Origin of the sequence: Pseudomonas sp. MYb2 (assembly GCF_002979955.1) — a bacterium.
Taxonomy (GTDB): domain Bacteria; phylum Pseudomonadota; class Gammaproteobacteria; order Pseudomonadales; family Pseudomonadaceae; genus Aquipseudomonas.
The window spans coordinates 167,999-225,669 of the sequence record NZ_PCQC01000003.1 but is presented as its reverse complement, the minus strand read 5'-3'; the positions used below and the strand labels follow the sequence as shown (position 1 = coordinate 225,669).

Below are 57,671 nucleotides of genomic sequence, written 5' to 3'. Positions count from 1 at the left end.
ATTGCATGGCCGCTGAGTTGGACTTGATCCTGAGTCAGCGGCAACGGCTGCCCCTCGGCAACCAACAGTTGCCACGCTACCAGGTCCAACCCGGTGATCAGTTCGGTCACCGGATGTTCGACCTGCAAGCGAGTATTCATCTCCAGAAAATAGAACTGCCCACGCGCATCGAGTAGAAACTCCACGGTGCCAGCGCCGACATAATTCACCGCGCGTCCGGCTTTCAGTGCCGCCTGGCCCATGGCCTGACGCAACTCGGCGGTCATCACCGGGCAGGGCGCTTCTTCGATGACTTTTTGGTGACGCCGCTGTACCGAGCAATCGCGTTCGCCAAGGTAAATCAGGTTGCCCTGATGATCGCCGAACAATTGCACTTCGACGTGACGCGGCTCGATCAACGCCTGTTCGAGGATCAGTTCGTCGCAGCCAAAACCGTTCAATGCTTCTGAACGTGCGGTGCGCAGTTGTGCCGGTAAATCAGCGCCATCGTGGACCAGACGCATGCCGCGACCGCCGCCACCGGCACTGGCCTTGATCATCAACGGGTAGCCGATGCGTTCGGCTTCTCGCAGCAGGGTCGTGTCGTCCTGTTCGGCGCCTTGATAACCGGCGATGCAGGGCACGCCGGCGGCGAGCATGGCGATTTTCGACTGACGTTTGCTGCCCATCAATTCGATGGCTGCGACGCTGGGGCCGATGAAGGTCAAACCGGCTAGTTCGCAGGCGCGGGCGAACTCGGCGTTTTCCGAGAGGAAGCCGTAGCCGGGATGGATGGCGTCGGCGCCGCTGCGACGAGCGGCGTCAAGGATCGCCGGAATATTCAGATACGACTGCTGCACCGGGGACGGGCCAATGTGTACGGCTTGATCGGCCATTTGTACGTGCAGGGCATCGGCGTCGGCGTCGCTGTAGACGGCGACGGTGCGGTAGCCCAACGCCTGGGCGGTGCGCTGGATGCGGCAGGCGATTTCACCGCGGTTGGCGATCAGGATTTTATGGAGGGTTGGCATGGTGGGTTTCCTGAGGTTTTGGCGGTGGATGTGGAGGCCTCATCGCGAGCAGGCTCACTCCTACAGGGGAACGCATTTCAAATGTAGGAGTGAGCCTGCTTGCGATGCTTTCAGGTAGCCCACCGCGGTTTACGCTTCTGCACAAAAGCCATGGTGCCCTCGATCCCTTCTTCCCCCGTCACCGCCTCGGCAAACCACAGCGCCGCCTCATCAAGCAGTTCACTCGAAGGCTGCCCGGCACTGGCCAACAACAGTTTCTTGGTCATCGCATTCGCCTGCGGCGCACAACACAGCACATGTTGCAGCACCTCATCCAAACGTTCGGCCAGTGCCTGCGGATCCTGCTCGACAAAATGCACCAGCCCCAGACGTCGTGCCTGATGCCCGTCAAAGCGTGCAGCGGTCAGCGCCAGACGCCGAGCGTCGGTCAGGCCGATGCGCTGGACCACAAAAGGTGCGATCTGCGCCGGCAGCAAACCCAGACTGGTTTCCGGCAGACCGAATTGCGCCTGGTGATCGGCAATGGCGATATCGCTGACACAGGCCAGACCGAAACCACCACCGAGCACTGCGCCTTGCAGCACGGTGATCAGCACTTGCGGCGCGTGCTGCGCCTCTTCCAGCAAAGCACCAAAAGCGCGATTCAAATCACAGTAAGCATCCACACCCTGAGCACGAGCACTGGCCATGTCCTTGATGTCGCCACCGGCACAGAAATGCCCGCCGGCACCGCTGAGCACCAATGCGCGAACGCTGCGGTCATCGCGTACGCAGGCCAGCACCGCGCGCAATTCGCTGACCATCTGCAAGCTCATCGCATTGCGGCTGTCCGGGCGATTGAGGGTGATGTGCAGCACGCCGCCATGCAGTTCCAGTAACAGCGTCTGGCAATCGGGCAGGCTGCTCATTTCTTTTTCCCCGGCAGAATGCCCATCAGTTTGCAGATGATCCCCAGCATGATTTCGTCGGCGCCGCCGCCAATCGACACCAGTCGAACATCGCGATAGGCGCGGGCCACCGGGTTGTCCCACATGAAACCCATGCCGCCCCAATATTGCAGGCAACTGTCGCTGACTTCGCGACCCAGACGCCCGGCCTTGAGCTTGGCCATCGACGCCAGTCGCGTCACGTCCTGGCCTTTCACATACTGCTCGGTGGCCTGATAGACCAGCGCGCGCAGGCATTCGATTTCGGTCTGCAATTCGGCGAGGCGGAAGTGGATCACCTGATTGTCGATCAGCGCATTGCCGAAGGTTTTGCGCTCCTTGCAGTACTCGATGGTGCTGTCGACGCAATACTCGAGACCCTTGATCATGTTCGCCGCGCCGAACAGACGTTCCTCCTGGAACTGCAGCATCTGCATCATGAACCCGGCGCCTTCGTGGCCGACGCGATTGCGTTGCGGCACGCGCACGTCGTCGAAAAATACCTGGGCGGTTTCCGAACTGCGCATGCCCAGTTTGTCCAGGTGCGAACTGAGGCTGATCCCCGGCGTGTTCATCGGCACCATGATCAGCGACTTGTTGATGTGCGGTTTGTCGTCCGAAGTGTTCGCGAGCAGGCAGATGAAATCGGCGCTCGGCGAGTTGGTGATCCACATCTTGCTGCCGTTGATCACGTAGTCGTCACCGTCCTTGCGCGCGGTGGTTTTCAGCCCGGCCACGTCGGAACCGGCGCCGACTTCAGAAACACCGATGCAGCCAACCTGCTCACCAGTGATCGCCGGGCGCAGAAATTCTTCGCGCAACTCATCGGAACCGAAGCGGGCGAGGGCTGGCGTGCACATGTCGGTCTGCACACCGATCGACATCGGAATGCCGCCGCAATGAATAGTGCCGAACTCCTCGGCGGCGACAATCGAATAGCTGTAGTCGAGGCCCATGCCGCCGAATTTTTCCGGTTTGGAAATGCCGAGCAGACCGAGGTCGCCAGCCTTGCGGAAAATCTCGTGGATCGGAAAGCGTCCGGCCTTTTCCCATTCATCGACGTGTGGATTGATCTCGTGCTCGACGAACTGGCGGACGGTACGGCGCAGGGCTTCGTGTTCCGGGGTGAAGATCATTGTTATTGTTCTCCGTAAAATCCGTGGCGGTCAGAACCGGCTGACGCCGAAGCTGTTGGGTTGCAGCGTGCGACTGTCGGCTTCGTGGCAGATGTCCAGCAAGTAGCCGAGCAGGGTGCGCGTGTCGCGTGGATCGATCAGTCCGTCATCCCACAGGTTGGCGCTGCCGTAGAGGGCGGTGGATTGGCTGTCGAGTTTTTGTGCGGTGACCTGTTCGAGCATGTCGAGCATCTTCGGGTCTGGCGTCAAACCATCCTTGAGCTGTTTGGCTTCAGTCACAATGCGCAGCACTTTGCCGGCCTGCGCGCCCCCCATCACTGCCGTGCGGCTGTTCGGCCAGGCGAAGATAAAGCGTGGATCGAGTCCGCGTCCGCACATCGCATAGTTGCCGGCACCGTAAGAGCCGCCGACGACGATGGTCAGTTTAGGCACCCGCGCATTGGCCACCGCTTGAATCAGTTTCGAGCCGTGCTTGATCACGCCTTGCTGTTCCGATTCGGTGCCGACCATGAAGCCGGTGGTGTTGTGGAAAAACAGCAGCGGCGTCTGGCTCTGGTCGCACAACTGAATGAACTGCGCTGCCTTGCTCGCGCCGTTCGGGGTGATCGGGCCGTTGTTGCCGATGAAACCGCAAGCGCGGCCCTGAATCTTCAATTGACCACAAATTGTCTGTTGATCGAACTCGCCCTTGAATTCGACGAAGCAGGATTCGTCGGCAATGCGCGCGATGATTTCGCGCACGTCATAAGGCTTTTTCGGATCGTCGGGGATCAACCCGAGCAGTTCTTCGATCGGGTAGAGCGGCTCTTTGTATTGCGGTTCCGGCAACCATGGCAGTTGCTCGTTCCACGGCAGCATGCGCAGGATTTCACGGACCTGGCGCACGCCATCGGCATCGTTTTCCGCAAGGTATTCAGCCGTCCCGGCAACCTGTGCGTGCATCTCCGCGCCACCAAGTTCTTCATCGGTGGCGACTTCGCCGGTGGCTGCTTTCAACAGTGGCGGGCCGGCCAGAAACAGCTTGGCCTTGCCGCGCACCACCACCACGTAATCCGACAGCCCCGGCTGATAGGCGCCGCCCGCCGTGGCCGAGCCGTGCACCACGGTGATCTGCGGCAAGCCCATCGCTGACATGCGCGCCTGATTGGCAAAACTGCGTGCGCCTTCGACGAAAATGTCCGCTGCGTAATTGAGGTTGGCACCGCCGCTTTCGGCGAGGGTGATCACCGGCAGTTTGTTTTCCTGGGCGATCTGTTGCAGGCGCAGGGATTTTTTCAAGCCGCTTGGCGAAATGGTGCCGCCCTTGATCGCGCTGTTGTTGGCCACGACCATCGCGCGGATGCCGCAGACGTAACCGATGCCGGCAATCAGCCCGCCGCCGGCCGAGCTGCCGTCCTTGTCGTCATGCAATTTGTAGCCGGCGAGGCTGGCCAGTTCGAGGAAGGGTGCACCGGGATCGAGCAACAGGTTCAAGCGTTCGCGGGGCAGCAATTGCCCGCGTTTGTCGAATTTCCCTTTGGCTTCGGCGGCCTTGTTCAGCAGGTTCTGTTCGAGTTGCTGGACGTGTTCGATGGCCGTGAGCATCGCCGCACGGTTGCGCGCAAAAGCCTCGCTGTGCGGGTCGAGTTGGGACTGGATCTGCGGCATGGCTTACTCCTTGTCCTTCAGCACGTCTGGAAGGTAGGCGCGGTGGAAACCATTGAACGATTCGCTGTGAGTCGCCTTGTGCAGCGGCCATGCACGGCTGCCGAGGCTGGCTGCACCATCGATTTTCAAGGTGCTGCCACTGATGAACGCCGCCGCCGGGCTGAGCAGAAACACAATCGCCGCGCTGACTTCCGATTCGGTGCCGATGCGCTTGAGTGGCACATGCTCGCGCAGGGTTGGAATCACCGCTTTGAACGCGCCTTCGTAAGTGTCCATACCGCTGGAGGCGATCCAGCCCGGCGCCACCGCGTTGACCCGTACCCCGGCGTAACCCCATTCGAACGCGGCGGTCTTGGTGAAGTTGGCCATGCCCGACCGCGCCGCACCCGAGTGGCCCATGCCGGGCATGCCGCCCCACATGTCGGCGAGCATGTTGACGATGTTGCCGCCGTGTTTGCTCATCGACTGGTTGAACACTTCCCGCGCCATCAGGAAACCGCCAACGAGGTTGGTGCGCAGCACGGTTTCGAAACCTTTCTGATTGATCGAAGCCAATGGCGACGGGTATTGGCCGCCAGCATTGTTGACCAGACCGTGGATCGGCCCGTGCTCGACAATCAGTTCTTTCACTAATTGCTTCACCGCTTCTTCATCGCGGATATCGCAGGCCTTCCAGTGCGCGCGGCCCCCGTCTTCGGCGATTTCAGCGGCGACCTTTTGCAGCTTTTCCGGTTTGCGCCCGACCAGCAGCACATTGGCACCAAGCGCCGCCAGTTCATGGGCGGTGCAGCGACCAATGCCGCTGCCACCGCCGGTGACGATGATGGTCTGGCCGCTGAACAGATCAGCGTTGAAAATCGACGCGTAAGCCATGCAAACCCTCCTCTAGTCGAGCTGTTCGGCGATGCCCTGCGGCACCGGGATCTGGATTTCCAATAGTTGTTGGGCGAAGGCTTTGCCTTGCGGGTCGATGCGCAGGCTGGCCACGCCACCGCCGCCGAGTGCGTTTTCCAGGAGAAAGTTGAGGCTGTGGGTGCCGGGCAGATACCAGCGCTCGACCCGGCCATGGATCGGGTCGAGTACGTGGCGCATCCAGTCGACGATCACCGCCGGGGTCAGTGCTTCGGCGATCCACGGCAAGTATTCGGGTTTACGTGGCAGCACGCCGATGTTGCTGTGATTGCCCTTGTCTCCGGAGCGCGCCACGGCGAGTTTTACCAAGGGCACGCTGGCATCGGCGCGGCCCTGGGGTTTCGGTGGTTGCCGGGCAATCGGCAAATCTCCGCTGTCGAGTGCCTCCTGCGAGGGCAGGGTGCAAGGATGGCGTTCGCCGGCAATGTCGACTTGCAAGGTGCAGGTGGTTTTCTCGATCAGGAATGAGAACAGGCGGATGAGCGGGTACACCGTTGGCCGTCCCCCGACGATGCCGGTCAGCCCCGGGGCCATGCCGGTCGCGGCTTGGGCAATTTCGCGGGAGAACAGCACCAGCGCCTGTTTGTTCGGGTGGCGCACAGCGATTTTGATCACCACTTCGCGGCTGTCGCGACGCTGGCCATGGGGGCCGTAGGTGGCTTCGCTGCCGAGCAGTTCGATGCTGGTTTCGCTGTAGGCTGGCCAGCCGCGCTGGCTGAACATCTCTGCGGTTTTGTCGATGATTGCCTGGCTGACACGCTGCGCTTTTTCCACCGCATCGATGCCGGCGATCAGGCAACTGGCAGTGCAGCGAAAGCCATCCGGCCAGGTCGCGCTGACTTTGTATCTGTCGCCTGGCGGAAGCCCTTTGGCGCCATGCACATGGACGGCGTTTTTGCCTCGCTGCTGAAGCCTGACTTCAGTGAAATCGCAGACTACATCGGGTAACAGATACGCCTGTGGGTCGCCTATTTCATAGAGCAACTGTTCGCCGACCGTCAGCGGCGTGACCAGTCCACCGGAATTTTCGGGTTTGCTGACGATGAACTGGCCGTCGGCACTGACTTCAACGATCGGAAAACCGATGTGTTCGTAATCCGGAACGTCGCGCCAATCGGTGAAATTGCCACCGGTGCATTGCGCGCCGCATTCGATGATGTGCCCGGCCAGCGCGGCCTGGGCGAGTTTGTCGTAGTCGTGCCACGACCAGCCGAACTCGTGCACCAGTGCCGCGCTGACCACCGCGCTGTCGACCACCCGCCCGGTAATGACAATGTCGGCGTCCAGGCGCAGGGCTTCGACGATCCCCGGTGCGCCGAGGTAGGCGTTGGACGACACGCACATTGGCGGCAGCGGTGCACCGCTGAACATCTCGCGGATGCCACTGAGTTGTTTGAGTTGCGGTTGCAGGTCATCGCCGAGCAGTACGGCGATTTTCAGTGTTACTCCGGCCTTGTTGCAGGCCGCTTGCAATGCGGCGGCGCAGGCAAGTGGATTGACGCCGCCGGCGTTGCTGATGACGCGGATATTCTGTTCCGCCAGCTGTGGCAGCAGCGGCGTCAGGACTTCGATGAAGTCGCCGGCGAAACCCGCCTGCGGATCTTTCATGCGTGCGCCGGCCATGATCGACAGGGTGATCTCGGCCAGGTAATCGAACACCAGATAATCCAGGCGCCCTCCGGCCACAAGCTGAGCCGCGGCGGTAGACGTGTCACCCCAGAATGCACTGGCGCATCCGATACGGACGGTGGTTGGCATTTTTATCTCCGACTCAGAAACCTGCGACAGAAGTGTCTTGAGGCTACCAAGCAAGCGCTTGGTTTGTAAATGGCTAAGATTATCTTCTGCCCAAGCGCTTGCTTGGTCGTCGCTGGCGGCTTAAATTGCGCGCAACCCTGCGGTTTCAGGGGGCAACAGACTGATCGACTGTAGGAGAGAACGGGTGGACGAGCAAAAAGCCCTGAGGGTCATGCGCGAATTGGTCGACGAAGGTCAGTTGACCGACCCGGACAGCGCTCGCGGCAAATTGCTGCAAGTGGCGGCTCACCTGTTCCGTAACAAAGGTTATGAACGCACCACGGTGCGTGATCTGGCCGGCGCAGTCGGTATTCAGTCGGGGAGCATTTTTCATCACTTCAAAAGCAAGGATGAAATTCTCCGCGCGGTGATGGAGGAAACCATCCGCTACAACACCGCGTTGATGCGTGCGGCACTCGCTGAAGCCGGCAATGTGCGAGAGCGCGTGCTGGCGCTGATTCGCTGCGAACTGCAGTCGATCATGGGCGGCAGCGGCGAAGCGATGGCGGTACTGGTTTACGAATGGCGCTCGTTGTCCGAGGACGGTCAGGCCAAAGTCCTGGCGTTGCGTGATGTTTATGAAGACCTCTGGCTGCAAGTGCTCGGCGAAGCCAAGGCGCACGGTTTGATCCGCGGCGACGTATTTATTACCCGACGTTTCCTCACTGGCGCGCTGTCCTGGACCACCACCTGGTTCCGTGCCGGCGGTGGCTTGAGCCTTGAGCAACTGGCGGAGGAGGCGTTGATTCTGGTCCTCGAAGAGCGTTGAACGACTTTCTATCCAGCCGGGAAACTGGCTAACTGGGCGAAACCGCCTAGCTTGAATGCAATGATCGGTATTTTTTCGGGGAGTGGGGTGTTTTGAAGTCTTCGCCAATTCGGACGGCCGCGGGTTTTTTGCTCGCCGCTCTGACGGCATCATGCTTGTTGCCTGTCCAGGCAGCGCAACTGGTTCGGGTTGGCGCGGCACACTTCCCGCCATACACCATTCGCCCGGAAAATGGTGCCGACACCGGTCTGCTGCCGCAACTGGTCGAGGCCTTGAACGGGCTGCAAAGCGACTATCAGTTCGTCCTCGTACCGACATCGATTCCGCGACGTTTTGGTGATTTCAAGCAGGGCCGGATCGACATGGCGATCTTCGAGAACCCGGAATGGGGCTGGAAGGATATTCCCCACACCGACGTCGATATGGGCCTTGAAGACGCCGAAATTTTCGTCGCGCAACGTGAAGACGGTCGTCAGCAAAGTTACTTTGCGAGCCTCACCGGCAAGCGTCTGGCGCTGTTCAGCGGGTATCACTACGAATTCGCCAACTTCAACGCGGACCCCAAGTTCCTCGCACAGAACTTCAATGCCACGTTGACCTATTCCCACGACAGCAACCTGCTGATGGTGCTGCGCGGACGCGCCGATATCGCCCTGGTCACCCGCTCGTATCTGAGCGATTACCTGCTGCGCAACGAGAAGGTTCGTGATGAGCTGCTGGTCTCGCAGCGCGTCGATCAGGTCTATCACCACTACGCGATTCTGCGGCCGACCGCGCCGATCAGCGGTGAGGCATTTGCCAGACTGCTCCAGGGGTTGCGCGATAACGGTGAAATGCTGAAGATTTTCGAGCCATACAAGATTGCCGTGGTACCGGTGCCTCACCACTGAGGCATTGATTTCCCTGCAAAGCCTAAATTTCTCATTCCGGATCACGTCCCATCGTTGAACTGTCGACGATTATCGTGAGCCCGACCCATGTCCAATCTGAATGACCTGACTGCCCTTGCGTTGCCCTCGGGCAGTCATCTGATCGCTGATGCCACCGAAAGCCGTCTGAGCCTGAGCCTGGATGGACAACCGCTGATTCGTCTGCGCCTTGATCGTGAGGTCAAAGGGCCGATCCAGATCGATGAGCGTTTTGCCTTGCCGCCAGGGCAAGCGCTGTGGGCCGCCTGTTATTGGCTGTTCGCCCGCGATCCTGACTGCCAGCAATTGACCTGGCAACTGGATCAGCCGCCGACTGAAGCGCTGCTCAGCGGTTTGCTGGCAAGCACTGAAGTGGCCGGCGAATATCGCTGCGAGCGCACGCTGTTCTGGCAACTGCCGCAACCGTGGCTCGGAACCTCGCTGAGCGGCAGCTACCCGCAGCAAATGGTCATCAGCCAGGGCAAGCGCCATCCGCTGCGACCGGTGAAGCCGCGGGGTGAAGTGTATCGGCGTTTCGACGCGCGCCTTGGTGCGTGGATTTCCCTGCGAACGGTGGAGATCGAAGAAGATCTGTCACGTTTCAATCGCTGGCAGAACAGTCCGCGGGTAGCCAGTTTCTGGCAGGAGGAGGGCAGCCTCGAAAAACACCGCGAGTACCTGAGCAAGCTCGATGCCGATCCGCACACGCTGACACTGATCGGCTGTTTCGATGATCAGCCGTTCGCTTATTTCGAAGCCTATTGGGCGAAGGAAGATCGGATTGCGCCGTTCTACGATGCCGACAATTACGATCGCGGCATTCACATGCTGGTGGGCGAAGAAGATCACCGCGGTCCGCACAAAGTGGCGAGCTGGTTATCGGCGCTGGTGCATTACCTGTTTCTCGATGATCCGCGCACCCAGCGTGTGGTCGCCGAGCCCCGCGCCGACAACGCGAAGATGATTGGCCATATGCAGAATCAGTGCTTCCACTGCGAGAAGGAATTCGATTTCCCGCACAAGCGCGCGGCGCTGATGATGCTGGGGCGTGAGCGGTTTTTTGATCGGTGCAAATTGGCCTGAGGTGATTTAAAAGCAAAAGATCGCAGCCATCGGCAGCTCCTGCAGAGGAATGCATTTCCTTGTAGGAGCTGCCGGAGGCTGCGATCTTTTTCTATCTGGCCATGTGGTCTTAACGACGACCCGCAATCACCGCATCCCGCCGACTGCCCGAGACCTTGCGGCAGTGCACCAGTGCATCACGAATCATGAAGTTGACCAGGGTCGGCGATACGCCGAGTTCCTTGGCGATGTCCTTTTGCGGCACGCCGTGCAGGCGGTACATTTCGAACGCATAGCGAGTGCGGCTGGGCAGTTCGGTCAGCGCGTCGGCGATGTGTTCCAGGGTCGAAAAATTGATGTGTGAGGTTTCCGGCGAAGCACCCTGAATGACCACGTTCAGCCCTTCCTCTTCAGGGCCGGAGTATTTCTGTTCCAGCGCCTGTTTGCGGTAGTGATCGATGGCGAGGTTGCGCACGATCTGGAACAGATAACTCAGTTGAGCCTTGATCGACGAGGTGATCGGCGGTGCCGACTGCAGTCGGAAAAATGCGTCCTGCACCACGTCTTCGGCACGTGAGCGGCAGCCGGTAATGCGGGCTGCAATTTTGACCAGAATCAGTCGATTGTCGACGAATGCCTGAAGTAGCGGTGAATCGCACCTGCTTGTGGATACTTGTTCCGTCATGGAAATCACCTTGCTGCCAAATAGGTTAGTGGGACGCCTGGGGGGACGGGGCCGTCCTACACATCGAGCGACAAATTATGTTGAATGATAATGATTGTCAAATGAGAAAAAGAATTAATGATCCAAATCGGTGCGTTGTGAGAACTGCGACACGCCGCCACACCCCGTCCCCGTTGGCGATCCAGCCTGCCGACTAATTATTTCAAGACGTCATCCGTTCTCATTGGTGAATGGTTCCGGGTACAGAGTCCCGGCCAGACAGCATTCCAGTGCCTTGCGCGGTCGGCGTAGACCGCGCCCTGCATGCCCTCGAAGGGCGTGACACAGCAACCCGATTCCACTCGCAAGCCGAATTCAGGCAGGAAACCTCATGACCGACGCGTTCGAACTCCCCAGCACCCTGGTCCAAGCCCTCCAGCGCCGCGCGGCCCTGACGCCGGATCAACTGGCCTTGCGTTTTCTCGCTGAAACCGAGGAGCAGGGCGTGGTGCTCAGTTACCGCGAGCTGGATGAACGCGCGCGCACCATAGCGGCAGCACTGCAGGCCCAGGCTGAGTTCGGCGATCGCGCAGTGCTGCTGTTTCCCAGCGGACCGGACTATGTCGCAGCGTTCTTCGGTTGCCTGTACGCGGGCGTGATCGCCGTGCCGGCTTATCCGCCGGAGTCCGCGCGTCGTCATCACCAGGAGCGCCTGCTGTCGATCATCGCCGACGCTGAGCCACGTCTGCTGCTGACCAGCGCCGACCTGCGTGACGCTTTGCAGCAGATCGAAGGCGCGCCCCCGTTGCTGTGCGTCGATACGCTCGACAGCGCACAAGCCGAAAACTGGGTCGAACCGAACCTGCCGCAAGACCACATCGCCTTCCTGCAATACACCTCCGGCTCCACCGCGCTGCCCAAAGGCGTGCAGGTCAGCCACGGCAATCTGGTCGCCAATGAACTGCTGATCCGTCACGGTTTCGGCATCGACGTGAACCCGGATGATGTGATCGTCAGTTGGTTGCCGCTGTACCACGACATGGGTTTGATCGGCGGTCTGCTGCAACCGATCTTCAGCGGCGTGCCGTGCATTCTGATGTCGCCGGCGTACTTCCTTGGTCGTCCATTGCGCTGGCTCGAAGCGATCAGCCAATACGGCGGCACCATCAGTGGCGGGCCGGATTTTGCCTACCGCTTGTGCAGCGAACGGGTCAGTGAATCGGCCCTTGAACGTCTCGACCTGAGTCGCTGGCGCGTAGCCTATTCCGGGTCTGAGCCGATTCGTCTCGACACCCTCGAACGCTTCGCCGAGAAGTTCACTGCGTGCGGTTTCAGTGCTGATAACTTCATGGCCTCGTACGGTCTGGCCGAGGCGACGTTGTTCGTCGCCGGCACCCCGCGCGGCACCGGCATCCCGGCATTGCGGGTGGATGATCAAGCATTGGCGCAAAACCGCGCCGAGCCGGGCGAGGGCAGCCCGATCATGAGCTGCGGCATCAGCCAGCCAGAACACGCGGTGCTGATCGTCGAACCAAACTCCCTCGAGGAACTGGCCGACAACGCTGTTGGTGAAGTCTGGGCGGCCGGTCCGAGCATCGCCCACGGTTACTGGCGCAACCCCGAAGCCAGCGCCAAGACCTTCGTCCAGCATGCCGGCCGCACCTGGCTGCGCACCGGTGACCTGGGCTTCATGCGCGACGGTGAGCTGTTCATCACCGGTCGCCTGAAAGACATGCTGATCGTGCGCGGCCACAACCTGTATCCGCAGGACATCGAGAAGACTGTCGAGAACGAAGTGGAAGTGGTGCGCAAGGGCCGCGTCGCCGCATTTGCGGTCAGTCAGGATGGTGAAGAGGGCATCGGCATCGCGGCGGAAATCAGCCGCAGCGTGCAGAAAATCCTCCCGCCGGAAGCCTTGATCAAAGCCATTCGCCAAGCGGTGGCCGAGGCGTATCAAGAGGCGCCAAGCGTGGTGGTGCTGCTCAATCCGGGGGCGCTGCCGAAAACCTCCAGCGGCAAATTGCAGCGTTCGGCGTGCCGCAATCGCTTGGCCGATGGCAGCCTCGACAGCTACGCCGTATTCCCGTCGACAGTAACCGAAGACCAAGAGTCGACCGCCAGCGCCTCCGAACTCGAAGCGCTGATCGGCAAGCTCTGGGCCGAACAACTCAACGTCAAACAGGTCAACGCCGACGACCACTTCTTCCTGCTTGGCGGCAACTCGATTGCTGCCACGCAAGTGATCGCCCGGGTCCGTGAAGAACTTGGCCTTGAGCTGAACCTGCGTCTGCTGTTCGAAGCGCCGACGCTGTCGGCATTTGCCGCTGCGGTGGCGCAACAGCAGCAGGACGGCGGCAACGCCCAAGGCGCGATCGGCGCGTTGTCGCGCAACGAGCCGATGCCACAATCGCTGGCGCAAAACCGTCTGTGGATCACCTGGCAACTCGACCCGCACAGCAGCGCCTACAACATTCCCGGCGGCCTGCGCTTGCGCGGCGAGCTCGATGAAGACGCCTTGCGCGCCAGCTTCCAGCAACTGATCGAACGCCACGAATCGCTGCGCACACGCTTCTTCGAGCGCGACGGCGTCGCCCTGCAACACGTCGATGCCGCCGCTGAATTCAACCTGCAACTGATCGACATCAGCGACCTGCCGGCCCATGAGCGCGAAGCGCGCGCGCAGCAAATCCGCGAAGACGAAGCACGCAGCCAGTTCGACCTGGAACAAGGCCCGCTGCTGTGGGTGACGCTGGTGCGTCTCGATGACGAAGATCACCAACTGCTGGTGACCCTGCACCACATCATCGCCGACGGCTGGTCGCTGAATGTATTGATCGACGAGTTCTCGCGCCTGTACGCCGCTGCTACGCAAGGCGCGATTGCCAGCCTCGCGCCGCTGCCAACTCAATATGCCGACTACGGCAGTTGGCAGCGCCAATGGCTGGCGCAAGGCGAGGGCGAACGGCAACTGGCGTATTGGAAAGCGCAGTTGGGTGACGAACATCCGGCGCTGGAATTGGCCACGGATCACCCGCGTTCGGCTCAACACGTTCACAGTGCCGCCCGCCACACCGTGCGCCTGGGTGTGAGCCTCAGCGATGCGATCCGCACCACCGCGCAAGCGCATCAATCGACGCCGTTCATGCTGCTGCTCTCGGCATTCCAGAGCCTGCTGCACCGCTACAGCGGTCAGCGCGACATTCGCATCGGCGTGCCCAACGCCAACCGTCCGCGCCTGGAAACCCAAGGCCTGATCGGCTTTTTCATCAACACCCAAGTGCTGCGTGCAGAGATCGATTCGCGTCTGTCGTTTATTGAACTGCTGGCCCAGACCCGCCAAGCCGCACTCGGTGCCCAGGCGCATCAGGATCTGCCGTTCGAACAGCTGCTCGAAGCGTTCCCGCAGGCTCGCGAACAAGGTCTGTTCCAGGTCATGTTCAACCACCAGCAGCGCGATTTGAGTGCACTCAAGCGTCTGCCGGGTCTGCTTGCCGAAGAACTGCCGTGGCACAGCCGCGAAGCCAAGTTCGACCTGCAATTGCATAGCGAAGAAGACCGTAACGGTCGCCTGACCCTGTCGTTCGACTACGCCAGCGAACTGTTCGACGCCGCGACCATCGAGCGTCTGGCCGAACACTTCAGCAACCTGCTGCGCGAAGTTTGCGAACGTCCGGAGCAAGCGCTTGGCGATCTGCAACTGCTCACCGTCGGCGAATACAATCAGCAAAAAGACTGGAACGTCGCCCCGTGCACCCCGGCGCAACAGTGGCTGCCAGAGTTGCTCAATGAACAGGCGCGCCTCACGCCGGAACGCACCGCGCTGGTGTGGGACGGCGGCAGCTTCGACTTCGCCGAACTGCACACCCAGGCCAACCGCCTCGCGCATTACCTGCGCGACAAAGGCGTCGGCCCGGACGTTTGCGTGGCCATCGCCGCCGAGCGTTCGCCGCAACTGCTGATCGGTCTGCTGGCAATCATCAAGGCCGGCGGCGCTTATGTGCCACTGGACCCGGACTACCCGGCGGATCGTCTGGCCTACATGCTCAGCGACAGCGGCGTCGAACTGCTGCTGACCCAGACCGAATTGCTCGACCGCTTGCCGGCCAGCGACGGCGTCAGTGTTATCGCCATGGACGCGCTGCACCTGGAGAACTGGCCGAGCCAGGCGCCGGGTCTGCACCTGCACGGCGACAACCTCGCCTATGTGATCTACACCTCGGGTTCCACCGGCCAACCGAAAGGTGTCGGCAACACCCACGCGGCACTGGCCGAACGTTTGCAATGGATGCAGAACACTTACGCACTGAATGAAACGGATGTGCTGATGCAAAAGGCACCGATCAGTTTCGACGTCTCGGTGTGGGAATGCTTCTGGCCGTTGATCACCGGTGCGCACCTGTTGATTGCCAGCCCGGGTGAACACCGCGATCCGCACCGCATCGCGCAACTGGTTCAGGAATATGGCGTGACCACGCTGCACTTCGTGCCGCCGCTGCTCTCGCTGTTCATCGATGAACCGCTGAGCGCCGAATGCACCAGCCTGCGCCGGGTATTCTCCGGCGGTGAAGCGCTGCCGGCCGAACTGCGTAACCGCGTGCTGGCGCAACTGCCGGCGGTGCAATTGCACAACCGTTACGGCCCGACCGAAACCGCGATCAACGTCACCCACTGGCATTGCACCACGGCCGATGGCGAACGCTCGCCGATCGGTCGTCCGTTGGGCAACGTGATTTGCCGCGTGCTCGATGCCGATCTCAATCCAGTGCCGGCCGGTGTGCCGGGTGAACTGTGCATCAGCGGCATCGGTCTGGCCCGTGGTTACCTCGGCCGTCCATCGTTGACCGCAGAGCGTTTTGTCGTCGATCCGCTGGGCGAGCAGGGCGCACGTTTGTACCGTACCGGCGACCGTGCGCGCTGGACGTCTGACGGCGTGATCGAATACCTCGGCCGTCTTGATCAGCAGGTCAAACTGCGTGGCTTCCGCGTCGAACCGGAAGAAATCGAAGCACGTTTGCTAGCGCAGGACGGCGTCGCCCAAGCCGTGGTGCTGGTGCGTGAAACCGCTGCCGGCGCGCAACTGATCGGCTACTTCACCGCCACCGATGCCAGCGAAAATCATGACGAGCAAATCACCCGGCTGAAAACCGCACTGGCCGCCGAGCTGCCGGAATACATGGTCCCGGCGCAATTGATGCGTCTTGACGCAATGCCCCTCAGCCCAAGCGGCAAACTCGACCGCCGCGCGCTGCCCGAGCCGCAATGGCAAGTACGTGAACACGTCGAGCCGGTGACTGAGCTGGAACAGCAGATCGCCGCGATCTGGCGCGAAGTCCTTGGCCTTACCCAAGTCGGTCTGCGCGACGACTTCTTCGCCCTCGGCGGTCATTCGCTGCTGGCCACGCAAATCATCTCGCGCACCCGTCAGGCCTGTGACGTCGAACTGCCGTTGCGCGCCTTGTTCGAGCACAGCGAACTGGGCGACTTCGCCGAACAGATCCGCCTGATCCAGGCCAGCGGTCGCACCAACAAACAGCCGCCGATCGACAAGGTTGATCGCAGCAAACCGGTGCCGCTGTCCTACTCGCAACAGCGCATGTGGTTCCTCTGGCAGATGGAGCCGGACAGCCCTGCGTACAACGTCGGTGGCATGGCGCGCTTGCGCGGCGTGTTGCACGTCGAGCGTTTCGAGGCCGCGTTGCAAGCGCTGATCCTGCGCCACGAAACCCTGCGCACCACGTTCCCGAGTGTCGACGGCGTCGCCCGTCAGCAGGTGCATGCCGAAACCGGCGTGCGTATGGGCTGGAAGGATTTCTCGAAGATTGCCGCCGATCTGCGCGAGCAACAGGTTCAGCAATTCGCCGATGAAGAAGCGCATCTGCCGTTCGATCTGGAAACTGGCCCGCTGCTGCGCGCCTGTCTGGTGAAGACCGCCGAGCAGGAGCATTACTTCGTGCTGACCCTGCACCACATCGTCACCGAAGGCTGGGCGATGGATATCTTCGCCCGCGAACTCAGCGCACTGTACGAAGCGTTTGTCGACGACCGCGATTCGCCGCTGGAGCCGCTGCCGGTGCAGTACCTCGACTACAGCGTCTGGCAGCGCAACTGGCTGGAATCCGGTGAGCGTCAACGCCAACTCGATTACTGGACGGCGCAACTCGGTCGCGAACATCCGCTGCTGGAATTGCCCGGCGACCGCCCGCGTCCGCCGGTGCAAAGCCACCAGGGCGAGCTGTTCCGTTTCGACCTGAGCGACGACCTCGCCGCGCGGGTTCGTGCGTTCAATGCGCAAAACGGTCTGACCCTGTTCATGACCATGACCGCCGCGCTCGCCACCCTGCTTTACCGCTACAGCGGCCAGACCGATCTGCGCATCGGCGCGCCGGTGGCTAACCGCATCCGCCCGGAAAGCGAAGGGCTGATCGGTGCGTTCCTCAACACTCAAGTACTGCGTTGCCAGCTCGACGGCATGATGTCGGTCGGCGAACTGTTCGAGCAGGTGCGCCACACCGTGATCGAAGGCCAGTCGCATCAGGATCTGCCGTTCGATCATCTGGTCGAAGCGTTGCAGCCGCCGCGCAGTGCCGCGTACAACCCGCTGTTCCAGGTGATGTGCAACGTGCAGCGCTGGGAATTCCAGCAGAGCCGCATGCTCGCCGGGATGACCGTCGAGTACCTGGCCAACGATGCGCGGGCGACCAAGTTCGACCTCAATCTGGAAGTCACCGACCTCGATCATCGCCTCGGTTGCTGCCTGACGTACAGCACCGATCTGTTCGACGAGCCGACCATCGCGCGCATGGCCAAACATTGGCGCAATCTGCTCGAAGCGCTGATCGCCGATCCGCAACAGCGCCTCAGTGAATTGCCGCTGCTCGAGCAGCCCGAGCAACAGCAGTTGCTCGACAGCCTCGGCATCGAGCCGGGCGAGCATCGTCTTGACCAGTGCATCCATCATCTGTTCGCCGAACAAGCGCTGGCGCGCAAAGACGCACCGGCCCTGACCTTCGCCGGGCAGACCCTGAGCTACGCCGAACTCGACGCCCGCGCCAATCGTCTGGCCTGGGCCCTGCGTGAGCGTGGCGTTGGCCCGCAAGTGCGCGTCGGTCTGGCGCTGGAACGTTCGCTGGAAATGGTCATCGGCCTGCTGGCGATTCTCAAGGCTGGCGGTGCGTATGTGCCGCTGGACCCGGAATACCCGCTCGACCGTCTGCATTACATGATCGAAGACAGTCGCATTGGCCTGCTGCTCAGCGATCGCGCGATGTTCAAAGCCCTCGGCGATCTGCCGGCGAGCGTGGCGCGTTGGTGTTTGGAAGACGACAGCGTGGCGCTGGCTGATTACCCGGCCACTGAACTGCCGTTTATCAGCCTGCCGCAACATCAGGCGTACCTGATTTACACCTCGGGCTCGACCGGCAAGCCGAAAGGCGTGGTGGTCTCCCACGGCGAAATCGCCATGCACTGCCAGGCGGTGATCGAGCGTTTCGGCATGCGTGCGGACGATTGCGAACTGCACTTCTATTCGATCAACTTCGACGCCGCGACTGAGCGTCTGTTGGTGCCGTTGCTCAGTGGCGCGCAGGTGGTATTGCGCGCGCAGGGTCAGTGGGACGCGGAAGAAATCTGCGGTCTGATCCGCACGCATAAAATCAACGTGCTCGGTTTCACCCCGAGCTACGGCAGCCAGTTGGCGCAGTTCCTCTCGACGCAAAATGAAATTCTGCCGGTGCGGATGATCATCACCGGCGGCGAAGCGTTGACCGGTGAACATCTGCAACGCATTCGTGCAGCGTTCAAACCGGCGATGTTCTTCAACGCCTACGGCCCGACGGAAACCGTGGTCATGCCGCTGGCCAGTCTGGCGCCGGAGGTGCTGGAAGAGGGCGCGGGCAGTGTGCCGATCGGTAGCGTGATCGGCGCGCGTGTCGCGTACATTCTCGACGCCGATCTGGCGCTGGTGCCGCAAGGCGCGACCGGTGAATTGTTCATCGGCGGCGCCGGTCTGGCCCAGGCCTACCATGACCGTCCAGGCATCACTGCCGAACGTTTTGTCGCTGACCCGTTCGCCACCGATGGCGGGCGCATGTACCGCACTGGCGACCTGGTGCGGCAGCGTGCCGATGGTTTGGTGGAGTATCTGGGGCGAATCGACCATCAGGTGAAAATCCGGGGTTTCCGTATCGAACTGGGCGAAATCGAAACGCGCCTGCTCGATCACGATTCGATCCGCGAAGCCGTGGTGCTGGCACTGGATGCGCCGAGCGGCAAACAACTGGTGGGCTATCTGGTCAGCGAAATCGCCGAGCAAAGCGAAACGAAACAGGCAGAGCTGCGTGAGGCGCTGAAATCGCACCTCAAGGCGCAACTGCCGGATTACATGGTGCCGACGCACCTGATTTTGCTCGCGAGCATGCCGCTGACCGCCAACGGCAAACTCGACCGCCGCGCGTTGCCAGCGCCGGATCCGGAGCTGAATCGTCAGGACTACGTTGCGCCGAGCAATGAACTTGAGCAGACCCTGGCGCAGATCTGGTGCGCGGTGCTCAACGTTGAACAGGTTGGCCTCAACGATAACTTCTTCGAACTGGGCGGCGACTCGATTCTGTCGATTCAAGTGGTCAGCCGTGCGCGCCAGCAGGGCATTCATTTCAGCCCGCGTGATCTGTTCCAGCATCAGACCGTGCAGACCCTCGCCGCTGTGGCCAGCCGCACCGAACAGGTGACGGCGGAGCAAGGCTTGGTGGTTGGTGAATCGCGTCTGACGCCGATTCAGCATTGGTTCTTCGACACGGAAATCCCTGAGCGTCAGCACTGGAACCAGGCGCTGTTGCTGGAGCCGACCGTGACCCTCGAACCGCACCGTCTGGAGCAGGCGTTGTTGGCGGTGATCGAGCAGCACGACGCCCTGCGTCTGCGCTTTACCGAGGCCAACGGCGAGTGGCAAGCCACGCACCAAGCGGTGTCCGATGCCGCTGTCTTGTGGCAAGTGCGCGTGACCTCGATGGACAAGTGCGAAGCGCTGTTCGCCGATGCTCAACGCAGCCTCGATCTGCAAAATGGTCCGCTGGTGCGTGCCGTGCTGGTCGATGGCCCTGAAGGTCAGCAACGCCTGTTCATCGCCATCCATCACTTGGTGGTCGACGGCGTCTCGTGGCGCGTATTGCTCGACGATGTGCAAACCGTTTACCGCCAACTCGACGCCGAACAAGCGGTGAAACTGCCGGCGAAAACCAGTGCCTTCAAGGATTGGGCAGCGCGTCTGCAGGCCTACGCCGGCAGCGAATCCCTGCGTGAAGAACTCAATTGGTGGCAGACCCAACTGGCCGGTCAGAACGCCGATTTGCCGTGCGAAAACCCACAGGGCGGCCAGCACAATCGTCATGCGCAAACCGTCAGCGTGCGCCTCGATGCCGAGCACACCCGGCAGTTGCTGCAACAAGCGCCGAGCGCTTATCGCACTCAGGTCAACGATCTGTTGCTGACCGCATTGGCGCGCGTGCTGTGCCGCTGGAGCGGGCAGCCGTCGGCGCTGATTCAACTGGAAGGCCACGGCCGCGAAACGCTGTTCGACGAGATCGATCTGACTCGAACCGTCGGCTGGTTCACCAGCGCTTATCCGCTGCGCCTGACCCCGCACAACATCGAAGAAGCTGCAGGGCAGGGCGCTTCGATCAAGGCGATCAAGGAGCAACTGCGTGCCGTGCCGCACAAAGGTCTGGGTTATGGCGTGCTGCGATATTCGGCTGATGATTTCACTCAGCGCAGCATGGAGGCGCTGCCGCATGCGCCGGTCACCTTCAACTACCTCGGTCAGTTCGACCAGAGCTTTGGCAGCGATGCACTGTTCCGTCCGCTGGATGAGTCGGTCGGTGCTGCCCACGATCCGCAGGCGCCATTGCCGAACGAGTTGAGCATCGACAGTCAGGTTTACGGCGGTGAACTGCTGCTGCGCTGGACCTTCAGCGCCGAGCGTTACGAGGCGCAGACCATCAACGATCTAGCCGATGCTTATATCGGTGAACTGCAAAGCCTGATCGCCCATTGCCTGCAAGACGAGGCCGGTGGCCTGACGCCGTCGGACTTCCCGTTGGCCAGACTGACTCAGGCGCAACTGGATGCCTTGCCGGTACCGGCCGCGCACATCGAAGACGTCTATCCGCTGACGCCGATGCAGGAAGGCATGTTGCTGCACACCCTGCTCGAACCGGGCACCGGTCTGTACTACATGCAGGATCGCTACCGCATCAACAGCGAACTCGACGCCGAGCGTTTCGCCCAGGCGTGGCAAGCGGTGATCGCCCGTCACGAAGCGCTGCGCGCGTCGTTCTGCTGGAACGTTGGCGAAGACATGCTGCAAGTGATTCACACGCCGGGTCGCACGCCGATCGAGTATCTGGACTGGAGCTCCATCGCCGAAGCCGAGCAGGAACCGCAGCTGCAAACGCTGCTGAAAAACGAGCGCGAGGCCGGTTTCGATCTGCTCAATCAGGCACCGTTCCACCTGCGTCTGATCAAGGTCGGTGCGGCGCGTTACTGGTTCATGATGAGCAACCACCACATACTTATCGATGCCTGGTGCCGCTCGCTGCTGATGAACGACTTCTTCGAGATCTACACCGCGATGGGCGAGGGTCGTGAAGCGCAACTCGCCGTGCCGCCGCGTTATCGCGATTACATCGGCTGGCTGCAACGCCAGAGCCTCGCCGAAGCGCGGAACTGGTGGCAGCAGAACCTGCAAGGCTTCGAGCGCACCACGCCGATCCCGAGTGACCGGCCATTCCTGCGCGAACATGCTGGCGAAAGCGGCGGCATGATCGTTGGCGACCGCTACACCCGTCTTAATGTCGAGGATGGTGCACGTCTGCGTGAACTGGCGCAGGCCCATCAGCTGACCATCAACACCTTCGCCCAAGCGGCGTGGGCCTTGGTACTGCGGCGCATGAGCGGCGATCGTGATGTGCTCTTCGGCGTCACCGTGGCCGGGCGCCCGGTGGAAATGCCGGAGATGCAACGCACCGTTGGCCTGTTCATCAACAGTATTGCGCTGCGGGTGCAGATGCCTGCAGACGATCAGCGCAGCAGTGTGCGTCAGTGGCTGAGCGGTTTGCTCGACAGCAACATGCAGCTGCGCGAGTACGAATACCTGCCGCTGGTGAACATCCAGGAACAAAGCGAATTGCCGAAAGGCCAGCCACTGTTCGACAGTCTGTTCGTCTTTGAAAACGCCCCGGTGGAAGTCTCGGTACTGGACCGTGCGCAGAGTCTCAACGCGACGTCGGATTCGGGCCGTACCCACACCAACTTCCCGTTGACGGCAGTGTGCTACCCGGGCGACGACCTCGGCCTGCACCTGTCTTATGATCAGCGTTACTTCGATGAAACGACCATCGAGCGCATGCTCGGCGAGTTCAAGCGTCTGCTGCTGGCGCTGGTCGATGGCTTCCATGGCGACATGGCCGATCTGCCGCTGCTGGGTACCGAGGAAGAGGATTTCCTCCTGCACGGTTGCAACCAGAGTGCCCACGACTATCCGCTGGAGCAGAGCTACGTGGCGCTGTTCGAAGCGCAGGCCGCTGCGCATCCGCAGCGTATCGCCGCGACGTGCCTTGATCAGCAACAGAGCTACGCCGAGCTGAACCACAACGCCAACCGTCTCGGCCATGCACTGGTCGCCGCGGGTGTGCAGATGGATCAACCGGTGGCACTGCTCGCCGAGCGTAATCTCGATCTGCTCGGCATGATCATCGGCAGCTTCAAGGCGGGCGCGGGTTATCTGCCGCTGGATCCGGGCCTGCCGAGCCAGCGTCTGCAACGCATCATCGAACTGAGCCGCACGCCCGTGCTGGTCTGCACTCAAGCGTGCGTTGAACAGGCGCAGACCTTGCTGGATGAATTCAGCTGCGCCAATCGCCCACGCTTGCTGGTGTGGGAAGAGATTCAAACGGCGGCGACATCGGCACAGGACTTGGGCATCTATAGCGGCCCGGACAACCTCGCTTACGTGATCTACACCTCGGGCTCCACTGGCTTGCCGAAAGGCGTGATGGTCGAGCAGCGCGGCATGCTCAATAACCAGTTGAGCAAGGTGCCATATCTGCAACTGAGCGAGGCCGATGTGATCGCCCAGACGGCTTCGCAAAGCTTTGATATTTCGGTTTGGCAGTTCCTCGCCGCGCCGCTGTTCGGTGCGCGGGTGGACATCGTGCCGAACACCATCGCCCACGATCCGCAAGGTTTGCTGGTGCACGTGCAAGCGCAGGGCATCACCGTGCTGGAAAGCGTGCCGTCGCTGATTCAGGGCATGCTCGCCTCGGAGCGACTGAGCCTCGATGGTCTGCGCTGGATGTTGCCGACCGGTGAAGCCATGCCGCCAGAACTGGCGCACCAGTGGCTGTTGCGTTACCCGGACATCGGTCTGGTCAATGCATACGGCCCGGCGGAATGCTCGGATGACGTGGCGTTTTTCCGTGTCGACATGGCCTCGACGCGCGGCAGCTATTTGCCGATTGGTACGCCGACCGACAACAACTTGCTCTATCTGGTCGATGGCGCGCTGGAGCTGGTGCCGTTGGGTGCGGTGGGTGAGTTGTGTGTCGCGGGCACCGGCGTTGGTCGCGGTTATGTCAGCGATCCGTTGCGCACCGCGCCGGTGTTTGTGCCGAACCCGTTCGGTGCGCCGGGCGAGCGTCTGTATCGCACCGGTGACCTGGCGCGGCGTCGCAGCGACGGTGTGCTGGAGTACGTTGGCCGGGTTGACCATCAGGTGAAAATTCGTGGTTACCGCATCGAACTGGGTGAGATCGAAGCGCGCCTGCATGAACAGCCGGAAGTGCGCGATGGTGCGGTCGGTGTGCAGGAGGGTGTCAACGGTAAGCACCTGGTCGGCTATCTGGTCGCCGCCGATTCGGCACTCAATCCGAGCGAACGCCTGGAGCGGATCAAACAGCGCCTGCGCGCCGAATTGCCGGAATACATGGTGCCGCTGCACTGGTTGTGGCTCGACCAACTGCCGCTGAATGCCAACGGCAAACTCGACCGCAAAGCCTTGCCGGCACTGGAAATCGGCCAGTTGCAGAGCCAGCACTATCTGGCGCCGCGCAATGATCTTGAGCAGACGCTGGCTGATATTTGGGCTGAGGTGCTGAAGGTCGAGCAGGTCGGGGTGCGCGACAACTTTTTCGAGTTGGGCGGGCATTCGTTGCTGGCCACGCAGATTGCCTCGCGGGTGCAGAAGTCGCTGCAACGTGATGTGCCGCTGCGGGCGATGTTCGAGTGCAGCACGGTGGAGGAGTTGGCCGAGTACATTGATGGACTGGCGGCGAGTGATATCACTGAAGAGAAGGTTGATCGGTTGAATGATCTGATGGCGGAGCTGGAGGGGCTGTAATTCTCTAGCGTTTGTACTGGCCTCATCGCGAGCAGGCTCACTCCTACATTGGAATGCGTTCCCTTGTAGGAGCGAGCCTGCTCGCGATGTGGCCGGTACATTCATGTACATTTCCAAGGTTGACGATAAAGAACCGGCAGCTCAGTCTGCCGGTTCTCTTTTTTGTCGCGGAGGTGGTCGATGCCTTTTTTCACGGTTGACGAACAAGCGCTGCATTACATTGATCAAGGCTCAGGCCCGGCGGTGTTGCTGGCTGGCAGCTATCTGTGGGACCAGGCCATGTGGGCGCCGCAGATTGCCGCGTTGTCACCGCACTATCGGGTGATTGCCCTGGATCTGTGGGGCCATGGCGAGTCGGGCCGGTTGCCTGAAGGCACGGCGTCCCTGAATGATATCGCCCGTCAGGCGCAAGCCCTGCTCGATCATCTGGACATCGATCAGGTCACTCTTGTCGGACTATCGGTCGGCGGCATGTGGGGCGTGCGCCTGGCATTGGCGGCACCGCAGCGCATCAACGGTCTGGTGCTGATGGACACTTACGTCGGTGTCGAACCTGAGCCCACCCGCCAGTACTACTTCTCGCTGTTCAAGCAGATCGAAGACACCGGCGAAATCTCCGAGCAATTGCTGGATATCGTCGTGCCGATCTTCTTCCGTCCGGGCATCGATCCGCAGTCGGCGCTGTATCAGGATTTCCGTGCAAAACTGGCGGCGTATTCGTCTGATCGACTGCGCGACAGCATCGTGCCGATGGGGCGCATCACCTTTGGTCGCGATGAATTGTTATCAAGGCTGGGCGAATTGAATGCAGCGTCCACGCTGGTGCTGTGTGGCGATCAGGACAAGCCGCGACCACCGTCGGAAACTCAGGAAATGGCCGAGCTGATCGGTTGTCCATGGGTGCTGGTGCCGCAGGCGGGGCATATCTCCAATCTGGAGAATCCCGAGTTTGTGACGGAGGCGTTGCTTACCTTCCTCAGCGAGCGCAACCGTTAAACCGGGTGATCTTCAATCGCGAGCAGGCTCACTCCTACATTTGGAATGCATTCCCCTGTAGGAGTGAGCCTGCTCGCGATGGGGCCAGTCCAAGCACCGGAAATTACTTAGGCCCGAGAATCTTCGCCAATTTGTCCGGCGAAGGCGCACCTTGCTGCTGTTGCAACTCACCCTTGTCATCCATATAGAAGATCGCCGGTGTCGCCTGCAAATCGAGGTCTTCCATCAACTGCATGTTCGCCGCCAGTTTGCTCTGCACCGCCACCGGAATATCTTTCAAGGCCTTGAGCGTGCTGCCCTTGCCAGCCTTTTCATGATCTTCCAGGGCCTTGGCCGGATCCTTCGCAGCGAGCAACGCCGCTGACTTGCCCGGGCTGTCCTCGCGGATGATCCCGACCATGATGTGCCGCAGCTGCACCTTGCCGGATTTCACCCATGGCCGCGCCTGTTCCCAGAACATGTTGCAGTACGGGCAGTTCGGATCGCTGAACAGGTACACGGTGCGCGGTGCATCCTTGTTGCCGTCCTGAATCCAGTTGCTCGCCTCGAACTTGGCCCAGACTTCCTTGGCCATCGGCGCATACACCAGTTTTTGCAGCGGTTCGCTGCTCAGGTCCTTGCCGTCGGCGTCGTATAGATTACCGAGCAGAACGTGTTTGCCATCCGGGGTCAGGTACAGCGCCATGCCACGGTTCTGATATTGCGCTGCGTAACCGCGCAGGCCATTGGGGGCGTCGAACTGGCCGACGATTTTCGCGCCTTTGGCTTCGATCTGCTTGATCGCCGCAGGCAACTCTTCAGCAGCCTGCACCGACGGCAAGTGCAGCAGGGCGGTGCCCAGAGTCAGCGTCAGCAGGTGGCGGAGGCGGGGCATGGCAGTTTCCTTGCAGAGGTGGCCGGAGCAGTGGCCGGGGTCGAATGTGGAGTCGGTTCGCCGAAGTTTTCCAGGGCACGCGCCAGACTGGCGTTCGACAACTCGCCAAGATGACTGGCCAGCAGACGCCCGTCGGGGCTGTAGAACAGCGTAGTCGGCAATGCCATTGAACCTACGGCCTGACCGAGCTGGCCGCGACGATCGAACAGCACGTTGTTCAAACTCAGGCCCTGGGTTTCGAGAAAGGTCGCCACGCTTTGCATGCTTTCGGCCTGATTGACGAACAGGAAGGTCAGGTCCGGGCGTTGTTGCTGGGCGCTTTCCAGCACTGGCATTTCGCGTCGGCACGGTGGGCACCAGGTCGCCCACAGGTTGATCACCAGCGGGCCGCCCTGATAATCGCTGAGCTGAATGGTTTCGCCGGCGGCGTTGCGCAGGGAAATATCCGGCAGGCGTGTGCCCTGTTCGTAGATATTCAATGACAAGGTCGCCAATAACCAGAACACCACGCCACTGGCCACGCCAAAGCCCAGCGGACGGCGCAGACCGGGCCGACGCCAGCCGCGATAGAACGCCGCCAGCAGCAGAACGATCACCCCAGGCCAGGCGAGAAAACCGCCGTCGCGCAGATCGACGATCTGCCACGGATCGTTGCGGTAATGGCTCCAGTACAGCGCGACAAAGGCGATGCGCGCCGCCAGCATGCCGAGCAGAAACAGGCTGAATAACGCCGACTCGGGGTTATCGCCGCCGCGCTTGGCCACCCGCCAGCCGACAAAGGTCGCCAGCGCCAATGCACTGATCAGCAGCAGGTGGTTGAGCGCGATGGCAAAGGTGCCGAGGGTGAAAGTCAGCATTAATTGGCGTCTCGGGTGGTGGCCCAGCGTTGCAGGAACGTGTCGGCATCGACTTCGCCGGTGATGCGCTGGCTGCGACGCTCTTCGCCGTCGGTGCCGATCCAGACGAAGCTCGGTGGCCCCGGCACTTTGTAACGGCTGAGCAGCTCGCGGCTGGCGGCATTGTCGGCGGTGACATCAAGCCTGAGCAGGCGCACATCGCTCAATGCCTGCATGACCTTGTCCTTGCCGAACACCTGTTTTTCCATGACTTTGCACGACACGCACCAGTCGGCGTAATAGTCGAGCAAGACCCATTGGCCTTTGGTTTTCGCTGTATCCAGTTCGCGTTGCAGGGCGTCGGGATTGTTGATTGTGGTGAACGCTTCATGGCCATTGGGTGCAGCGCTGGTCGTGCGACCGGCGCTATAAACCTGCAACGGCTGGTACGGATCATCACTGCCACCTGCCGCGCCGATCACCAGCAAACTGCCCCACAAACCCAGCAGCAGCGCCGTTGCGCCGAACATCTGTGCAACACGACCAAAGCCTTCGGATTGTTTCCAGGCACTGTAAGCGGCAATCAACAACAGCGCGCCGCACAAGCCCAGCCACAACGACGGGTCCAGCACCGGCCGCAGCATCAGCAATGCCGTGGCGAGGAACAGGAAACCAAACACGCCCTTGAGCAGGTTCATCCACTCGCCGGGTTTGGGCAGGAAACGATTGCCGACGGTCACCAGCAGCAACAGCGGCACACCAATACCGATGCCCAGCGAGAACAGAATCAAGCCACCGTGCAGGGCATTGCCACTCTGCGCGATGTACAACAGCGCGCCGGCCAGCGGCGCGGTCATGCACGGGCCGACCAGCAAGCCCGACAGCGCGCCGAGCACGCCGGCGCCGACCAGGCTGCCACCACTGCGACTGCGCGAAGCGTGTTCCAGACGATCACGCAGCGCCACCGGCAATTGCAGCTCGAAGAAACCGAACATCGGCAACGCCAGCACCACGAAGATCGCGGCGAACGTGCCAAGCAGCCAAGGGTTCTGCAACCACGCTTGCAGGTTCGCGCCGAGCAGCGCGGCAATCACGCCCATCGCCGCATACACCAGCGCCATGCAAATCACATAACTGCCGGCCAGCGCAAAACCGCGACGCGGTGTGGCACCACTGCCGACGACCATACCGGCGAGAATCGGCAGCATCGGCAGCGTGCAAGGGGTGAACGCCAGCAGCAGGCCGAGGCCGAAGAACACCAGCAGACTCCAGCCCAGCGCGCGCTGTTGCAGGCTGCTGGCCAAGGCCTGGTCCGGTGCTTCGGTGCCTGCCGCGACGGCGGCTTTACCGCCGAGGTCAATCACTCGGGTTTGCGGCGGATAGCACAGGCCGGCATCGGCACAGCCCTGATAGCTGACCTTGATCTGGCCGCTGGCCGAGGCGGGGATTTTGACTTCCAGGCCTTGGCGGTAAACCGGTTGCTCACCGAAAAACTCATCGCTGTGCGATTCGCCTTCGGGCAATGCCGGTTGTTGTTCGGCGCTCAGACCGTCGAATTTCAGACGTTTCTGATACAGGTAATAGCCATCAGTGATTTGCCAGAACAGCTGGGTTTCACCCGATTCCAGACGCTCGGACGTGAGCACGAACGCTTTATCGACCGGCAGAAACTCCGGTTTTGACTCAAATGGGTTGTTTCCAGCCTGGGCCAGGCTCGAAATCAGCAGAGCAAACAAAAGAAAAAAATGACGCATGGAGGAGCCTTGTCCCTGTGCAAGTGAGGTGCACAATGGGCGGTGGCGATTAACCGATGATTAACCGCCATGCCCTTGTCGCTGTGACGTTCGGGGCATAATGTCAGCTTAATCGGCCAACTGCCTAATCGGCTTTTTTCTACGGGACTCACCATGCACGTACTGGTTTGCGAAGACGATGAGTTGATCGCCAGCGGGATCGTTGCCGGTCTCACGGCGCAGGGGTTGACCGTCGAGCACGTCAACACGGCGTCAAAGGCACGGGCGATGCTCAAGGTTGCCGAATTCGACGTGATGGTGCTTGATCTCGGCCTGCCCGATGAAGATGGCCTCAAATTGCTCCAACAACTGCGGCAAAGCGGCCTCGAAATCCCGGTACTGATCCTGACTGCACGTGACTCGGTCACTGACCGCGTCGACGGTTTGCAGGCCGGGGCAGACGATTACCTGCTTAAACCCTTCGATCTGCGGGAGCTGTTCGCACGGCTGCAAACCCTGTTGCGGCGTGTGGCCGGGCGCAGCGTCAATCTGATCGAACATGGCGCGTTGACCTACGACCCGAGCAGCCGCGAAACCACCCTCGCCGGGCAGCCGGTGGACTTGTCGCGCCGTGAGCAGTCGCTGCTGCAAGCGCTACTGCACAACCGTGGTCGTGTACTGTCCACCGAGCAGTTGAAAGACAGCGTCTATGGCTTCAACGACGAACTGGAAAGCAACGCGCTGAACGTGCACATCCATCACCTGCGCAGCAAGCTTGGTAAAGGCATCGTCGAAACCGTGCGCGGTCTGGGCTACCGCCTCGGCCCGGCCGACGGTGGGGATCAAGGCAAGTGATGAGTCTGCGATTGCGTTTGAGTCTGACCCTCGGCGCAGCCTTCGCGCTGATCTGGGCACTGGCGGCGGCCTGGATGCTCAGCGACTTGCGCAATCAGATGATGTTCTCGCTGGACCAGCGCCTGGTCGCTTCGGCGCGCATGGTCGCCGGGTTGCTGGAGCAGTTGCCGACATTGCCGAGCAAGGGCGAGGGCACCCATTTCAGTGCCGAACAGTTGAACATTCCGGGTGGCATGGCCTGTCAGGTCAGCTCCTTGCGCGGGGAAATTCTCGCGCGCAGCCACAACAATCCCGAGCAAGCACTGGAAGCCGAGAAAATGGGCTTCCACGACCAGATGATCGATGGTGCGCCGTGGCGCAGCTTTACCCTCGCGCGCGGCGACGTACGCATAACCACGGCGGATCGACAGATCGAACGCGAAGCGCTGAACATGTCGATCCTGCTGGCGGCGTCGGTGCCAGTCGGTGTGGCGCTGTTGGGTTGCCTGTGCCTGTTGTGGTTGGGAATCGGACAGGGCCTGGCGCCGCTCAATCGTCTGCGTGAGGCGTTGATGCGGCGTAACGCCGATTCGCTCGAACCGTTGCAGCTGCAGTCGTTTCCCAGTGAGCTGAAGCCACTGCTGGAAACGCAGAATCAGTTGTTCCAGCGCATCGGTAAAACCATCGAACGCGAACGTCGCCTTACCGGTGATGCCGCCCATGAACTGCGCAGCCCGCTGACCGCGATCAAGACCCACCTGCAAGTGGCACGCATGACCGAAGGCAGCGCTCGCGATCAATCGCTGGCGCGGGCGGAGGAGGGCGCTGATCGCTTGCATCGCACGCTGGAGCAATTGCTGTTGCTGGCGCGTGTCGAAGGCAGTCTGTCGTTCGACGACGGTTCGCAATGCAGCGCCGAACAGGTCGCCCGACTGGCGATTCAGGACGCCACTGGCGGCGAACGACTGCGGATCAAACTGCAATTGCCTGCGCAACTTTCTGAGGCTCCGTTGCAAATGCCAGCGGTGTTGGCGATTGCCGCGCTGCGCAATTTGCTCGACAACGCGCTGCGCCATACGCCGGAAGATTGCGCGGTCGAGGTGAGCCTGGAGACCATCGGCAATCGCGTACGGTTTGTCGTACGCGACCATGGTCCAGGCATTGCCCCGGATGATTTGCAGCACCTGACCCAGCGCTTCTGGCGCAACGGCCAAAGCACCGGCTGCGGCCTCGGCCTGGCGATTGTCCAGGCGATCGTCCAGCGTTGTGACTGCGCGCTGCATTTCGACAGCCGACCTGACGGTTTACGCGTCGAACTGACCATGCCCCTGCAAACGCTCTGATTTCACTCCTACAGGGGATTCTCATCAAATGTAACTTCTTGGCGTTCGCTATCCGGGCGGGGCGGGGTTAAGGTCGGCCCCTGCTTTGACTCAACGGATTGAGAGAACAGCGCAATGGATGCTCCCGTCTATATTTACGCCGCCACACCCGCCGACTCCGGCATCATCGGCCGTATCATCGAACGCTCGATTCGCGTCGGTTGCGCGCTTGATCACCGTAACGACCCGCGCCTCGTCAATACCTGGATACGTCAGCAATCGGCAGAGCGCATCAATGCGTGGCTGCTCGATCCGCATTTCTATCTCAACATCGCATTGTTATCGGACAAACCGGTCGGCGTCGGCATGGCGGCCGCCAGTGGTGATGTGACCTTCTGCCATGTGCAACCGGAATGGTTTCGCCGAGGGGCCGGTCGGGCGCTGATGGCGGATCTCGAAGGCTGGTTGCGAATCCGTGGCAGGCCCAGCGTGGCCTTGAAAAGTACACGCACCGGCGAAGCGTTTTATCGGCATCTGGGTTATCGCGCGTCGGCACCGGCCTTGCTCCATCACGGCGTAAAAGCCACGCCCATGCACAAGTCGTTGGCGGTTCCTGCCTGACATCTCGATCAAGGGTCTAAATCCTCGCCGCGCTTAAGCGTTTCCAGAACAGGAAAACCTGCAAGTGCGCTCCGCGACCGGAATGCGCACCTGTGCGGTGTGCTGTTTTGGTCACAATCCATAGCGAATTGAGGGGTCGAGAGATGTCAGTCGCCACCAGCCTTATCGAAGAGTCGTCGGCCCGGGTCAGCTCGGCGCCAGCGGAAACGTTGTATCAGTTCACTGAATCGCCGTTACTGGCTCGGCAGAGCCAGCAGGAATCCAACGCTCGCAGTTATCCGCGACGTATTCCGCTGGCACTCAAGCGGGCCAAGGGGCTGTATGTCGAGGACGTCGAAGGGCGTACCTTCATCGACTGCCTGGCCGGTGCTGGCACACTGGCGTTGGGGCATAACCATCCAGTGGTGATCGAAGCGATCCAGCAGGTGCTCGCCGACGAACTGCCGCTGCACACGCTGGACCTGACTACGCCGGTCAAGGATCAGTTTGTCCAGGATCTGTTCGGCTTGTTGCCACGCGAGCTGGCGGCGCAAGCCAAAATCCAGTTCTGCGGCCCTACCGGTACCGACGCCGTGGAGGCTGCGCTGAAACTGGTGCGCACCGCCACCGGCCGCAGCACCGTGCTGTCGTTTTCCGGCGGTTATCACGGCATGAGCCAGGGCGCGTTGAGCCTGATGGGCAGCCTGGGGCCGAAAAAGCCATTGGGTGCCCTGCTCAGCAGCGGCGTGCAATTCATGCCGTTCCCGTACGACTACCGTTGCCCGTTCGGCCTCGGTGGCGCTGCCGGCGTCAAAGCCAATTTGAGCTACCTGGAAAACCTGCTCAACGATCCCGAGGCCGGCGTGCAACTGCCCGCGGCGGTGATCGTTGAAGCGGTGCAGGGCGAGGGCGGGGTGATTCCCGCCGATATCGAGTGGTTGCGCGGTTTGCGCCGGATCACCGAGAAGGCGGGAGTCGCGCTGATCGTCGATGAGATCCAGAGCGGTTTCGCCCGCACCGGCAAGATGTTTGCCTTTGAGCACGCCGACATCATCCCGGATGTGGTGGTGCTGTCCAAAGCCATTGGCGGCAGCCTGCCGCTGGCGGTGGTGGTCTATCGCGACTGGCTCGACACCTGGCAACCGGGTGCGCACGCCGGCACCTTCCGTGGCAACCAGATGGCCATGGCTGCCGGGTCGGCGGTGATGCGTTATCTGGTCGAACACAAGGTCTGCGAACACGCCGCCGCCATGGGGGCACGCCTCAGCGAACACCTGCATATTCTGCAGCGCGACTTCCCGCAACTCGGCGATATTCGTGGCCGTGGCTTGATGCTCGGTGTCGAGCTGGTCGATCCGGCCGGTACGCCGGATGCGCTGGGTCATCCGCCAGCGTTCGCGCGTCTGGCACCGCTGGTGCAGCGCGAATGCCTCAAGCGTGGACTGATTCTGGAGCTGGGCGGTCGCCATGGTGCGGTGGTGCGTTTCCTGCCGCCGCTGGTGATCACCGCCGCCGAGATCGATCGCGTTGCCGAGATCTTCGGTCGCGCCCTGATTGCTGCGACTGCTGCGCTATAAATTTTCCGCCGCGCCGAACGTTCTTTCTACATACCCGGCCGCACCCGTTGTGCGGCTCACCCATACAACGATGGAGAACCAGCATGACGTCAGTATTCGACCGCGAGGACATCCTCTTTCAGGTCGTGGTCAACCACGAAGAGCAATACTCGATCTGGCCTGACTACAAAGCCGTGCCGGAAGGCTGGCGTACCGTGGGCAAGAGCGGCCTGAAAAAGGAATGCCTGGCTTACATCGAAGAGACCTGGACTGACATGCGTCCACTGAGCCTGCGCCAGAAGATGGAAGGGCAGGCTGCCGCGCAATAAGCGGCCGGGCAAAAAGAAACCCGCTGGACTGGAAACAGTCAGCGGGTTTTTTTATGGCTGGAGTTTGTGTTGTCAGGTCAGGCCTCTTCGCGAGCAGGCTCACTCCTACAGGGGGAGCGCATTCCAAATGCAGGAGTGAGTCTGCTCGCGATGAACGATAACGCGGTTTCAGCTGAAATTAAGCCCCGCTCAAACCCTTCAACAGCAAATCCACATTGCCTTCCAGCTCCGCCACCGGATCCGCCGCATCGGTACTCAGCACCACCAGATGACTGCCCGATTCGGCAATCGCCGCTTTCACTGCGTCCGATGGCTGCCGATGATGCAACACCACTGCTACATCATTGTCCTTGAGCGTTGCCGTCAGTTTTTTCAGATCCTCAGCCGTCCACTCCGCATCAGGCCGTGGATCCTGGCCAACCAACTCCAGATTGAGGCTGCCGATCAGATAGCCGAAGTGATCGCTGAGACTCATCACACTGAGGTTGTCGGCGCTGGCTAATCGCGCCTCGCTGTCGGCGCTGAGCTTCAACAAACGCTGCTTCAACGTTGCCAGATTCGCCTCGATCGCAGGCTTGGCACTCGGTGCCAGGCGCGTCAGATCTGCTGCCATGACATCGGCCATGCGCCCCATGTTGTTGCTCGCCAGCCATGGCTGGCTGTTCAGGCCATCGACTTTCAAATCCGGTTGCACGGCAATGCCGGGCAGGGCGCCGTCGACCGGGCGTGCCGCATCGACTTCGACAATACGGATATTGCTGCGACGGGCGATCGGGTACAGCTGATCATCCGGCCACAACGAGCGCACGCCAATCACGGCATCGGCCGCGGTTGCCAGTTTGCTCAGTGCCGGGGCGCCACGCCCCGTGAAATAGGCGCTCTGACGACTGCCCGGCAGGTTCGCTGGCGCCGCTCGTTCGAGATTGACATCAGTGCCTTTGAGTAGCGCCTCAGCCAAGCCAAAGGTGATGGGCAAAGAGGCCAGCACCCGCAACTGTTTAGTGTTTTCGGCGGCCATCAATGGGGTGCAAACCACGCCGCACAAGGCCATGGCCAAGGTCAGCTTACGCAGTGAAAAAGTCATTTATCCAAGATTCCCTTTCAGACTCGGGACAACCCCGCGCGCAATGGCGGCGAGGGCGAAAGCGATACCAGCGACCAGAATGATCGCGGCGCCGGACGGGATCGGCAGGTCGAACACGATGGGCGCGAGAATGCCGCACAAGGTGCTGACGGTGGCGATCAGCACCGAACACCAGAAAAAGCCCTTGAGCGATTGACTGAGCAAGCGTGCGGCGGCAGCCGGAATCACCAGCAGCGCGCCGACCAGAATCGCACCAATCACTTTTACCGCCGCCACGGTGATCAGCGTCACCAGAATCACGAACAGATAATCCAGGGTTTTCACCGCCACGCCGCGCACGGCCGCCAGTTGCGGATTGAAACTGGCGAGCATGATGCGGTTGTACAGCGGCAGGGCCAGGGCCATGACCAGCGAGCCGACAATGGCCAGCACCGCCAGATCGTTGCCGTTGACCGTCAGCACCGAGCCGAACAACACGTTCTCGAGAATGTGCACATTGATCTTGCCCGCCAGGATCAGCAGCAGACTCGCGCCGAGTGCCAGCGACACCGACAGGAATACGCCGATCAAAGTGTCCGGCGCCAGACCGGTACGGTTGCGCAGGTAATTGAGCAGGATGCCGAACAGCAGGCAATAACCGAACAGGCTGCCGTACGGTCCGGTGTAGGGTTCGCCGAGCAGGATGCCGATGGCCACGCCGGTCAGCGCGGCGTGACCGACCGCTTCGGAGAAAAACGCGAAGCGCTTGACCACCACCAGCGTACCGAGACCACCCAGCACCGGGCCGATCAACAAACCGGCGAGCAGTGCATTGACCACAAAACCGTAGGCCAGCGCTTCCGGCAGGTAACCGGACGAGGCCCAGCCTTGCACCATCAAACGAAAGGCTTCGTAACTCATCAGGCAGCGCTCCGTGGATGGGTCGAAAACAGGCTCAACAGACGTTCCGGAGTCAGTGCCTCTTGTGGCGTCGCGTCGAACAACACTCGGCGATTAAGCCCGGTGACACGATTGGCCAGGCGCCCGACGGCTTCCAGATCGTGTTCGATCCACAGCACGGTGATGCCCGCGGCGCGCCAGTCATTGAGCAGCCGTTCAAAAACTTGAATCCCGGCTTCGTCGAGGGCCGACATCGGCTCATCCAGCACCAGCAGTTGCGGCGCCGGAATCAGCCCTTGCGCCAGCAGCACCCGTTGCCGTTCCCCGCCGGACAGCGCACCCATGCGCCGCTTGCGTTTGTCCTGCATGCCGACCCGCTCCAGCGCTTCACCAATGGCGCCGGCGTAGTGTTTGCTCAAACCGAGAAACGCCGGGCGACGCTGGCACATCGCGGCCATGAAATCGTCGACGGTCATCGGTAAACCACGATCAAACTCCAGCGCCTGCGGCACATATCCGATGGTGCCGGGGGCGCCGGGCCATTGCAGGCTGAGCTGGCCCTGATGCGGCATCTGCCCCAGCAGCGTTTTGATCAGCGAGCTCTTGCCGCCACCGTTCGGGCCGACCAGCGCATGCACGCTGCCGGGCTGCACCTGGAAGGTGACGTTGTCGAGAATCGTCGTGCGCCCGAGCGTCAGGCAAACCTCCGCAAAATCCAGCGTCGGCCCACAGACTTGTGGGAGCGAGCCTGCTCGCGAATGCGCTGTGTCATTCAATACAGATGTTGGCTGATCTGGCGCCTTCGCGAGCAAGCTCGCTCCCACAGGGGATTCGAGTTCGTTCGAAATCGTTTCTTTGGAGGTCATGCGCCCGACTCCTGAATCGCCCGCACCACGGTATTGAGGTTGCCGGTCATTTCCTTTTCGTATTTGTCGGCGGTGTATTCACCATAGGAAATGTGTGACAGCGGGTACAGCTTCACGCCGGACTCACGCTGGATGGTTTCGACGTAGGTGGACGGGAAGTCCATCTCCGAGAAAATCACTTTCACATCCAGTTCGCGCAGTTGGTCGATAGTCTTTTTCAACTGGCTCGGGCTTGGCTCGATACCGTGCGCCGGCTCGACCACCGCCGTCACTTCCAGACCGAATTCGCGCAACAGATAGTCATAGGCCGCGTGAACCGTAGCCACGCGCAGTTCGGCGTTCGGTGCCTGAGTCAGTTTGGCCAGGGCGTCGGCACGCATCTGTCGCAGGCGTTTGCCGTAGGCGCGGGCGTTCTGGGTATAGGTCTTGGCGTTGTCCGGATCAAGCTTGCCCAGTTCGCGGGCAATGTTGTTGACCTGCGCGATGGAGGCGCTGATCGACAGGAACGTGTGCGGGTTGACCACTTTGCCGGCGCCGCGTGCGGCAACCCCGGTGGCGGCCAGCAGCGGCACGTTTTCATTGGCTTCGATGGTTTTGATGTTCGGTGTTTCGCTGGCGGCAATCATGCGGTCGGCGAAATCGTCATGGCCGACACCGTTGAGCACGATCACATCCAGCCCGCTGATGCGTTTGATGTCCTCGGCGCGCGGCTCGTAGGCGTGCGGGTTGAAACCGGCAGGAATCAGCGGCACCACCTCGGCCTTGTCGCCGACGATGTTTGCCACATAGCTGTAATAAGGGTGCAGGGTAATGCCGATACGCAGGCGTTTGGCGCTATCGGCACTGGCCAGCGGGCTCAGCAGGCAGGCGCAGAGGCCGACCAGAAACAGGCGTAACAAAGGACGGCGCGGCGATGAAATAGACATGGGCAAGCGGTCTTCTCTCGGATAGGGGCGAGGAATCAATGGCGATGTTCGCGGGTAACCCCGGCATCGTATTGCGCGACGATCTGTTTCCAGCCGGCAGCGGACAGAGCGTCGGCGGTGAGTTGTGCGGGGGCTTGAACGGCTGCATCACGGTTGAGCCAGATGTCCGGCGCTGCCTTGTCGTCGGCACTCAGTAGCATCACGAACGAACCCGCGACGGCAGGGGTCTGGCTTTGGCCGAAATACGCGGCGTCCGCCAACAACTGCCAGGCATGACCGCCGCGGCTGACCGAGCTGGCGTCCTGAGCAAACGGCGCAAACCCTTCGTCCGCGAGGTTCTGCGGCGTCGGCAGGGCTTGCTGCTCTTCGCGCAGCAAGCGGATTTCGTCGAGGGTCACCCGCAGGTCGGCGTAGATGCCTTGCTCCGAAGCACTGAGGTCGCGGCGTGCGTCGAGTTGATTTGTCGCGACCGGCTCCGGCTCATGGGAAACCCCGCGCCATGCGACGACCGAACCGGCAATCGCCAGAATCAACAGACACAACAGCAGCACATTGAGGGTTTCATGGCCGGCACCCGCCGGGCGCACAACTTGGCTGGTTGGTGTACTCATGGGGTCTCGATATCCGCTTGGTCGATTTCGACCACATGGCCTGGACCTGCGTCGAACAGCACATAAAACTCGGCGCCAGGCTTCTTGAATGTCAGTGTCGAGTCGGCACCGAGCTTGCCCGGCACCAGAATGGTTTCGTCGTAGCCGATCACATCGAGGGTCACCCCCGGTGCGCCGCTGCCGTCGGAGAAACCGCCGGTGCATTTGATCTGTTCGGCATCGATGGCCTTGCATTCGCACATCGGGTTGTGGGCGAGGGCGCTGGCACTGAAGCCGGCGCTCAGCACCAGCAGCGCGGCGCTCAGGCGCAGACGGGAAGGGCGGCGAGCGTGGCTCATGGTTTGGCTCCTTGTTTGGTCAGCCATGCAATCGTGGCGGGAGAGGCCTGGCTCAGGGGAATAGTGGCTTGGTGCATGCTGCCGTCCCAGCCTTCCATGGTGATCCACAGTTCGGCGTCGGGTTTGGTCTTTTCCGGGATCAGCAATTGCGTGCCCATGCGGTACGGTGTGCCGAAGAAGATCACCCCGGCGGCGCGCAGGCTGCGGGGTTTGCCGATGCGCAGGTAAGTGGCCTTGACCTGTTCGATACAGGCGTCACACAACGCAGCGTTGAAGTCCTTCGAGTAACCGGCGGGACCATTGAGCGGCGCTTCGTTGCGCAACTCGGCAAGGCGCAGGCTCCAAGGGCCGACCTGGACGTCACCGATCTCGCGCTCGCCAAGGCCGCTGTCGCCACGGAACAACGCCACATCGGCAAAGTATTTCGGCATGAAACCCAGCGGAATCAGCAGCAGCAGTACATTGATATGGAAGCGCCATTTATGCCAGAAGCGGCTCAGGCGTGAAGGTTGGGCAATGCTCGTCGTCTGGCTCACAGGCTGGCCTCCGAAGTCTCGCGGGTGGTCGCGGGCTGCACGGCGGCGGTGCGGGCTTTCTTGCTTTCGCGTTTAAGGGCGTTGGCGGTCGCCAGCGCGGTGCGCTTGGTCCAGATCAACAAACCGCTGAGCACCATCATGCTCAGCAACAGGCCGAAGAAGAACCAGATCAGCTTGATCCACAGACCACCGAAGTCACCGGTATGTAGCGGGCGCATGGATTCGGTGACGAACTCCAGTGACGTGCGATCCGACAGCACGCGGGAGGATGCCAGCTCGCCGTTGAACGGGTTGAGCGTCGCGCTCTGGAACATCAGTGGATACCAGCCACGGCCACGAATATCGAGGTGACTGTAGGCATTGAAAGGCATGTTGATGACGCTGGCCTCGAGCCCGGGAATCTTTTGCTGGGCGATTTCGATCGCGCGATCAAGACTGAGCCGGGCCGGTGGCAGGCCATCGGCGGTCAACGGCACGCTGTCGCGCGACATGGCCGGAATGATCGCCTCGCTGGAAATCGATATGTGGTTATCGGACAGCACCGCTTCAATCAGGAACCAGGTGCTGGTGACGGAGATGACCGCAATGAACCAGATTGACCAGATGCCGCTCAGACGATGGAAGTCCCCCCAGAAAATTCGCGCACCGTGGCGAATGCGCAGGGTCGGACTGAAAAAACCTTTCCAGAAACGCTTGTACACCACCAGACCGGTGATCAACGACGCCAGCAGCGGCAAGCTCAGCGCTGACACCAGATACCAGCCCCAGCTGTAACCATTGGTGAACGGCACCAGCCACCAGCCATGCAAGGCACGGGTAAAAGCCTGGAAATTGAATTCCGGCGCCGTGCCCTGGATCACGCCCGTGTACGGGTTGACGTAGGTGACCAGCGAGCGCCCGTCGGGATAGCTGAGGGTGACATCCAGCGCGAAATGCGATTCGTCGGGGCGGCTGATGCGTTGCACCAGTGCCTGCGGTTCAGCGGTCTTGATCGCTGTGATGATCTGTTCATAACCGAGACGGGGTGCATCGTCCGACGGCTGGCTGGCGCGCATCTGCGGGTTGGCCAGCCAGACGATTTCCTGACTGACCACCGCCAATGTGCCGGTGACACAGACGATCAGCACGAAAAACCAGATCGGTAACGCCAGCCAGCTATGAACGAGGAACCACAGTTTGGAGCGGGATTTCTTCGACATGATTGCGCGTCTTGTATTCGGTGAAAGGGCGCGTGGCTACGGGCTTCGCAGCACGGGATCCCCGAAAAGCCGCTCGTGGCTTTTGCCTACGCGAACGGCCTGCATCTATATAAGACGAATGAGCGCTGCAAATCCCGAAAGGGGATATGAAAGCAAATGTTTCGCAATTCGCCGTTCACCACACATCCCCTTGCTCAAGAACGCGGACGATCAGTTAACGCGGACGTGACTGACGCACCGCTTTCGCGAGCAAGCTCGCTCCCACAGGGTTTTGTTGTGTTTTGAGGATCAAACACGATTCATGCATGACGCCATCACTGTCAGGCAATTGATGGCCCGCCGGCGCTCCCTATCATGGAGCTCACGATGAATGCCTGAGTGAGCACCTTGATGACCGCCAGAACCCTCTATGACAAACACATCGATTCGCACACGGTGTGCCGCCTCGACGATCAGGGCCATGTCCTGCTCTATATCGATCGTCAGGTGATCAACGAATACACCAGTCCCCAGGCATTCAGCGGTTTGCGCGAGGCCGGGCGGGGTGTCTGGCGTCCGGAAACAGCGTTGGCGGTGGTTGACCACGTCAATCCAACCACACCGCTGCGGGTGGCCGCGATGCCGGATGCCGGTGGCGCGCGACAGGTGTCGTATCTGGCAGAGAATTGCCGGGACTTCGGTATCGAGTTGCTGGATATCCTCGACAAACGCCAAGGCATCGAACATGTGATCGCGCCGGAGCAGGGTTTTATATTGCCGGGCATGGTCATTGCTGCCGGCGACAGCCACACCACGACGTATGGCGCGCTCGGCGCTTTCGGTTTCGGCATCGGCACCTCGGAAATCGAACACCTGCTGGCCTCGCAGACCCTGGTCTACAAACGTCTGAAAAGCATGCGCGTGACGGTTGACGGCGAGTTGGCAGCGGGGCTGACGTCGAAAGACCTGATCATGGCGCTGATCGGCCAGATTGGCGCGTCCGGGGCCACCGGTTATGCCATCGAGTTCTGCGGTTCGACCATTGATGCCCTGAGCGTCGAGGCGCGCATGACCATCTGCAACATGGCGGTCGAGGCCGGTGCGCGTGGCGCGTTCATGGCGCCGGACGACAAGGTGTTCGCCTATCTCAAAGGCAAACCCCGCGCGCCCACCGGTGACTTGTGGGAGCGCGGACTGCAACAATGGTGCGACCTGCGCAGCGATCCCGGCGCCTTGTTCGACCGCGAGATTCATCTCGACGCCCATCTGCTGGAACCGATGGTCACCTGGGGCACCAGCCCGGATCAGGCTGCACCGATTGGCGCTCGGGTGCCCGACCCGCAAGCGATCAACGACCCGATCCTGCGTCAGGACATGCGCCGCGCCCTCAACTACATGGGCCTCGAAGCCGGCATGCCGCTCAGCGAGATCGTCATCAGCCATGCCTTTATCGGTTCCTGCACCAACGCACGGATCGAGGACTTGCGCGATGCCGCCCGTGTCGTGCGCGGGCAGCAAGTCGCCGAGCATGTGCGGGCGATGATCGTCCCCGGTTCCAGCGAAGTGCGCGCCCAAGCCGAAGCGGAAGGATTGGCGCGGATTTTTATCGAGGCCGGTTTTGAATGGCGTCAGTCCGGCTGTTCGATGTGTCTGGCGATGAACGACGACGTGCTGGCCCCCGGCGACCGCTGCGCGTCCAGCACCAACCGTAATTTCGAGGGGCGTCAGGGCGCTGGCGCACGCACCCATTTGATGAGCCCGGCGATGGTCGCCGCTGCTGCGATCAGCGGCCGCCTCACCGACATCCGCCACTTTGGAGTACGCCCATGAGCCTGCAACCCTTCACTCAGGTCAGCGGGCAGGCCGCGCCATTGTTGGCCGCCAACGTCGATACCGACGTGATCATGCCCAAGCAGTTTCTCAAGGGCATCGACAGGAAAGGCCTGGATCGCGGTTTGTTTTTCGATCTGCGATTTTTGCCGGACGGCACGCCGAATCCTCAGTTTGTGCTGAATCAGCCTGCGTGGCAGAGGGCTGGTTTTCTCGTGGTCGGGCCGAATTTCGGCTGCGGCTCCAGCCGCGAGCACGCAGTGTGGGGGTTGCAGCAGTTGGGCATTCGCGCGCTGATCGGTAGCAGCTTCGCCGGGATCTTTTTCGACAACTGCCAGCGCAACGGGGTGTTGTTGATCACGCTGGAGGAGGCGCAGGTGCAGCGCATCGGACGGCTTGTCGGTCAGCCTGAAATGGCGCGGATCAGTATTGATCTGGAGACGCAGCAGATTGGTTTGGCGGATGGCAGCGTGATCGATTTCCAGATTGATGGTCTGCGCAAAACTTCGCTGCTGCTGGGACTTGATGCAATTGGCAGCACCTTGCAACGCCGCGAACAAATCAAGGATTTCGAACGCCAGCACCTGGTCAACAACCCCTGGCTCTCCTGACCCACCGCTGGCCTCCTTGTAGGAGTGAGCCTGCTCGCGATGGCGGTGGATCAGTCAGAGTTGCTGTGTCTGACACACCGCTATCGCGAGCAGGCTCACTCCTACAGGGGGTTGCGGTGTTCTGGTTACAGCGACAGGCTTTTGAAATGCGCCTGCAAAAACTCCACACATGCGCGCAACTTCCCCGAATGCGCCAGCCGTGTCGGGTACACCGCCCAGACATTCGCGCTCTGGCTGTAATCTTCCAGCACTTGCACCAAACGGCCTTGCTCGAGCAACGGCTTCACATCCCACAATGAGCGCAGCAATACCCCACGACCATCCAGCGCCCATTGCAAAACAATCTCGCCGTTGTTGGACGACAATGGCCCGCTGACCCGCACGTTCTCTTGGCCGCCATCGCGATCCAGATTCCAGATGCCGAAGGCATTGTCGCGCTCCTTGATCACCAGGCAATCGTGCTGCTGCAGGTCGTCCAGCGTTTGCGGCGTGCCGCGACGTTGCAGATAACTTGGCGCCGCGCACAGCACGCGCCGATTGCTGACCAGACGCCGGCCGATGTGCTGGCCGGGAATGTCGTCGCCAACGCGGACCTCCAGGTCGAAGCCTTCGTTGATGATGTCCACGACGCGGTCAAACAGGTCGAGGCGAATCTCCAGTTGCGGATAACGTTCGGCCAGCAACGACACGGCTGGGGCGACGTGATTGCGGCCAAACCCGAAACTGCTGCAGATGTGCAAACGCCCACGCGGGCTGTCGTGGGCGTCGGAGAGTTCGTCGTGCAGTTGCTGGAAATCATCGAGAATGCGCAACGCCCAGCGCTGTACCCGCTCGCCATCCTCGGTCAGCGAGACGCGGCGGCTGGTGCGGTGCAGCAGGCGTGTGCCGAGGGTGGTTTCGAGAATCTGAATGCGTTTGCTGACGTACGCCGGGGACAGGCCCAGTTCATCCGCGGCAGCAGCAAAGCCGTTCTTGCGGATCACGGTGAGCAGCACCCGCAGGTCTTCGGGCAGAGGCAAGGTGTCTTTCTTCTGGGGCATGTCGAAACGAGCACTGGCGGCAGAAGCCGCCAGCATAGCATCGGGATCCGCAGCCCTGGTCAGCGCAGAAAGGCCAGTGCTTCGGCAAGCAACAATTCAGGGACTTCTTCGGCAATATAGTGGCCGGCGGGCAGGGCCTGCCCGCTGACGTTCTTCGCCACCTGCTGCCATTCTTTCAGCGGATCGAAACAGCGCCCAACCGTGCCTTCCGCGCCCCACAAGACCCGCAGCGGCAGATTCAGATGATGCTGGGCGGCGATGTCGGTGCGGTCGTGCTCCAGATCGATGCCGGCGCTGGCCCGGTAGTCTTCGCAGATACCGCGCGCGCTGCCCGGCTGTTGCAGGCAGCGCCGGTATTCGTCGAAGGCTTGCTCGGTGAATGGTTTGAGCCCGGCGCTTCGACTGCCCATCACGCTGCGCAGATAGGCATCGGGATTGGCTTCGATCAGGGTTTCCGGCAGCGGCGCCGGACGAATCAGGAAGAACCAGTGCCAGTAGGCGCGGGCGAAGGCTTCGTTGGTTTGCGTGTACATCGACAGGGTCGGCGCGATGTCGAGCAACATCATGCGCTGCACGGCGGCCGGGTGATCGAGCGCAAGGCGATGCGCCACCCGTGCGCCACGATCGTGGGCGAGGATCGAGAACTGCGCGAAGCCCAGCGACTGCATCAGCTCGACGCCATCACGAGCCATTTCACGTTTTGAATAATTGCGATGCTGGTCATCGGCGTCAGGGCGACCGCTGTCACCGTAGCCGCGCAAGTCGGCGGCGACCACCGTGAAGTGCTCGGCCAGTTGTTCGGCAATCTTGTGCCAGATCACGTGGGTCTGCGGGTGGCCATGCAGCAACAGCAGGCCCGGGCCGCTGCCGCCGAGGCGATAGGCAATGTCGACGCCGTTGACGTGACGCTGGTCTTTGAGGAATCCGGCAAACATCAGACTGATCCTTTTTTCAGGGTTCTTGTTGGATGCATCCTGAAATTGTCTGGCGTTCGGGGCAAGGCGCAAAGCGTGATGGGCCGCTTCATGAAGTGTGATGTGTATGTTTGTACCGGCCCCATCGCGAGCAGGCTCACTCCTACAATTGAAATGCATTCCCCCGTAGGAGTGAGCCTGCTCGCGATAGCGCCTTTACAAACATTACAAAACCTAACCCTGCTGAAACATCTCCATAGCCCGCTGCCTGATCTGCTCTTGGGTCAGATCCTCTTTGCGCGAAGCCAGAAACCACAGATGTCCATAGGGATCTTTCAACGTGCCGCTGCGATCACCGTAAAACTGATCCTTGACCTCGGACACGGTGGTCGCCCCGGCATCCAGCGCTCGCTGAAAGGATTTGTCGACATCGGTCACGTACAGATGCAAACCGACCGACACCGCGTTGTCCGGATTGCTCAACGGCCCTTGGTCGCACGGCGAGCCGAGCATGATTGCGCTGTCACCAATGCGCAGTTCGGCGTGGCCGATACCGCCGTCGGGCATCGCCAGGCGCATGACTTCGGTGGCACCAAACGCTTTCTTATAGAAGTCGATCGCCTCGGCGGCCTTGTGAATGCCGAGATACGGGGTAATGCTGTGATACCCCTCGGGAATGGGTTTGACGCTCATGACGTTCTCCCTGATTGTTGTTTTGCGAGGTGAAGAAACACTATAGAACTGTCCACGCAGTGCAGATTTTTGCCCGACGAGCAGCAGGGGCGCATCTATTCTGTGGTAAGGAGATAAATGCCCTCGCCACGGGGCCTTCATTAATCCTTGGTGAAGTGTGGCCCGGGCCCCTGTTCGCCGAGCACGTCGCCCTGATTGCGCAACGGGCACGCTTCCATCGACAGACAGCCACAGCCGATACAGCCATTGAGTCGGTCACGCAACAGCGTCAATTGCTCGATCCGCTCATCCAGTTCGCGTCGCCATTGCTCGGATAGCACCTTCCAGTCCGCCGCTGTCGGTGCGCGATCATCCGGCAGAATTTTCAGCGCCTCGCCAATCTCCGCCAGTGGAATCCCCAAGCGCTGCGCGACTTTGATCAACGCCACCCGGCGCAGCACTGCGCGCGCATAGCGGCGCTGATTGCCGGCATTGCGCTGGCTCTTGATCAAACCTTTGGCTTCATAAAAATGCAGCGCCGTCACCGCCACACCGCTGCGCGCCGCGACTTCACCGACCGTAAGCTGCTTGTGCAGGTTTTCTCGGGTGATCATTGGAAAAGACTCTTGACCTTGACTTAACTAGAGGTTTTACCCTGCAGGCCTTCGAGTCGCAAGACTCGTCTTACGATGAGTGGGGGCGTTCCATGAACAACCGTAGTTTCACCCAATTGATCGAATTTGAAATCGAACCGCGTCAGCAACCGGCCCTGGTCACTGCTCTTTCAGTGCAAAGCGAACGTCTGGCCCAGCGCTACGACGGTTTCCTCAGCGCCAGCGTGCAGGCCAGCGATGATGGTCGGCGGGTGTTGAGTTTTCTGCAATGGCAAACCCGCGAGGCGGGGGAGGCAGCTTTTCGCAGTTTTGAAAGTGGCGAACAGGATTTCTGGCAACTGATCCACATTCATCGGGCGAAAACCGTCACCTTCAATTCCTTCCAGGTGCTGAGCAGCATCGCCCGCAGTCACGACGATGCCTTGCACTGCAATCTGGTCGGTTAGATCGATAGCTGGATAAGCCGCTCGCCGTGCAGGTTTTCGCTCAGTCGCCGCTTGTTCACCGCCAGTTCGCCGATCTTGATCAGCCGCGTACGTGTGACATTGCGGCTCAGGCCAAGCAGCGCGGCGGTGTGCACCTGGTTGTAATGGCAGAAGCGGTAAGCGGCGCGCAGCAAGGCGTCTTCAACTTTTTCGTGTAATGCTCCGGCCTGTTGCGCGAACAGTTTTTGAAAGGCCTGTTCCAGCAAGGCTTCCGGTGAATCATCGGCGCCGGCATGATCGTCGGGGCGCTCGATGCGCATGTTCGACAGGCGCAGATCATCACGCTCGATCACGCCATTGCGGCAGATCAGCAGGGTGTGATGGATGACGTTTTCCAGCTCGCGAATATTGCCTGGCCAACTGTAGGCGCGCAGTTTCTGCTCGGCGCCCGGACTGATGCTGACGCGGCCATAGCCCAGGCGCTGGCTGTAAGCCTCGATGAAGTGGCGGGTCAGCGGCAGAATGTCGCCGGGGCGTTCACGCAACGGGCTCAGTTCCAGATTGACCACGTTCAGGCGGTAATACAGATCCTCGCGAAAATGCCCGGCATTGATGGCTTTTTCCAGTTGTACGTTGGTCGCCGCCAGCACCCGCACATCGATGGGGATGCTTTTGCGCGAACCGAGCCGCACCACTTCACGCTCCTGCAAGACCCGCAACAGCTTCACCTGAATCGCGATCGGCAGATCACCGATCTCATCGAGAAATAGCGTGCCGCCATCCGCCTCCTCGAACCAGCCAGCCTTGGCGCTCAGCGCACCGGTGAACGCGCCTTTTTCATGGCCGAACAATTCCGCCTCCACCAGCGATTCGGAAAACGCGCCGCAGTTCACCGCGATAAACGGCCGGTGGCGGCGATTGCTCAGGTTGTGAATATGTCGTGCGACCAGCTCCTTGCCAGTGCCGGTCTCGCCGATGACCAGCACACTGGCTTCGCTCGGCGCGACCTGTTGCAAATGCGCGAGCAGCGCTTGAGATTTCGGGTCTTCGAACACTTGCGCGGTGGCGCGGATCGACGTCGCGAGCGCGGGTGAGGGCGGTAAGGTCAGCAATTGCATGGGCTCGTCCTTTCAAGGAGCAATCAGGAATAGAACGTCGGCACCGGCAGCGCCTGATTCAGCGCCCAGTCGCCCAGCTCATGGAGTTTGTAATCAAGTGGGTCGTGCAAGGTTTGCGTGCGCAGGTTGCGCCAGTGGCGATCCAGGCGCAGTGAGGCGTGAGTGGCGCGCGCCCCGGTGACTTCGAACAAACGGCTGCAAATGTCCAGGCCCTGACGGCTGGCCGCGACTTTTGCCGTGGCAATCGCCGTGGCGACATGACCGCGTTCTTCCGCGCTGAGGTTCGGGCCTTTGGCCCACGCTTCATCAAGCAAAGCCGCCGCACGTTCGACCAGTAGGCGAATGCCTTCAAGGGCGACCCAGAATTCGCCGAAATGCGCGAGCACATACGGATCCTCCTGCACAGTACGGGCTGTGGATTTGTGCCAGAGACGGGTTTCATTGAGGGTGTATTGCCGCGCTTCCTCGAATGCACCTTCGGCAATCCCGAGGAACATATGCGTGAACGTCAGTTGCGCGATCAGCGGGCGCAAGCAGGCGAATGGCGTGCTCAGTGGGCCCGGATCGAGGAGCAATTCCGATTCCTCAACCCGCACCCGCTCGAACGTGGCGCTGCCACTGTCGGTCTGGCGCTGACCGATGTTGTTCCAGTCGTTATGCAGGGTAATGCCGCTGCGGCCACTGGGGATCGCCGCGATCAAGAGCTTGCCGCCGGCGCTTTCATCAACCGCCGAGGCGATCAGCATTTGTGAGTCGCTGGCGCCGGAGCAGAAACTCTTCTTCCCGGAAAATTCGCGCCAGCCACCGAGATCCTTGACCACCGTGCGGGTGTCGAGCGGGTTGAGCGCGTTGCCCCAGAACCAGTTTTGCCGTGCGGTCTGTTCGAACCACGGCTGCCATTGTTCCGGGCGGGAGAACAGGCGCACGGTGGCCAGCATCAGGTGATGAAAACCGAAAACGTGGGCGATCGAGCTGTCGACCTTGGCGAACTCGCGAACCACTTGCAGGGTTTCGCTCCAGCTCGCGCCGAGGCCGCCGTAACGGCTGGGGATGCTCAGGGCCAGCAAGCCGCTGTCGCGCAGGGCATCGCGTTCGGCCTTGGGCGTGCCGCCGCGTTCGTCGCGCTCAATGGCGGTCAGGGCAAACTCGGCAGCCAGTTGGCGGGCGCTCTGCAATGGCGATAAAAGGGTACTTTGCGGTTTGGCAGTCACACCAACACTCCTGAATTCAATCTGCCCCTGCGCGGGGTGGGTTATGCCGTGGCTTTTGTCGGCAGGACGTCGTTGGCGATCATTTCGCCGAACGGTCCGGTGAGGTTGGTCAAGCCGCGCCCGGCCAGGCTCGCGTAAGGCTCGGGCAGCAGCGGAAAAACCAGCTCGGCAAAGCGGTAAGCCTCTTCCAGATGCGGGTAGCCGGAGAAGATGAAACTCTCGATCCCGAGATCGGCGTACTCCTTGATCCGCGCCGCCACTTGCTGCGGATCGCCGACCAATGCCGTGCCGGCACCGCCGCGCACCAGGCCGACGCCGGCCCACAGATTGGGGGCGATTTGCAGGTTGTCGCGCCGGCCATCGTGGAGCGCGGCCATGCGCCGCTGACCTTCGGAGTCGAAGCGGGAAAAGGATTTCTGCGCCGCTTCGATGGTTTCGTCGCTGATGTGTTCGATCAGTTTGTCTGCGGCTTTCCACGCCTCTTCGGCGGTCTCGCGCACGATCACATGCAGGCGAATACCGAACTTCACTTTGCGCCCATGCCGTGCCGCGCGTTCGCGCACATCGGCCAGTTTCTCGGCGACGGCGGCCGGTGGTTCGCCCCAGGTCAGATAGACGTCGACCTGCTCGGCGGCGAGATCATGCGCAGCGTCGGAGGAGCCGCCGAAATACAACGGTGGATAAGGTTTCTGTACGGGTGGGTAAAGCGCTTTGGCGTTCTGAACCTTCAGGTGTTTGCCGTCGAAGTCCACGGCCTCGCCTTGCAGCACCCGGCGCCAGATTTTCAGAAACTCATCAGTGACTTCGTAGCGTTCACTATGGCTGAGGAAGCTGCCGTCGCCCCGGTTTTCGTCCGGGTCGCCGCCCGTCACAACGTTGATCAACAGGCGGCCGTTGGACAGACGGTCGAGTGTCGCGGCCATGCGCGCCGACACTGTCGGTGAAATGATCCCCGGACGGATCGCCACCAGATAGCGCAGGCGTTCGGTCAACGGCACCAGCGCCGAAGCAATCACCCACGAGTCCTCGCAAGATCGCCCGGTGGGAATCAGCACACCGTGGTAACCGAGGCTGTCGGCCGCCTGCGCGACTTGTTTCAAATAGTTGAGCGTGACCGGGCGCGCGCCTTGAGTGGTGCCCAGATAGTGCCCGTCGCCATGGGTCGGCAGAAACCAGAAAACATCCATGAACAGCTCCTCAGGCGATTTTCAGCAACGGTTTGAATTGCGTGGCGAATAGCGGCGCAGCGCGTTCTGCAGCCAGACGAATACGTGCTTTCAAGGTTTCGCTGGTGATCTGGTAGTTGGCGAAATCAGCCTCGGTGGCGTATACGCCGATCGGTAAAGTGACGGCCTGAAAGAAGCTGAACAGCGGTCGCAACTGATGATCGAGCACCAACGCATGGCGTTCGCTGCCACCGGTGGCGGCCAGCAATACCGGCGTATCGATCAGTGCGTTGAGATCGATCAGGTCGAACAGATGCTTGAGCAACCCCGGGTAGGAGCCGCGATAGACCGGCGCGGCAACGATCAGCAGGTCGGCCTGTTCGATGGCTCGCAACTCGGCTTCGACTTCAGCGCTCAGTTCCTGACGCGAGAGCGCGCCGCCGAGCGGACGGGCGATGTCACCGAGTTCGATCAGGTGACTCTCGATCGGCAGATGCACGGCCAGCTCAGCCAGCAAGGCTTGAGTCAGCACCAAGGTGCGGGAGGGACGCCAGGTGCCACCGGAGAGGGCGACGACTTTCAGGGGACGCGACATGATCAGTTCCTTTTTCAACAGTTGCTCAGCGAGCAGTGAGTAAGTCACTGGACTGGAGCAAGTGCTGTACCAATTCCCGCAGAGCCCGTTTTACCGGGCATTGAGCGTTCCGCTGGCGACCGGCTGTGTGAATATCGACGCTGTTTGCTGAACCGCTGTTGGCTGAGCAACAGTTGCTGGAGCCACAGCGATGAGTGCATGAAGGGATTTATATAGGTTGTTTGTTATTCCGCAAAAGAACGTAAATTGATATTTATAGATCTTTAAGAGATATGAAGCTGTCGTGTCGAATTCCTGATAGCCACTATTGAGAGCGTTGATTTCTGCATGAGCGTGGCCGGGCGTAGCCTTTCTCCATCGACCCTCACATTGCTCGCCAGGACGCTCCCATGAACCATCTACTGACTGTTTCGCTGCTGCTCGCTGTCTCTGTACTGGCCGGATGCGCCAGCCACGTTGCTCCGGAATTGCGTCCTTACAGCGCCGAGGAATCTCGCGAGCTGGCGATGGAAGCGCTGAACCGCAGCGGTTTGTCCTTCGATGAATACCACTCGAAAAAAGCTCAACTGCTCGGTCAGCCACAGCAGACTTACGGTTTCGACAAGCAGGGTGAGATGAGTGCTGAGCGTGCCGTACAGCTGCACGGTCGCTCCAGCTGAAAACCAACTGTACCGCTTGAAGTTTTGCTCAACTGTCCGTGGGTTTGCCGGGCTGCGTGGGATAGGGTCAACACCTGGATGACCCTGACGGACTGCCGCACCATGAACCTCTCGCTTGATCTGCTGCTGGGCTTTGCCCTGTTTGCGCTTGTCACCTCCATTACACCGGGGCCGAACAACACCATGCTGTTGGCCTCGGGGGTCAACTTCGGTTTTAACCGCACCATCCCGCATATGCTCGGCATCACCTGCGGTTTCTTCGTGCTTGTGGTGGCGGTGGGTTTCGGCCTGGGCGCGGTGTTCCAGACGTATCCGCTGCTGTATACGGTCCTGCGCTACGTCGGCGCTGCTTATCTGCTGTACCTGGCGTGGAAAATCGCCCACTCGGGCCCTGTCGGTGACAGCGTTGAGGGCGAAGCCAAGCCGATCAGTTACCTCGGCGCGGCGGCGTTTCAGTGGGTCAATCCGAAAGCCTGGATCATGGCCATCGGTGCCATCAGCACGTACACGCCGATGCAGGGCTATTTCACCAATGTCGTGGTGATCGCTGCGGTGTTCGCCATCATCAACCTGCCGAGCGTTGGCGTCTGGGCCGCTTGCGGCACGCTGTTGCGTAATGTGTTGAAGGCGCGGCGCTGGTTGCGCGTATTCAACTGGGGCATGGCGGCGCTACTGGTGATTTCGCTGTACCCGTTACTTCTCGAAAGCTTTAGCTGACGCATAGCTTCAACCACCGGCCCGATGCCTGTTAAGCTCGACTTCAGGAGCGTTCCTACGCACTTTTAAATGAAGTTGTTCTTCTTTAACGGCATCCGATCAGGTATTGATGACGCTCTCGAACCGACGCGCTGCTCACGAGGCAGCGCCGAGCCGTTTGCAGACACGAGCCTCCTGATCCCGGAACACGCTCTGCGAGTCTTTTATGAACACACGTCCGTTGTATTTCGATTACGCCGCCACTACCCCGGTGGACGAGCGGGTCATCCAGGTGATGATCGAATGTCTGGGGTTTCACGGTAACTTCGGTAACCCGGCTTCCAGCTCCCACGCCTTCGGCCAGCAGGCCCGGCACACGGTCGAGCAGGCCCGTCGACAGGTTGCCGAACTGGTGGGTGCTCAGGCCGAACAGATTGTCTGGACTTCCGGTGCAACCGAGTCCAACAACCTCGCCCTCAAGGGCGTGGCCCAGGCACGCGCTGTCTCTGGCGGCCACATCATCACCAGTCAGATCGAACACAAAGCCATCCTCGATACCGCTCGCCAATTGCAGGACGCGGGTATTGCCGTGACCTATCTGGTTCCGGACGCCGATGGCTTGATCACCCCGCAAGCGGTCAGCGCCGCAATGCGCGACGACACCTTTCTGGTGTCGCTGATGCTGGTCAACAATGAGTTGGGCACGGTCAACGATATTCAGGCCATTGGCGCCCTGGTGCGCGGGCGCGAAGCACTGTTCCATGTCGATGCGGCTCAGGGCGCCGGCAAAGTAGCGATCGACCTTGAGCAGTTGCCGGTCGATCTGATGTCTTTCTCGGCACACAAACTCTACGGTCCCAAAGGTATCGGCGCGTTGTACGTCGGTCCGCGCGCGCATCAGCGTCTGCAGGCGCAGATTCACGGTGGCGGTCACGAAGGTGGCTTGCGCTCGGGGACATTGGCGACTCACCAGATTGCCGGCATGGGGGCGGCGTTTGCCTTGGCGGCGGCCGCGTTCGAGGAGGAGAAAAAGTCCATCGCGGCCCTGCGCGAGCGCTTGCTTGAGCAACTGTTGAGCCTGCCGGGCGTGCGTCTGAATGGCAGCGCAGCGCAACGCATTGCGCATACCCTGAGCCTGACGTTCAGCGAGGGTGAATTCAACAGTACCGCGCTCAGTCATTCAATTGCCTTCTCCGCGACGTCGGCCTGTAATTCCGCCAGCAACACGCCGTCCCATGTGCTGTTGGCGCTCGGGCACGATGCGCATCTGGCCAGCCGCACCATCCGTTTGAGTCTCGGCCGCTTTACCACCGCCGAAGACGTCGACAAGGCTGTCGAACTGATCAAGACCGCCTGCGCCAGTGCTCCGGCATTCTGGGCGACCGGGCTTTAAACGAGCCGAATCTACGGCTACGAACAATAACGAAGAAGTGATTAGCAGGAGACATGATGAGTACCCAGACCTCGACCGAAGGATCGGTGCCCCAGCGCCTGGCGCACACCCGAGAACTGATGCGCCGCGAAGGCATTCATGCCTTGCTGGTGCCGTCCGCCGACCCGCATTTGTCAGAATATCTGCCGGGTTACTGGCAGGGGCGGCAATGGCTGTCGGGGTTCCATGGCTCCGTCGGTACTTTGATTGTCACCGCTGATTTCGCCGGTGTCTGGGCCGACAGTCGTTACTGGGAGCAGGCGAGCAAGGAGCTCAAGGGCAGCGGCATCGAGCTGGTCAAATTGCAGCCGGGTCAGCCGAATCCGCTCGACTGGCTGGCCGAGCAGACCCCGCAAGGTGGTGTCGTCGCCGTCGATGGCGCGGTGATGGCGGTGGCTTCGGCACGCACGTTAAGCAGTAAGCTTGAGGCGCGCGGTGCACGTCTGCGGACCGACATCGATCTGTTGCAGGAAGTCTGGAGCGATCGCCCGTGCCTGCCGAACGCAGCGATCTATCAACATCTGCCGCCGCAAGCGACCGTCAGCCGTGGCGAGAAACTCGCCAAACTGCGCGAAACCCTGCAGGAGCGCGGCGCCGACTGGCACTTCATCGCCACCCTCGACGACATCGCCTGGTTGTTCAACCTGCGTGGCGGTGACGTGTCGTTCAACCCGGTGTTTGTTTCGTTTGCCTTGATCAATCAACAGCAGGCCACGCTGTTCGTCGCACTGAGCAAGGTTGATGCTGATTTGCGTGCTGTGCTCGAACAGGATGGCGTGACGCTGCGCGATTACAGTGAAGTGGCTGAGGCGCTGCGTGCCGTGCCGGGTGGCGCGAGCTTGCTGGTGGATCCAGCACGGGTCACCAGCGGTTTGCTGGATAACCTCGATGGTGCTGTGAAACTGCTCGAGGGCTTGAACCCGACCACGTTGGCCAAGTCGCAAAAAAGCGCGGCTGATGCGCAACACATCCGCAAAGCGATGGAACAGGACGGCGCAGCGTTGTGCGAATTCTTCGCCTGGCTGGAATCGGCCTGGGGGCGCGAACGCATCACCGAACTGACCATCGATGAAAAACTCACGGCTGCCCGTGAGCGTCGTCCGGATTATGTATCGCTGAGCTTCAACACCATTGCCGCGTTCAACGCCAATGGCGCGATGCCGCACTATCACGCTACCGAAGAAGAACACGCGGTGATCGAGGGCGACGGTTTGTTGCTGATCGACTCGGGCGGTCAATACCTCGGCGGCACAACCGACATCACGCGGATGGTCCCGGTGGGGACGCCGACTGAAGAGCAGAAGCGCGACTGCACGCGCGTGCTCAAGGGTGTGATTGCGCTGTCCCGGGCGCACTTCCCGAAAGGCATTCTTTCGCCGCTGCTGGATGCTATTGCCCGTGCGCCAATCTGGGCGGATAGCGTTGATTACGGTCACGGCACCGGCCATGGCGTCGGGTATTTCCTTAACGTGCACGAGGGCCCGCAGGTGATTGCCTATCAGGCTGCGCCGGCGCCGCAGACTGCAATGCAGCCGGGGATGATCACCTCGATCGAACCGGGCACTTACCGTCCGGGCCGTTGGGGCGTACGTATCGAAAACCTGGCGATGAACCGCGAGGCAGGCAGCAGCGAATTTGGCGAGTTCCTCAAGTTCGAAACCCTGACGCTGTGCCCGATCGACACGCGTTGTCTGGTGCCGTCACTGCTGAGTCAGGAAGAGAAGCAGTGGTTCAACGCCTATCACGCCGAAGTACGCGAACGCTTGAGCCCGCTGCTTGATGGCGCCGCGCTGGACTGGCTCGAAACCCGCACTGCAGCAATCTGATCTGTTGTTGTGCAATGCCAGGGCGACTCTTTCGAGCGTCACCCTGGCAGCCAGTGATTCGAGGTTTAGCGCAAGGCTTCCTCGATAAAATCGAGCCGATCCTGACCGAAGAACAATTGCCCGGCAACAAACATGCTCGGTGCGCCGAAAACGCCGCGTTTAATGGCGGCTTCGGTGTTGTCCTTGAGTGCGGCTTTGACAGCATCGTCGTTGGTCAATGCCAGCACAGCATCTGGATCAAAACCGTGTTCAGTCAGCACCGCCGCAACGGTTGCCGGTTCATCGAGGCTGCGACCGTCGACCCAAAGTGCCTTGAACAGGCAATCGATAAATGCCGGGAAACGTTGCGGATGGCGCAGTTGCATGCCAGTCACGGCGCGCATCAGCATCAGTGTATTGATCGGGAAGTGCGGGTTGAATTTCAGCGGGACGCCGTAGCGTTTGGCGTAGCGGTCCAGATCCTCAAACATGTAGCGGCCCTTGGCTGGAATCATCGCGGGTGAAGCGTTGCCCGTGGCTTTGAAAACACCACCGAGCAGCATCGGGATGTAGATCAGCTCGCTGTCGTTTTCAGCGCAGATACCTGGCAGTTGGGTATAAGCCAGATATGTCGCGGGGCTGCCCAGATCAAAGTAGAACTCAACGGTTTTGCTCATGCTCGCGGCTCTCTGTTTATTGTTATGGGACCGGGCTTACCAGCGTTCATTCCATGGGCGCAGATCCAGCTCAAATGTCCACGCGTCCCTTGGCTGGCTGTGCAGATACCAGTAGTTTTCGGCGATATGCTCGGGGTTGAGAATACCGTCCTGATCCTTGGTGGCGTATTTGTCGGGAAAGCTGTCACGGATGAAGTCAGTGTCGATTGCGCCATCGACTACCACATGAACGACGTGGATATTCATGGGCCCCAATTCCCGAGCCATGCTTTGCGCCAGCGCGCGGATACCGTGTTTGGCCCCGGCGAATGCCGCAAATCCTGACGCGCCGCGTAGACCGGCAGTGGCGCCAGTGAACAATATCGTGCCGCGCTGGCGAGTGACCATGCGTTTGGCTACTTCGCGGGCATTGAGAAAACCGGAGAAGCAGGCCATCTCCCAAATCTTGAAGTATTTGCGCGCGGTCTCTTCGAGAATACTGCAGGGCACATTGGCGCCGATATTGAAAACAAATGCCTCAATCGGGCCGAGGCGGGTTTCGATATCCTCGATCAGGGCAATGACGTCCTCTTCCTTGCGCGCATCGCAGGCAAAGCCATAAGCCTCGCCGCCTTCGGCCTTGATCGCGTCTACCAGCGGCTGGAGTTTGTCGGCGCTGCGGCGAGTGACGCAGGCGACAAAACCTTCGCGGGCAAAACGCTTGGCAATTGCACCGCCCGTGGCATCTCCAGCACCGACCACCAGTACGACCTTGTTGTTATTCATGGTGAATCCTTTTGCTTAACGATCGTTTAGTTAACGAACGTTATGCTAGGATCCGGATAACGTCAAGGCGGTGAATTACAGGGTCAACACATGCGTTATTCGGCCGGTCACAAGTTGGAAACCCGCGAACGATTGCTGCAGAGCAGTTCGTTGTCGGCAAAGCGCTCGGGGTTTTCCACGGTAGGGGTGGATGGGCTGATGAAAGCCATCGGGCTGAGTGGAGCAGCTTTTTACAGCCACTTTTCCTCAAAGGATGCTTTGTTTTCTGCCATCGTCGAACGTGAGCTAGGTCAAAGCCTTGAGCGACTTGGCGGGCAAGGCAATGAAGATCGCGAGCGGTTTGAGCGTTGTCTCAAGCAATACCTGAGCATGGCTCATGTCGAGCAGCCTGAGGCGGGGTGTGCGTTGCCGACATTGGGGGCGGAGATTGCCCGCTCGGATGTGCTGGTGCGCGAGCAGGCAGAAATCTGGATCTGCCGTCTTCAGGAGAGTTGGGCGCAGATACTGCGAAGCGATAGTCTGGCGTGGGCGATACTTTCGCAATGCGTCGGCGCTTTGGTAGTTGCGCGGATGTTGGCGACACCGGACGTACAGCGTACGGTGTTGAAATCCAGTCACGAAGAGATCGCCCGTCAGCTCGCGGTTCAGCGAGCGGAGTAGGGCGGAGGGTCATTTGCAGATGACGATCATGCTGCGGCTTGTGTAGCCGGCGGGGTTGAGACCGAACGGATAATCGCCCGGCTCTTCCACGGCATCGCCGGATTTGGCGATGACCTTGTAACCTTTTGGCGCGCACGAATTCGCGGCACTGGCATAGCACTTGTCCCAGGAGGACGAGAGTCCTGAACAGTTGATATGCAACCCCTTCTTGCCGCGTTTGACCTGAGTTTCCGAAGTCGCAGCACAACCCGCGATCGCCAGTACGGCGATCAGTATCAAAATTCGTTTCATTACCGTCCTTAATAGCGGCCGCGAGTCTGATGCTCGGGTCTGCCTGTGTTCGCTCGCTTCTGCAGCGTTTCTACGTCCCTTTGCGAAAAAATCCATGTCTGGCGATGGGTTACGGGATCTAAACATGGCCTAAATGAACGCCAATTACCAGACCCCGGTCAAATCCTGTTTCAATCTGCCGCGATGGCGGGCTTTGCGTTGCTGCCCATGGTCATCGTTGCCCCGACAGACGCCAGAATAATGCACATGATCGCCATCCATTGTGACAACGACAGGTATTCCTGGAGAAAAAACAGACCTGAAAGTGCACCGAATGCCGGCTCGATGCTCATCAGTGTGCCGAAGGTGCGCGCGGGCATCCGTGTAAGCGCAACCATTTCCAGGGTATAGGGCAGTGCGGTGGAGAGGATCGCGACGCCGATCGCAATCGGAATCAGTGAGGGCGTCAGCAGTGCGGCACCAGCATGCACAATGCCGATGGGTGCCACGAACAGCGCCGCGATCATTACGCCCAATGCCGCAGTCGTCACACCATTGTCTGCGCCGGCTTTCTGCCCGAACAGAATGTACAGTGCCCAGCAAACTCCAGCCCCCAATGCATAACCGGCGCCCACCAGATCGATCCCGGCAGTTGTCGCGCCGGTGGGAATCAGCAGCATCAGTCCGGCTGCCGCCAGAGCAATCCAGAGAAAGTCGATGGCGCGCCGTGAGGCATAAATGGCCACCGCTAACGGCCCGGTGAATTCCAGGGCGACGGCAATTCCCAGAGGG

Annotated in this window: 48 protein-coding genes (2 of these 48 running past the window's edge); 18 read left to right on the top strand and 30 right to left on the bottom strand. The window is 60.8% G+C overall.

Annotated features, from left to right (window positions below; all coding sequences use genetic code 11):
• From CQ009_RS06195 to CQ009_RS06170, 6 genes are all read right to left on the bottom strand, one after another.
• Positions 1 to 1,010, bottom strand: the 5' portion of a protein-coding gene (locus tag CQ009_RS06195; protein ID WP_105705205.1) for an acetyl/propionyl/methylcrotonyl-CoA carboxylase subunit alpha. It extends 952 nt beyond the left edge of the window; the window shows 1,010 of its 1,962 coding nt (coding positions 1-1,010); the start codon lies at positions 1,008 to 1,010; the stop codon falls past the left edge of the window.
• 110 nt (positions 1,011 to 1,120) lie between these two features.
• Positions 1,121 to 1,918, bottom strand: a complete 798-nt coding sequence (locus CQ009_RS06190; protein ID WP_105705204.1) for an enoyl-CoA hydratase/isomerase family protein — start codon at positions 1,916 to 1,918, stop codon at positions 1,121 to 1,123.
• The gene (atuD, locus tag CQ009_RS06185) at positions 1,915 to 3,072 is read right to left on the bottom strand and encodes a citronellyl-CoA dehydrogenase (RefSeq protein WP_105705203.1); all 1,158 of its coding nucleotides are present in this window, start codon (positions 3,070 to 3,072) and stop codon (positions 1,915 to 1,917) included. Before atuD ends, CQ009_RS06190 begins: the two co-directional genes overlap by 4 nt.
• Before the next feature lie 30 nt (positions 3,073 to 3,102).
• Positions 3,103 to 4,719: a geranyl-CoA carboxylase subunit beta gene (atuC, locus tag CQ009_RS06180; RefSeq protein WP_105705202.1), complete on the bottom strand. Its 1,617-nt coding sequence runs from the start codon at positions 4,717 to 4,719 to the stop codon at positions 3,103 to 3,105.
• A 3-nt stretch (positions 4,720 to 4,722) separates the two neighbouring features.
• Positions 4,723 to 5,592: an SDR family oxidoreductase gene (locus CQ009_RS06175; RefSeq protein ID WP_105705201.1), complete on the bottom strand. Its 870-nt coding sequence runs from the start codon at positions 5,590 to 5,592 to the stop codon at positions 4,723 to 4,725.
• A gap of 12 nt (positions 5,593 to 5,604) precedes the next feature.
• Complete coding sequence (locus CQ009_RS06170; protein WP_105705200.1) at positions 5,605 to 7,389, bottom strand: acyclic terpene utilization AtuA family protein; 1,785 nt, start codon at positions 7,387 to 7,389, stop codon at positions 5,605 to 5,607.
• Between the two features lie 184 nt (positions 7,390 to 7,573).
• On the opposite strand from CQ009_RS06170, the gene CQ009_RS06165 reads away from it, so the two are divergent.
• From CQ009_RS06165 to CQ009_RS06155, 3 genes are all read left to right on the top strand, one after another.
• On the top strand, positions 7,574 to 8,197 hold the full coding sequence (locus tag CQ009_RS06165) for a TetR/AcrR family transcriptional regulator (RefSeq protein ID WP_064391351.1): 624 nt from the start codon (positions 7,574 to 7,576) through the stop codon (positions 8,195 to 8,197).
• Positions 8,198 to 8,289: 92 nt separating this feature from the next.
• On the top strand, positions 8,290 to 9,087 hold the full coding sequence (locus CQ009_RS06160) for an ABC transporter substrate-binding protein (protein ID WP_064391350.1): 798 nt from the start codon (positions 8,290 to 8,292) through the stop codon (positions 9,085 to 9,087).
• Positions 9,088 to 9,174: 87 nt separating this feature from the next.
• A complete protein-coding gene (locus CQ009_RS06155; protein ID WP_105705199.1) occupies positions 9,175 to 10,188 on the top strand; it encodes a GNAT family N-acetyltransferase in 1,014 nt (337 codons plus the stop codon).
• A 109-nt stretch (positions 10,189 to 10,297) separates the two neighbouring features.
• On the opposite strand, the gene CQ009_RS06150 is transcribed toward CQ009_RS06155, so the two are convergent.
• The gene (locus CQ009_RS06150; protein WP_008088195.1) at positions 10,298 to 10,852 is read right to left on the bottom strand and encodes an RNA polymerase factor sigma-70; all 555 of its coding nucleotides are present in this window, start codon (positions 10,850 to 10,852) and stop codon (positions 10,298 to 10,300) included.
• A 370-nt stretch (positions 10,853 to 11,222) separates the two neighbouring features.
• On the opposite strand from CQ009_RS06150, the gene CQ009_RS06145 reads away from it, so the two are divergent.
• Positions 11,223 to 24,221, top strand: coding sequence for a non-ribosomal peptide synthetase (locus CQ009_RS06145; protein ID WP_105705198.1), 12,999 nt, complete (start codon positions 11,223 to 11,225; stop codon positions 24,219 to 24,221).
• A gap of 180 nt (positions 24,222 to 24,401) precedes the next feature.
• Positions 24,402 to 25,217 (top strand): alpha/beta fold hydrolase, encoded by an 816-nt coding sequence (locus CQ009_RS06140; RefSeq protein ID WP_105705197.1) that lies wholly within the window; start codon positions 24,402 to 24,404, stop codon positions 25,215 to 25,217.
• Between the two features lie 103 nt (positions 25,218 to 25,320).
• On the opposite strand, the gene dsbG is transcribed toward CQ009_RS06140, so the two are convergent.
• Genes dsbG through dsbD form a run of 3 tightly spaced genes read right to left on the bottom strand, consistent with a single transcriptional unit; the run spans position 25,321 to position 28,681 of the window.
• The gene (dsbG, locus tag CQ009_RS06135; RefSeq protein WP_105705196.1) at positions 25,321 to 26,091 is read right to left on the bottom strand and encodes a thiol:disulfide interchange protein DsbG; all 771 of its coding nucleotides are present in this window, start codon (positions 26,089 to 26,091) and stop codon (positions 25,321 to 25,323) included.
• A complete protein-coding gene (locus tag CQ009_RS06130; protein WP_105705195.1) occupies positions 26,067 to 26,948 on the bottom strand; it encodes a TlpA disulfide reductase family protein in 882 nt (293 codons plus the stop codon). The genes dsbG and CQ009_RS06130 overlap by 25 nt, the downstream gene beginning before the upstream one ends.
• The gene (gene dsbD / locus CQ009_RS06125; RefSeq protein WP_105705194.1) at positions 26,948 to 28,681 is read right to left on the bottom strand and encodes a protein-disulfide reductase DsbD; all 1,734 of its coding nucleotides are present in this window, start codon (positions 28,679 to 28,681) and stop codon (positions 26,948 to 26,950) included. The genes CQ009_RS06130 and dsbD overlap by 1 nt, the downstream gene beginning before the upstream one ends.
• A gap of 153 nt (positions 28,682 to 28,834) precedes the next feature.
• On the opposite strand from dsbD, the gene CQ009_RS06120 reads away from it, so the two are divergent.
• The 5 genes from CQ009_RS06120 to CQ009_RS06100 all read left to right on the top strand — a co-directional run bounded on the left by CQ009_RS06120 (position 28,835) and on the right by CQ009_RS06100 (position 33,301).
• Positions 28,835 to 29,515 (top strand): response regulator, encoded by a 681-nt coding sequence (locus tag CQ009_RS06120; protein ID WP_007908710.1) that lies wholly within the window; start codon positions 28,835 to 28,837, stop codon positions 29,513 to 29,515.
• Positions 29,515 to 30,837 carry an ATP-binding protein gene (locus tag CQ009_RS06115; RefSeq protein ID WP_064391343.1) on the top strand — a complete coding sequence of 441 codons (1,323 nt, stop codon included), beginning with the start codon at positions 29,515 to 29,517 and terminating at the stop codon, positions 30,835 to 30,837. Before CQ009_RS06120 ends, CQ009_RS06115 begins: the two co-directional genes overlap by 1 nt.
• A gap of 114 nt (positions 30,838 to 30,951) precedes the next feature.
• Positions 30,952 to 31,437 carry a GNAT family N-acetyltransferase gene (locus tag CQ009_RS06110; RefSeq protein WP_105705193.1) on the top strand — a complete coding sequence of 162 codons (486 nt, stop codon included), beginning with the start codon at positions 30,952 to 30,954 and terminating at the stop codon, positions 31,435 to 31,437.
• Between the two features lie 143 nt (positions 31,438 to 31,580).
• On the top strand, positions 31,581 to 32,993 hold the full coding sequence (locus tag CQ009_RS06105) for an aspartate aminotransferase family protein (protein ID WP_105705192.1): 1,413 nt from the start codon (positions 31,581 to 31,583) through the stop codon (positions 32,991 to 32,993).
• An 83-nt stretch (positions 32,994 to 33,076) separates the two neighbouring features.
• A complete protein-coding gene (locus CQ009_RS06100) occupies positions 33,077 to 33,301 on the top strand; it encodes an MbtH family protein (protein WP_064391340.1) in 225 nt (74 codons plus the stop codon).
• 178 nt (positions 33,302 to 33,479) lie between these two features.
• On the opposite strand, the gene CQ009_RS06095 is transcribed toward CQ009_RS06100, so the two are convergent.
• Genes CQ009_RS06095 through CQ009_RS06060 form a run of 8 tightly spaced genes read right to left on the bottom strand, consistent with a single transcriptional unit; the run spans position 33,480 to position 39,740 of the window.
• The gene (locus tag CQ009_RS06095) at positions 33,480 to 34,385 is read right to left on the bottom strand and encodes a metal ABC transporter solute-binding protein, Zn/Mn family (protein ID WP_105705191.1); all 906 of its coding nucleotides are present in this window, start codon (positions 34,383 to 34,385) and stop codon (positions 33,480 to 33,482) included.
• Complete coding sequence (locus CQ009_RS06090) at positions 34,386 to 35,285, bottom strand: metal ABC transporter permease (protein ID WP_007917717.1); 900 nt, start codon at positions 35,283 to 35,285, stop codon at positions 34,386 to 34,388.
• The gene (locus CQ009_RS06085; protein WP_105705190.1) at positions 35,285 to 36,130 is read right to left on the bottom strand and encodes a metal ABC transporter ATP-binding protein; all 846 of its coding nucleotides are present in this window, start codon (positions 36,128 to 36,130) and stop codon (positions 35,285 to 35,287) included. The genes CQ009_RS06090 and CQ009_RS06085 overlap by 1 nt, the downstream gene beginning before the upstream one ends.
• Positions 36,127 to 37,056, bottom strand: coding sequence for a metal ABC transporter substrate-binding protein (locus CQ009_RS06080; protein ID WP_105705189.1), 930 nt, complete (start codon positions 37,054 to 37,056; stop codon positions 36,127 to 36,129). The genes CQ009_RS06085 and CQ009_RS06080 overlap by 4 nt, the downstream gene beginning before the upstream one ends.
• 35 nt (positions 37,057 to 37,091) lie before the next feature.
• Positions 37,092 to 37,667, bottom strand: coding sequence for a DUF6162 family protein (locus tag CQ009_RS06075; RefSeq protein ID WP_064391336.1), 576 nt, complete (start codon positions 37,665 to 37,667; stop codon positions 37,092 to 37,094).
• Positions 37,664 to 38,005 carry a hypothetical protein gene (locus CQ009_RS06070; protein ID WP_105705188.1) on the bottom strand — a complete coding sequence of 114 codons (342 nt, stop codon included), beginning with the start codon at positions 38,003 to 38,005 and terminating at the stop codon, positions 37,664 to 37,666. The genes CQ009_RS06075 and CQ009_RS06070 overlap by 4 nt, the downstream gene beginning before the upstream one ends.
• Positions 38,002 to 38,541, bottom strand: a complete 540-nt coding sequence (locus tag CQ009_RS06065) for a thiamine pyrophosphate-binding protein (protein WP_105705187.1) — start codon at positions 38,539 to 38,541, stop codon at positions 38,002 to 38,004. Before CQ009_RS06065 ends, CQ009_RS06070 begins: the two co-directional genes overlap by 4 nt.
• Positions 38,538 to 39,740: a PepSY domain-containing protein gene (locus tag CQ009_RS06060; protein WP_064391333.1), complete on the bottom strand. Its 1,203-nt coding sequence runs from the start codon at positions 39,738 to 39,740 to the stop codon at positions 38,538 to 38,540. Before CQ009_RS06060 ends, CQ009_RS06065 begins: the two co-directional genes overlap by 4 nt.
• A 390-nt stretch (positions 39,741 to 40,130) precedes the next feature.
• Here CQ009_RS06060 and leuC point away from each other — a divergent pair, with 390 nt between their 5' ends.
• Positions 40,131 to 41,549, top strand: coding sequence for a 3-isopropylmalate dehydratase large subunit (gene leuC, locus CQ009_RS06055; protein ID WP_105705186.1), 1,419 nt, complete (start codon positions 40,131 to 40,133; stop codon positions 41,547 to 41,549).
• Positions 41,546 to 42,160, top strand: coding sequence for a 3-isopropylmalate dehydratase small subunit (gene leuD / locus CQ009_RS06050; protein ID WP_064391331.1), 615 nt, complete (start codon positions 41,546 to 41,548; stop codon positions 42,158 to 42,160). The genes leuC and leuD overlap by 4 nt, the downstream gene beginning before the upstream one ends.
• 125 nt (positions 42,161 to 42,285) lie before the next feature.
• Here the strand turns inward: leuD and CQ009_RS06040 are convergent, their stop codons facing one another.
• The 4 genes from CQ009_RS06040 to soxR form a co-directional block, all read right to left on the bottom strand.
• Positions 42,286 to 43,236, bottom strand: a complete 951-nt coding sequence (locus CQ009_RS06040; RefSeq protein WP_105705185.1) for a LysR substrate-binding domain-containing protein — start codon at positions 43,234 to 43,236, stop codon at positions 42,286 to 42,288.
• Positions 43,237 to 43,259: 23 nt separating this feature from the next.
• A complete protein-coding gene (locus tag CQ009_RS06035) occupies positions 43,260 to 44,135 on the bottom strand; it encodes an alpha/beta fold hydrolase (protein ID WP_105705184.1) in 876 nt (291 codons plus the stop codon).
• A 213-nt stretch (positions 44,136 to 44,348) separates the two neighbouring features.
• A complete protein-coding gene (locus tag CQ009_RS06030; protein ID WP_064391328.1) occupies positions 44,349 to 44,807 on the bottom strand; it encodes a VOC family protein in 459 nt (152 codons plus the stop codon).
• 140 nt (positions 44,808 to 44,947) lie between these two features.
• Positions 44,948 to 45,400: a redox-sensitive transcriptional activator SoxR gene (soxR, locus tag CQ009_RS06025; protein ID WP_064391327.1), complete on the bottom strand. Its 453-nt coding sequence runs from the start codon at positions 45,398 to 45,400 to the stop codon at positions 44,948 to 44,950.
• Positions 45,401 to 45,492: 92 nt separating this feature from the next.
• On the opposite strand from soxR, the gene CQ009_RS06020 reads away from it, so the two are divergent.
• Positions 45,493 to 45,846, top strand: coding sequence for an antibiotic biosynthesis monooxygenase (locus CQ009_RS06020; protein ID WP_105705183.1), 354 nt, complete (start codon positions 45,493 to 45,495; stop codon positions 45,844 to 45,846).
• On the opposite strand, the gene CQ009_RS06015 is transcribed toward CQ009_RS06020, so the two are convergent.
• Genes CQ009_RS06015 through msuE form a run of 4 tightly spaced genes read right to left on the bottom strand, consistent with a single transcriptional unit; the run spans position 45,843 to position 49,915 of the window.
• Positions 45,843 to 46,943, bottom strand: coding sequence for a sigma-54-dependent Fis family transcriptional regulator (locus CQ009_RS06015; protein WP_064391325.1), 1,101 nt, complete (start codon positions 46,941 to 46,943; stop codon positions 45,843 to 45,845). The genes CQ009_RS06020 and CQ009_RS06015 overlap by 4 nt on opposite strands.
• A 23-nt stretch (positions 46,944 to 46,966) precedes the next feature.
• A complete protein-coding gene (locus tag CQ009_RS06010) occupies positions 46,967 to 48,154 on the bottom strand; it encodes an acyl-CoA dehydrogenase family protein (RefSeq protein WP_064391324.1) in 1,188 nt (395 codons plus the stop codon).
• Positions 48,155 to 48,195: 41 nt separating this feature from the next.
• Complete coding sequence (gene ssuD, locus CQ009_RS06005; protein WP_064391323.1) at positions 48,196 to 49,341, bottom strand: FMNH2-dependent alkanesulfonate monooxygenase; 1,146 nt, start codon at positions 49,339 to 49,341, stop codon at positions 48,196 to 48,198.
• Positions 49,342 to 49,351: 10 nt separating this feature from the next.
• Positions 49,352 to 49,915: an FMN reductase gene (gene msuE / locus CQ009_RS06000; protein WP_105705352.1), complete on the bottom strand. Its 564-nt coding sequence runs from the start codon at positions 49,913 to 49,915 to the stop codon at positions 49,352 to 49,354.
• A 389-nt stretch (positions 49,916 to 50,304) separates the two neighbouring features.
• Here msuE and CQ009_RS05995 point away from each other — a divergent pair, with 389 nt between their 5' ends.
• The 4 genes from CQ009_RS05995 to CQ009_RS05980 all read left to right on the top strand — a co-directional run bounded on the left by CQ009_RS05995 (position 50,305) and on the right by CQ009_RS05980 (position 54,528).
• Complete coding sequence (locus CQ009_RS05995; protein ID WP_064391321.1) at positions 50,305 to 50,574, top strand: hypothetical protein; 270 nt, start codon at positions 50,305 to 50,307, stop codon at positions 50,572 to 50,574.
• Between the two features lie 102 nt (positions 50,575 to 50,676).
• Positions 50,677 to 51,291 carry a LysE family translocator gene (locus tag CQ009_RS05990; protein WP_105705182.1) on the top strand — a complete coding sequence of 205 codons (615 nt, stop codon included), beginning with the start codon at positions 50,677 to 50,679 and terminating at the stop codon, positions 51,289 to 51,291.
• A 205-nt stretch (positions 51,292 to 51,496) separates the two neighbouring features.
• Entirely contained in the window at positions 51,497 to 52,663 is a 1,167-nt protein-coding gene (locus CQ009_RS05985) for an aminotransferase class V-fold PLP-dependent enzyme (protein ID WP_105705181.1), read from the top strand.
• A 56-nt stretch (positions 52,664 to 52,719) separates the two neighbouring features.
• The gene (locus CQ009_RS05980) at positions 52,720 to 54,528 is read left to right on the top strand and encodes an aminopeptidase P family protein (protein WP_105705180.1); all 1,809 of its coding nucleotides are present in this window, start codon (positions 52,720 to 52,722) and stop codon (positions 54,526 to 54,528) included.
• Between the two features lie 65 nt (positions 54,529 to 54,593).
• On the opposite strand, the gene CQ009_RS05975 is transcribed toward CQ009_RS05980, so the two are convergent.
• Together CQ009_RS05975 and CQ009_RS05970 are read right to left on the bottom strand one after the other, a co-directional pair.
• Positions 54,594 to 55,184 (bottom strand): 2-hydroxychromene-2-carboxylate isomerase, encoded by a 591-nt coding sequence (locus CQ009_RS05975; RefSeq protein ID WP_064391317.1) that lies wholly within the window; start codon positions 55,182 to 55,184, stop codon positions 54,594 to 54,596.
• A 36-nt stretch (positions 55,185 to 55,220) separates the two neighbouring features.
• Positions 55,221 to 55,949 (bottom strand): SDR family oxidoreductase, encoded by a 729-nt coding sequence (locus tag CQ009_RS05970; protein ID WP_105705179.1) that lies wholly within the window; start codon positions 55,947 to 55,949, stop codon positions 55,221 to 55,223.
• 90 nt (positions 55,950 to 56,039) lie between these two features.
• Here CQ009_RS05970 and CQ009_RS05965 point away from each other — a divergent pair, with 90 nt between their 5' ends.
• Positions 56,040 to 56,609, top strand: coding sequence for a TetR/AcrR family transcriptional regulator (locus CQ009_RS05965; protein WP_105705178.1), 570 nt, complete (start codon positions 56,040 to 56,042; stop codon positions 56,607 to 56,609).
• 9 nt (positions 56,610 to 56,618) lie between these two features.
• On the opposite strand, the gene CQ009_RS05960 is transcribed toward CQ009_RS05965, so the two are convergent.
• Both CQ009_RS05960 and rhtA read right to left on the bottom strand, forming a co-directional pair.
• On the bottom strand, positions 56,619 to 56,900 hold the full coding sequence (locus CQ009_RS05960; protein WP_105705177.1) for a hypothetical protein: 282 nt from the start codon (positions 56,898 to 56,900) through the stop codon (positions 56,619 to 56,621).
• Between the two features lie 170 nt (positions 56,901 to 57,070).
• Positions 57,071 to 57,671, bottom strand: the 3' portion of a protein-coding gene (rhtA, locus tag CQ009_RS05955; RefSeq protein ID WP_064391313.1) for a threonine/homoserine exporter RhtA. The gene runs 287 nt beyond the window's last position; the window shows 601 of its 888 coding nt (coding positions 288-888); the start codon falls outside the window, past its right edge — the gene reads right to left on this strand; it ends in the stop codon at positions 57,071 to 57,073.

Coding starts and splice junctions, on each gene's coding strand:
- CQ009_RS06110 (WP_105705193.1), top strand. CDS start 30,952: ATGGATGCTCCCGTCTATATTTACGCCGCCACACCCGCCGACTCCGGC.
- CQ009_RS06155 (WP_105705199.1), top strand. CDS start 9,175: ATGTCCAATCTGAATGACCTGACTGCCCTTGCGTTGCCCTCGGGCAGT.
- CQ009_RS06070 (WP_105705188.1), bottom strand. CDS start 38,005: ATGAGCCACGCTCGCCGCCCTTCCCGTCTGCGCCTGAGCGCCGCGCTG.
- dsbD (WP_105705194.1), bottom strand. CDS start 28,681: ATGCGTCATTTTTTTCTTTTGTTTGCTCTGCTGATTTCGAGCCTGGCC.
- CQ009_RS06080 (WP_105705189.1), bottom strand. CDS start 37,056: ATGTCTATTTCATCGCCGCGCCGTCCTTTGTTACGCCTGTTTCTGGTC.
- soxR (WP_064391327.1), bottom strand. CDS start 45,400: ATGATCACCCGAGAAAACCTGCACAAGCAGCTTACGGTCGGTGAAGTC.
- CQ009_RS06060 (WP_064391333.1), bottom strand. CDS start 39,740: ATGTCGAAGAAATCCCGCTCCAAACTGTGGTTCCTCGTTCATAGCTGG.
- CQ009_RS06035 (WP_105705184.1), bottom strand. CDS start 44,135: ATGTTTGCCGGATTCCTCAAAGACCAGCGTCACGTCAACGGCGTCGAC.
- dsbG (WP_105705196.1), bottom strand. CDS start 26,091: ATGCCCCGCCTCCGCCACCTGCTGACGCTGACTCTGGGCACCGCCCTG.
- CQ009_RS05995 (WP_064391321.1), top strand. CDS start 50,305: ATGAACCATCTACTGACTGTTTCGCTGCTGCTCGCTGTCTCTGTACTG.
- CQ009_RS05965 (WP_105705178.1), top strand. CDS start 56,040: ATGCGTTATTCGGCCGGTCACAAGTTGGAAACCCGCGAACGATTGCTG.
- CQ009_RS05985 (WP_105705181.1), top strand. CDS start 51,497: ATGAACACACGTCCGTTGTATTTCGATTACGCCGCCACTACCCCGGTG.
- CQ009_RS06105 (WP_105705192.1), top strand. CDS start 31,581: ATGTCAGTCGCCACCAGCCTTATCGAAGAGTCGTCGGCCCGGGTCAGC.
- CQ009_RS06030 (WP_064391328.1), bottom strand. CDS start 44,807: ATGAGCGTCAAACCCATTCCCGAGGGGTATCACAGCATTACCCCGTAT.
- atuC (WP_105705202.1), bottom strand. CDS start 4,719: ATGCCGCAGATCCAGTCCCAACTCGACCCGCACAGCGAGGCTTTTGCG.
- CQ009_RS06190 (WP_105705204.1), bottom strand. CDS start 1,918: ATGAGCAGCCTGCCCGATTGCCAGACGCTGTTACTGGAACTGCATGGC.
- CQ009_RS05960 (WP_105705177.1), bottom strand. CDS start 56,900: ATGAAACGAATTTTGATACTGATCGCCGTACTGGCGATCGCGGGTTGT.
- CQ009_RS06145 (WP_105705198.1), top strand. CDS start 11,223: ATGACCGACGCGTTCGAACTCCCCAGCACCCTGGTCCAAGCCCTCCAG.
- CQ009_RS06115 (WP_064391343.1), top strand. CDS start 29,515: ATGAGTCTGCGATTGCGTTTGAGTCTGACCCTCGGCGCAGCCTTCGCG.
- CQ009_RS06120 (WP_007908710.1), top strand. CDS start 28,835: ATGCACGTACTGGTTTGCGAAGACGATGAGTTGATCGCCAGCGGGATC.
- CQ009_RS06090 (WP_007917717.1), bottom strand. CDS start 35,285: ATGAGTTACGAAGCCTTTCGTTTGATGGTGCAAGGCTGGGCCTCGTCC.
- CQ009_RS06075 (WP_064391336.1), bottom strand. CDS start 37,667: ATGAGTACACCAACCAGCCAAGTTGTGCGCCCGGCGGGTGCCGGCCAT.
- CQ009_RS06140 (WP_105705197.1), top strand. CDS start 24,402: ATGCCTTTTTTCACGGTTGACGAACAAGCGCTGCATTACATTGATCAA.
- CQ009_RS05990 (WP_105705182.1), top strand. CDS start 50,677: ATGAACCTCTCGCTTGATCTGCTGCTGGGCTTTGCCCTGTTTGCGCTT.
- leuC (WP_105705186.1), top strand. CDS start 40,131: ATGACCGCCAGAACCCTCTATGACAAACACATCGATTCGCACACGGTG.
- atuD (WP_105705203.1), bottom strand. CDS start 3,072: ATGATCTTCACCCCGGAACACGAAGCCCTGCGCCGTACCGTCCGCCAG.
- CQ009_RS05980 (WP_105705180.1), top strand. CDS start 52,720: ATGAGTACCCAGACCTCGACCGAAGGATCGGTGCCCCAGCGCCTGGCG.
- CQ009_RS06170 (WP_105705200.1), bottom strand. CDS start 7,389: ATGCCAACCACCGTCCGTATCGGATGCGCCAGTGCATTCTGGGGTGAC.
- CQ009_RS06085 (WP_105705190.1), bottom strand. CDS start 36,130: ATGACCTCCAAAGAAACGATTTCGAACGAACTCGAATCCCCTGTGGGA.
- CQ009_RS06020 (WP_105705183.1), top strand. CDS start 45,493: ATGAACAACCGTAGTTTCACCCAATTGATCGAATTTGAAATCGAACCG.
- CQ009_RS06095 (WP_105705191.1), bottom strand. CDS start 34,385: ATGACTTTTTCACTGCGTAAGCTGACCTTGGCCATGGCCTTGTGCGGC.
- msuE (WP_105705352.1), bottom strand. CDS start 49,915: ATGTCGCGTCCCCTGAAAGTCGTCGCCCTCTCCGGTGGCACCTGGCGT.
- CQ009_RS06130 (WP_105705195.1), bottom strand. CDS start 26,948: ATGCTGACTTTCACCCTCGGCACCTTTGCCATCGCGCTCAACCACCTG.
- CQ009_RS06040 (WP_105705185.1), bottom strand. CDS start 43,236: ATGCTGGCGGCTTCTGCCGCCAGTGCTCGTTTCGACATGCCCCAGAAG.
- CQ009_RS05970 (WP_105705179.1), bottom strand. CDS start 55,949: ATGAATAACAACAAGGTCGTACTGGTGGTCGGTGCTGGAGATGCCACG.
- CQ009_RS06150 (WP_008088195.1), bottom strand. CDS start 10,852: ATGACGGAACAAGTATCCACAAGCAGGTGCGATTCACCGCTACTTCAG.
- ssuD (WP_064391323.1), bottom strand. CDS start 49,341: ATGGATGTTTTCTGGTTTCTGCCGACCCATGGCGACGGGCACTATCTG.
- leuD (WP_064391331.1), top strand. CDS start 41,546: ATGAGCCTGCAACCCTTCACTCAGGTCAGCGGGCAGGCCGCGCCATTG.
- CQ009_RS06175 (WP_105705201.1), bottom strand. CDS start 5,592: ATGGCTTACGCGTCGATTTTCAACGCTGATCTGTTCAGCGGCCAGACC.
- CQ009_RS05975 (WP_064391317.1), bottom strand. CDS start 55,184: ATGAGCAAAACCGTTGAGTTCTACTTTGATCTGGGCAGCCCCGCGACA.
- CQ009_RS06100 (WP_064391340.1), top strand. CDS start 33,077: ATGACGTCAGTATTCGACCGCGAGGACATCCTCTTTCAGGTCGTGGTC.
- CQ009_RS06015 (WP_064391325.1), bottom strand. CDS start 46,943: ATGCAATTGCTGACCTTACCGCCCTCACCCGCGCTCGCGACGTCGATC.